This window comes from Trinickia soli, assembly GCF_002879855.1.
GTDB classification, from domain to species: domain Bacteria; phylum Pseudomonadota; class Gammaproteobacteria; order Burkholderiales; family Burkholderiaceae; genus Trinickia; species Trinickia soli.
The window spans coordinates 1-56,884 of the sequence record NZ_PNYB01000031.1; the positions used below are offsets into that span (position 1 = coordinate 1).

The 56,884-nt window shown below is 63.5% G+C and carries 52 protein-coding genes (1 of these 52 cut by a window edge); 30 read left to right on the forward strand and 22 right to left on the reverse strand.

Annotated elements, in window-relative coordinates; translation table 11 throughout:
* Nucleotides 1–168 precede the first annotated feature (168 nt).
* From C0Z19_RS24700 to C0Z19_RS24710, 3 genes are all read right to left on the reverse strand, one after another.
* The gene (locus tag C0Z19_RS24700) at nt 169–993 is read right to left on the reverse strand and encodes a GNAT family N-acetyltransferase (RefSeq protein ID WP_102612513.1); all 825 of its coding nucleotides are present in this window, start codon (nt 991–993) and stop codon (nt 169–171) included.
* A gap of 174 nt (nt 994–1,167) precedes the next feature.
* Nucleotides 1,168–2,340, reverse strand: coding sequence for a class C beta-lactamase (ampC, locus tag C0Z19_RS24705; protein ID WP_102612473.1), 1,173 nt, complete (start codon nt 2,338–2,340; stop codon nt 1,168–1,170).
* A gap of 158 nt (nt 2,341–2,498) precedes the next feature.
* On the reverse strand, nt 2,499–3,395 hold the full coding sequence (locus C0Z19_RS24710) for a LysR family transcriptional regulator (protein ID WP_102612474.1): 897 nt from the start codon (nt 3,393–3,395) through the stop codon (nt 2,499–2,501).
* 122 nt (nt 3,396–3,517) lie between these two features.
* On the opposite strand from C0Z19_RS24710, the gene C0Z19_RS24715 reads away from it, so the two are divergent.
* Nucleotides 3,518–4,393, forward strand: coding sequence for an aldo/keto reductase family oxidoreductase (locus C0Z19_RS24715; protein WP_102612475.1), 876 nt, complete (start codon nt 3,518–3,520; stop codon nt 4,391–4,393).
* Between the two features lie 80 nt (nt 4,394–4,473).
* Here C0Z19_RS24715 and C0Z19_RS24720 read toward each other — a convergent pair whose 3' ends face one another.
* On the reverse strand, nt 4,474–5,190 hold the full coding sequence (locus tag C0Z19_RS24720; RefSeq protein ID WP_102612476.1) for a GNAT family N-acetyltransferase: 717 nt from the start codon (nt 5,188–5,190) through the stop codon (nt 4,474–4,476).
* Between the two features lie 157 nt (nt 5,191–5,347).
* Between C0Z19_RS24720 and pdxR the strand changes: the two genes are divergently transcribed.
* Nucleotides 5,348–6,841 carry a MocR-like pyridoxine biosynthesis transcription factor PdxR gene (pdxR, locus tag C0Z19_RS24725; RefSeq protein ID WP_102612514.1) on the forward strand — a complete coding sequence of 498 codons (1,494 nt, stop codon included), beginning with the start codon at nt 5,348–5,350 and terminating at the stop codon, nt 6,839–6,841.
* Between the two features lie 83 nt (nt 6,842–6,924).
* Entirely contained in the window at nt 6,925–7,218 is a 294-nt protein-coding gene (locus tag C0Z19_RS24730; RefSeq protein ID WP_102612477.1) for a hypothetical protein, read from the forward strand.
* Nucleotides 7,219–7,243: 25 nt separating this feature from the next.
* Here the strand turns inward: C0Z19_RS24730 and C0Z19_RS28065 are convergent, their stop codons facing one another.
* Nucleotides 7,244–7,528: a hypothetical protein gene (locus tag C0Z19_RS28065; RefSeq protein WP_146012136.1), complete on the reverse strand. Its 285-nt coding sequence runs from the start codon at nt 7,526–7,528 to the stop codon at nt 7,244–7,246.
* A gap of 121 nt (nt 7,529–7,649) precedes the next feature.
* Between C0Z19_RS28065 and C0Z19_RS24740 the strand changes: the two genes are divergently transcribed.
* Both C0Z19_RS24740 and C0Z19_RS24745 read left to right on the forward strand, forming a co-directional pair.
* Nucleotides 7,650–8,543: a LysR family transcriptional regulator gene (locus C0Z19_RS24740; protein ID WP_102612479.1), complete on the forward strand. Its 894-nt coding sequence runs from the start codon at nt 7,650–7,652 to the stop codon at nt 8,541–8,543.
* Nucleotides 8,544–8,729: 186 nt separating this feature from the next.
* Nucleotides 8,730–9,020, forward strand: a complete 291-nt coding sequence (locus C0Z19_RS24745) for a hypothetical protein (RefSeq protein ID WP_102612480.1) — start codon at nt 8,730–8,732, stop codon at nt 9,018–9,020.
* Between the two features lie 38 nt (nt 9,021–9,058).
* On the opposite strand, the gene egtD is transcribed toward C0Z19_RS24745, so the two are convergent.
* The 4 genes from egtD to ggt all read right to left on the reverse strand — a co-directional run bounded on the left by egtD (nt 9,059) and on the right by ggt (nt 14,204).
* On the reverse strand, nt 9,059–10,027 hold the full coding sequence (gene egtD / locus C0Z19_RS24750; protein ID WP_233196277.1) for an L-histidine N(alpha)-methyltransferase: 969 nt from the start codon (nt 10,025–10,027) through the stop codon (nt 9,059–9,061).
* Between the two features lie 37 nt (nt 10,028–10,064).
* The gene (gene egtB / locus C0Z19_RS24755) at nt 10,065–11,276 is read right to left on the reverse strand and encodes an ergothioneine biosynthesis protein EgtB (RefSeq protein WP_102612515.1); all 1,212 of its coding nucleotides are present in this window, start codon (nt 11,274–11,276) and stop codon (nt 10,065–10,067) included.
* Nucleotides 11,277–11,387: 111 nt separating this feature from the next.
* Nucleotides 11,388–12,335, reverse strand: a complete 948-nt coding sequence (locus C0Z19_RS24760; RefSeq protein ID WP_102612516.1) for a DUF72 domain-containing protein — start codon at nt 12,333–12,335, stop codon at nt 11,388–11,390.
* Between the two features lie 138 nt (nt 12,336–12,473).
* Nucleotides 12,474–14,204: a gamma-glutamyltransferase gene (ggt, locus tag C0Z19_RS24765; RefSeq protein ID WP_102612482.1), complete on the reverse strand. Its 1,731-nt coding sequence runs from the start codon at nt 14,202–14,204 to the stop codon at nt 12,474–12,476.
* A 225-nt stretch (nt 14,205–14,429) separates the two neighbouring features.
* Between ggt and C0Z19_RS24770 the strand changes: the two genes are divergently transcribed.
* The 3 genes from C0Z19_RS24770 to C0Z19_RS24780 all read left to right on the forward strand — a co-directional run bounded on the left by C0Z19_RS24770 (nt 14,430) and on the right by C0Z19_RS24780 (nt 20,858).
* Nucleotides 14,430–15,122 carry a BPSS1780 family membrane protein gene (locus tag C0Z19_RS24770; protein ID WP_102612483.1) on the forward strand — a complete coding sequence of 231 codons (693 nt, stop codon included), beginning with the start codon at nt 14,430–14,432 and terminating at the stop codon, nt 15,120–15,122.
* Between the two features lie 127 nt (nt 15,123–15,249).
* Nucleotides 15,250–19,698: a DEAD/DEAH box helicase gene (locus C0Z19_RS24775; RefSeq protein ID WP_102612484.1), complete on the forward strand. Its 4,449-nt coding sequence runs from the start codon at nt 15,250–15,252 to the stop codon at nt 19,696–19,698.
* Nucleotides 19,699–19,898: 200 nt separating this feature from the next.
* Nucleotides 19,899–20,858: a chemotaxis protein gene (locus C0Z19_RS24780; protein ID WP_102612485.1), complete on the forward strand. Its 960-nt coding sequence runs from the start codon at nt 19,899–19,901 to the stop codon at nt 20,856–20,858.
* A 79-nt stretch (nt 20,859–20,937) separates the two neighbouring features.
* Here C0Z19_RS24780 and C0Z19_RS24785 read toward each other — a convergent pair whose 3' ends face one another.
* A complete protein-coding gene (locus tag C0Z19_RS24785; RefSeq protein ID WP_102612486.1) occupies nt 20,938–21,399 on the reverse strand; it encodes an Lrp/AsnC family transcriptional regulator in 462 nt (153 codons plus the stop codon).
* 77 nt (nt 21,400–21,476) lie between these two features.
* Between C0Z19_RS24785 and C0Z19_RS24790 the strand changes: the two genes are divergently transcribed.
* The gene (locus C0Z19_RS24790; protein ID WP_158243061.1) at nt 21,477–22,214 is read left to right on the forward strand and encodes a PIG-L deacetylase family protein; all 738 of its coding nucleotides are present in this window, start codon (nt 21,477–21,479) and stop codon (nt 22,212–22,214) included.
* Here the strand turns inward: C0Z19_RS24790 and C0Z19_RS24795 are convergent.
* Nucleotides 22,183–23,094 carry a glycosyltransferase family 2 protein gene (locus C0Z19_RS24795; RefSeq protein WP_102612517.1) on the reverse strand — a complete coding sequence of 304 codons (912 nt, stop codon included), beginning with the start codon at nt 23,092–23,094 and terminating at the stop codon, nt 22,183–22,185. The two genes, C0Z19_RS24790 and C0Z19_RS24795, sit on opposite strands and share 32 nt — an antisense overlap.
* 389 nt (nt 23,095–23,483) lie before the next feature.
* Here C0Z19_RS24795 and C0Z19_RS24800 point away from each other — a divergent pair, with 389 nt between their 5' ends.
* From C0Z19_RS24800 to C0Z19_RS24835, 8 genes are all read left to right on the forward strand, one after another.
* The gene (locus tag C0Z19_RS24800) at nt 23,484–24,794 is read left to right on the forward strand and encodes a glycosyltransferase family 4 protein (protein ID WP_102612488.1); all 1,311 of its coding nucleotides are present in this window, start codon (nt 23,484–23,486) and stop codon (nt 24,792–24,794) included.
* 46 nt (nt 24,795–24,840) lie between these two features.
* Nucleotides 24,841–25,485 (forward strand): D-glycero-alpha-D-manno-heptose-1,7-bisphosphate 7-phosphatase, encoded by a 645-nt coding sequence (locus C0Z19_RS24805; RefSeq protein WP_102612489.1) that lies wholly within the window; start codon nt 24,841–24,843, stop codon nt 25,483–25,485.
* Entirely contained in the window at nt 25,482–26,678 is a 1,197-nt protein-coding gene (locus tag C0Z19_RS24810; protein WP_102612490.1) for a glycosyltransferase family 9 protein, read from the forward strand. Before C0Z19_RS24805 ends, C0Z19_RS24810 begins: the two co-directional genes overlap by 4 nt.
* 19 nt (nt 26,679–26,697) lie before the next feature.
* Nucleotides 26,698–28,452, forward strand: coding sequence for a carbamoyltransferase family protein (locus C0Z19_RS24815; protein WP_102612491.1), 1,755 nt, complete (start codon nt 26,698–26,700; stop codon nt 28,450–28,452).
* 137 nt (nt 28,453–28,589) lie between these two features.
* The gene (locus tag C0Z19_RS24820) at nt 28,590–29,567 is read left to right on the forward strand and encodes a glycosyltransferase family 2 protein (RefSeq protein WP_269844891.1); all 978 of its coding nucleotides are present in this window, start codon (nt 28,590–28,592) and stop codon (nt 29,565–29,567) included.
* Nucleotides 29,567–30,715 carry a glycosyltransferase family 9 protein gene (locus C0Z19_RS24825; RefSeq protein ID WP_102612519.1) on the forward strand — a complete coding sequence of 383 codons (1,149 nt, stop codon included), beginning with the start codon at nt 29,567–29,569 and terminating at the stop codon, nt 30,713–30,715. Before C0Z19_RS24820 ends, C0Z19_RS24825 begins: the two co-directional genes overlap by 1 nt.
* A complete protein-coding gene (locus tag C0Z19_RS24830) occupies nt 30,705–31,658 on the forward strand; it encodes a glycosyltransferase (protein WP_102612492.1) in 954 nt (317 codons plus the stop codon). Before C0Z19_RS24825 ends, C0Z19_RS24830 begins: the two co-directional genes overlap by 11 nt.
* A gap of 53 nt (nt 31,659–31,711) precedes the next feature.
* The gene (locus C0Z19_RS24835) at nt 31,712–32,728 is read left to right on the forward strand and encodes a UDP-glucuronic acid decarboxylase family protein (RefSeq protein ID WP_102612493.1); all 1,017 of its coding nucleotides are present in this window, start codon (nt 31,712–31,714) and stop codon (nt 32,726–32,728) included.
* Here C0Z19_RS24835 and C0Z19_RS24840 read toward each other — a convergent pair.
* A complete protein-coding gene (locus C0Z19_RS24840; RefSeq protein ID WP_102612520.1) occupies nt 32,691–35,384 on the reverse strand; it encodes an ATP-binding cassette domain-containing protein in 2,694 nt (897 codons plus the stop codon). The genes C0Z19_RS24835 and C0Z19_RS24840 overlap by 38 nt on opposite strands.
* 150 nt (nt 35,385–35,534) lie before the next feature.
* Here C0Z19_RS24840 and C0Z19_RS28355 point away from each other — a divergent pair, with 150 nt between their 5' ends.
* Nucleotides 35,535–35,927, forward strand: coding sequence for a hypothetical protein (locus tag C0Z19_RS28355; protein ID WP_158243062.1), 393 nt, complete (start codon nt 35,535–35,537; stop codon nt 35,925–35,927).
* A 464-nt stretch (nt 35,928–36,391) separates the two neighbouring features.
* Complete coding sequence (locus tag C0Z19_RS24850; RefSeq protein ID WP_425330295.1) at nt 36,392–36,889, forward strand: PRC-barrel domain-containing protein; 498 nt, start codon at nt 36,392–36,394, stop codon at nt 36,887–36,889.
* A gap of 64 nt (nt 36,890–36,953) precedes the next feature.
* Here the strand turns inward: C0Z19_RS24850 and C0Z19_RS28535 are convergent, their stop codons facing one another.
* Nucleotides 36,954–37,124: a hypothetical protein gene (locus C0Z19_RS28535; protein ID WP_175084076.1), complete on the reverse strand. Its 171-nt coding sequence runs from the start codon at nt 37,122–37,124 to the stop codon at nt 36,954–36,956.
* Nucleotides 37,125–37,731: 607 nt separating this feature from the next.
* Between C0Z19_RS28535 and C0Z19_RS24855 the strand changes: the two genes are divergently transcribed.
* The 3 genes from C0Z19_RS24855 to treF all read left to right on the forward strand — a co-directional run bounded on the left by C0Z19_RS24855 (nt 37,732) and on the right by treF (nt 40,699).
* Entirely contained in the window at nt 37,732–37,929 is a 198-nt protein-coding gene (locus tag C0Z19_RS24855) for a hypothetical protein (protein WP_102612496.1), read from the forward strand.
* A 100-nt stretch (nt 37,930–38,029) separates the two neighbouring features.
* Nucleotides 38,030–38,773 (forward strand): acetoacetyl-CoA reductase, encoded by a 744-nt coding sequence (gene phbB, locus C0Z19_RS24860; RefSeq protein WP_102612497.1) that lies wholly within the window; start codon nt 38,030–38,032, stop codon nt 38,771–38,773.
* A gap of 147 nt (nt 38,774–38,920) precedes the next feature.
* Nucleotides 38,921–40,699 (forward strand): alpha,alpha-trehalase TreF, encoded by a 1,779-nt coding sequence (treF, locus tag C0Z19_RS24865; RefSeq protein WP_102612521.1) that lies wholly within the window; start codon nt 38,921–38,923, stop codon nt 40,697–40,699.
* Here treF and C0Z19_RS24870 read toward each other — a convergent pair.
* Nucleotides 40,696–41,019, reverse strand: a complete 324-nt coding sequence (locus C0Z19_RS24870; protein ID WP_102612498.1) for a chemotaxis protein — start codon at nt 41,017–41,019, stop codon at nt 40,696–40,698. The two genes, treF and C0Z19_RS24870, sit on opposite strands and share 4 nt — an antisense overlap.
* A gap of 239 nt (nt 41,020–41,258) precedes the next feature.
* Between C0Z19_RS24870 and C0Z19_RS24875 the strand changes: the two genes are divergently transcribed.
* Both C0Z19_RS24875 and C0Z19_RS24880 read left to right on the forward strand, forming a co-directional pair.
* Nucleotides 41,259–41,465 (forward strand): hypothetical protein, encoded by a 207-nt coding sequence (locus tag C0Z19_RS24875; RefSeq protein ID WP_102612522.1) that lies wholly within the window; start codon nt 41,259–41,261, stop codon nt 41,463–41,465.
* A gap of 85 nt (nt 41,466–41,550) precedes the next feature.
* Complete coding sequence (locus tag C0Z19_RS24880; RefSeq protein ID WP_102612499.1) at nt 41,551–42,078, forward strand: PRC-barrel domain-containing protein; 528 nt, start codon at nt 41,551–41,553, stop codon at nt 42,076–42,078.
* Nucleotides 42,079–42,142: 64 nt separating this feature from the next.
* On the opposite strand, the gene C0Z19_RS24885 is transcribed toward C0Z19_RS24880, so the two are convergent.
* The 6 genes from C0Z19_RS24885 to C0Z19_RS24910 all read right to left on the reverse strand — a co-directional run bounded on the left by C0Z19_RS24885 (nt 42,143) and on the right by C0Z19_RS24910 (nt 47,914).
* Nucleotides 42,143–43,495, reverse strand: coding sequence for a c-type cytochrome (locus C0Z19_RS24885; RefSeq protein WP_102612500.1), 1,353 nt, complete (start codon nt 43,493–43,495; stop codon nt 42,143–42,145).
* 99 nt (nt 43,496–43,594) lie between these two features.
* A complete protein-coding gene (locus C0Z19_RS24890) occupies nt 43,595–44,011 on the reverse strand; it encodes a hypothetical protein (protein WP_102612501.1) in 417 nt (138 codons plus the stop codon).
* A 1-nt stretch (nt 44,012) separates the two neighbouring features.
* Nucleotides 44,013–44,630 carry a cytochrome c oxidase subunit 3 gene (locus C0Z19_RS24895; RefSeq protein WP_102612502.1) on the reverse strand — a complete coding sequence of 206 codons (618 nt, stop codon included), beginning with the start codon at nt 44,628–44,630 and terminating at the stop codon, nt 44,013–44,015.
* A gap of 1 nt (nt 44,631) precedes the next feature.
* Nucleotides 44,632–46,641, reverse strand: coding sequence for a cytochrome c oxidase subunit I (ctaD, locus tag C0Z19_RS24900; RefSeq protein WP_102612503.1), 2,010 nt, complete (start codon nt 46,639–46,641; stop codon nt 44,632–44,634).
* A 10-nt stretch (nt 46,642–46,651) separates the two neighbouring features.
* A complete protein-coding gene (coxB, locus tag C0Z19_RS24905; RefSeq protein WP_102612504.1) occupies nt 46,652–47,614 on the reverse strand; it encodes a cytochrome c oxidase subunit II in 963 nt (320 codons plus the stop codon).
* Nucleotides 47,615–47,626: 12 nt separating this feature from the next.
* Complete coding sequence (locus C0Z19_RS24910) at nt 47,627–47,914, reverse strand: hypothetical protein (RefSeq protein WP_102612505.1); 288 nt, start codon at nt 47,912–47,914, stop codon at nt 47,627–47,629.
* 209 nt (nt 47,915–48,123) lie between these two features.
* Between C0Z19_RS24910 and C0Z19_RS24915 the strand changes: the two genes are divergently transcribed.
* From C0Z19_RS24915 to C0Z19_RS24940, 6 genes are all read left to right on the forward strand, one after another.
* Nucleotides 48,124–49,266, forward strand: a complete 1,143-nt coding sequence (locus tag C0Z19_RS24915) for an enolase C-terminal domain-like protein (protein WP_102612523.1) — start codon at nt 48,124–48,126, stop codon at nt 49,264–49,266.
* 28 nt (nt 49,267–49,294) lie between these two features.
* Entirely contained in the window at nt 49,295–50,293 is a 999-nt protein-coding gene (locus C0Z19_RS24920) for a hypothetical protein (RefSeq protein ID WP_102612506.1), read from the forward strand.
* Nucleotides 50,294–50,331: 38 nt separating this feature from the next.
* Nucleotides 50,332–51,009 (forward strand): gluconate 2-dehydrogenase subunit 3 family protein, encoded by a 678-nt coding sequence (locus C0Z19_RS24925; RefSeq protein ID WP_102612524.1) that lies wholly within the window; start codon nt 50,332–50,334, stop codon nt 51,007–51,009.
* A complete protein-coding gene (locus C0Z19_RS24930) occupies nt 50,999–52,642 on the forward strand; it encodes a GMC family oxidoreductase (RefSeq protein ID WP_102612507.1) in 1,644 nt (547 codons plus the stop codon). Before C0Z19_RS24925 ends, C0Z19_RS24930 begins: the two co-directional genes overlap by 11 nt.
* Nucleotides 52,643–52,720: 78 nt before the next feature.
* Nucleotides 52,721–53,293, forward strand: a complete 573-nt coding sequence (locus tag C0Z19_RS24935; RefSeq protein ID WP_102612508.1) for a DUF3005 domain-containing protein — start codon at nt 52,721–52,723, stop codon at nt 53,291–53,293.
* Nucleotides 53,294–53,439: 146 nt separating this feature from the next.
* Nucleotides 53,440–54,468 carry an SDR family oxidoreductase gene (locus C0Z19_RS24940; RefSeq protein ID WP_102612525.1) on the forward strand — a complete coding sequence of 343 codons (1,029 nt, stop codon included), beginning with the start codon at nt 53,440–53,442 and terminating at the stop codon, nt 54,466–54,468.
* Nucleotides 54,469–54,515: 47 nt separating this feature from the next.
* Here the strand turns inward: C0Z19_RS24940 and C0Z19_RS24945 are convergent, their stop codons facing one another.
* The gene (locus C0Z19_RS24945) at nt 54,516–56,681 is read right to left on the reverse strand and encodes a hypothetical protein (RefSeq protein WP_102612509.1); all 2,166 of its coding nucleotides are present in this window, start codon (nt 56,679–56,681) and stop codon (nt 54,516–54,518) included.
* Between the two features lie 47 nt (nt 56,682–56,728).
* Nucleotides 56,729–56,884: the 3' portion of a phage tail protein gene (locus tag C0Z19_RS24950; RefSeq protein ID WP_102612510.1), read on the reverse strand. It continues 1,260 nt past the right edge of the window; the window shows 156 of its 1,416 coding nt (coding positions 1,261–1,416); its start codon lies off the right edge, out of view — the gene reads right to left on this strand; it ends in the stop codon at nt 56,729–56,731.

The following is a 56,884-nucleotide window of genomic DNA, read 5'->3' on the forward strand; positions in this document are numbered from 1 at the left end:
AGTCCACAGCCGGTGCTCAGGCCGTTCTATCGAACAGCCTGAGCACAAGCACTACCTAGTCTAGCCCGCCGCCAAAGGGGACATCTCTATCTTGGGCAAAAGGGGACATTTCAATTTTGGATTGACAGGGCAAGCCCCAAAACGGTATTGACTTCAGGGGAACGTGCCCTAGGCCACGCTATCGACGGGGCTCGTTGCAGGCGCGTAGCAAACGCTGCCGATCCGCGCCTGCCGCGCGAACCCGAGCGCCTCATACATGCGCAGCGCATGGTACGACTCGTCCGCGACGATGACCAACCGGTCGCGCATGCCCGCCGCCCGTTTGACGACCTCCGTCAACAGCGTTCGGCAGACGCCCTTGTTTCGATGATCCTCTCGCGTGACGATCGACTGGAAGCGGCCGATATGTCCGAAGAAGAACAACCCGAGGCTTCCGACCAGCTCGCCGTCGATAAACGCCCCCCACCAATTGCCGACCTGTTTGTCGATCAACCGACGATAAGCCGAGCGCTGATAGTCGATGCATCGGCGCGACACCTCGCACGTCGGATCGGGCATCTCCGACAGCGAAATACGCACCCAATCGGCCCAGTCGCGGTCGGAATCGAAAAGCCGGACATGCACCGCATTGTTCGTCGCCGTCGGGCGCAAAGCGTCGCGTTGGGAAACCAGCACGCTCGATACTGAAGCGGCGTAGCCGTGCGCGACGAACGCATCCAGGCCGATTTCATCTGTGCCGTCTTCCGGCCACGCGAAACTGCGATGAACGATGGCCGGCGGCACGCCGACCAACGCGGCAAAATCGCTCTCCAACTGCGCCCGGTCTTCTTGCGAAGGGCGACGCTGAAGCACGAGCCTGTTTCCGAAAAAGTATTCGGGTGCTTCCGGCGTGCGCATGACGATATAACGATCGTCGTGCGACACGGTGCCCATTTCGGCGTGAAGCAAGAGGTCTGTCGCCAACCCTGGGTTTTGTTCTATTTTTCTTTGCATTTGATAATTCGATCGTTGAAACGGGGATCTCGATTCCCCGTTGCGGCGCCATTCAATGTCCATTTACGTCGCAGCCGTTTCGCCCGTTGCGGCAGCATCGACGGCATGCATCGCAATGCGCGCGAAGCAAGCATAGGGTGAACAATGATAGCGGTTCAACGATGTTTACGCTGCTTATCGTTGTTTCGCTGCGAGTGTGCTCAATATTTCGTACGCGGCACGCACACGCACGTCGATCGGAAAATTCTTATTGGCAAGCATGACGATTCCAATTCGTTGCTCTGGCACGAATGCGACATAGGCACCAAAACCGTTTGTCGAGCCGGTCTTATTGATCAACACCGCCTTGCTCGGCGCTTGCGGCGGCGTAATGCGTGACACGGGCGTGGGATTCAGGATGACGGCTGACGAGTTGCCTTTGAGCAGCGCATCGAGCGTGACGGGGTACGCGTACTGTTCCCAAATGAGGTCTTGCGTCATCTGCCCGACTTGGAAGTAACCTGTGTGCGTTTGCGTGACGGCCTGCTGCAGTCCGGCGTCGAGCGCCGACGGGTCAATGTTCGCCTGCATGAAGCGAACCAGGTCCGCCGCCGTCGTTTTGACGCCATACGCTTGCGCGCCGAGCATGCCGCCCCGCATGCGAACCGGTGCGCCTTGCTTCGTATAGCCTTCGGCGTAATCGGCCTTTCGCGCGTCGGGCACGTCGATATAAGTGCTCGTCATGCCGAGTTCGGGGAAAAGATGCTGCTGCATCAACGAATTGAAATCGGCATTCATGCTGCGCGCGGCAATCGTGCCGAGCAGGCCGATGCCGAGATTCGAATACGTGCGGTATGTCCCAGGCTCATACGTCGGCCGCCACGCTTTCAGGTAAGCAACCAGATCGGCCTCTGTCTTGATCTCGTCGGGCACTTGCAGCGGCACGCCGCCCGGCGTGTGCGTGCCCAGATTGAGCAGTTCGACGCTGCCGAATCGCGTGCCGCGCAGTGCGGGCATGTATTGGCCGGTCGTATCCGACTGCGAAAGGTGGCCGCTTACGGCGGCATACGACGCGAGCGTCGCCGTCAACGTCTTGCTGACGGACCCGATCTCGAACAACGTATGGTCGGTCACGGGTTGAGCGGTCTCAACCGATGCCACGCCGTAGTTGAACACGTAGGGCTTGCCCGCGATGATGATGCCGATGGCCATGCCGTGAATGCCGTCTTGCTTCATGAGCGGTTCGATGACCGCATCGACCGTCTTCTTGAGGCTGTCTCGCGCCGGCTCGGCCGCGCGGCTGACTGCCGTCATCGCGCATGTCGCGAACGTGAATGCCGCGATGAGGCGAAACATGCTGCCTTTCATGGGTTCGAATCTCCTTCTTGCTTTGGGGTCGGTGATGTGCACGACGGCCATGCCGTGTCGCCGCGGAAATATCCGCTCAATTGCCGTCGATCACAAACGACATTAAGTTGAAACAGAGCCAAGAAAAACTATGAGGTTCGGCGTTGCATGCTTGAACCTCATGCATCGAACCGCTTGATGAAATCGATGAAGGCCCGCAACGGCGCCGGCACATGACGATGCCCGGGGTAGTAGAGAAACGGCCCGGGAAAGGGCTGCCACCACGGTTCGAGCACAGGCTTGAGCGCGCCACTGTCCAGGTGCGGGCGCAGCATGCCCTCGAACAAATGAACGATGCCTCCCCCGCGCACCGCAACGGCGATGGCCAGTTCGAGCGACGCGACCGGTTTGACGAGCAGCGGCCCTGGTGGATCGAGCCGAAACACTTCGTCGCCGCGCTGGAAATTCCACATCGCCATCGCCCCGCTCGAAAACTGTCCGCGCAAACACGCATGAGACAGCAACTCGCGCGGGTGCTCGGGCGACCCATGTGCGGCGAGGTAAGCCGGAGCCGCCGCCGTCGCGAAGCGCTGCACGCGTGGCCCGATCGGCACCGCGATCATGTCTTGCTCGAGTCGCTCGTCGTAGCGAATGCCGGCATCGCATCCCATCGAAAGCAGGTCGACAAAGCCATCTTCGACGAACACCTCCAGGCGAATGGCGGGATACGCCTCCATAAACGAGGCGACGATATCCGGCAAGATGACCCACGCCGCGCTCGCGGGCACGTTCAGTCTCAGCGTGCCGGATGGCTTGTCGCGAAAGACGTTGAGGACGTCGAGCGCCGCTTCCATTTCGCCGAACAGCGGCGTCAGGCGCTCCAACAAGCGTCGGCCTGCTTCGGTGGGGGCGACGCTGCGCGTGGTTCGATTCAGCAATCGCAGCCCGAGCTTCGCCTCGAGCCGGCGCACGGCAATGCTCAAGCTCGATGCCGAAACGCCACTGGCGCGGGCCGCCTCACGAAAGCCGCCTGCGCGGGCCACCGAAGCGAAGGCTGCAAGGTCGTTGAAATCCATGGGGATTGTTCATTATTTTTAACAACCCGTACAACTTAAACCGGATTATCGAACAGTGCAATCGTGACGATACTGGCGTCACCGATTCAACTTGTACCACTTGTACCAATGGAGAGGACGCCATGTCCGAACAAGCTTTCGAAGACACATTCATCCTGGGAACACACCGCATTCCGCGCATGGGCTATGGCGCGATGCAATTGGCCGGTCCCGGCGTGTTCGGCCCGCCGAAGGATCGCGACGCCGCTGTGGCGGTGCTGCGGGAAGCCGTGGCGCTGGGCGTCAGGCACATCGACACGAGCGATTTTTACGGACCTCATGTCACGAATCAGATCCTGTGCGAGGCCTTGCATCCCTACCCCGAATCGCTCGTTATCGTCACGAAAATTGGCGCGGTGCGCGGGTCCGACGGTTCGTGGCTGCCTGCGCAGGAGCCGGAGCAACTGCGGCAAGCCGTGCATGACAATCTGCGCAATCTGAAGCTCGAAGCGCTCGATGTCGTGAACCTGCGCGTCATGGGCAACGTGCATGCGCCGGCCGAAGGATCGATTGCGCGGCAGGTCGAGGCGCTCGCCGAGATGCAGCGTGCGGGACTCGTTCGCCACATTGGTCTGAGCAATGTCACTGCCGCGCAAATCGAAGAAGCGCAGCGCATCGTGCCGATCGTCTGCGTACAAAATCAGTACAACCTGATTAGCCGCGACGACGATGCGCTCGTCGATGCGCTCGCGGCCCAAGGCATCGCATATGTGCCGTTCTTTCCGCTGGGCGGGTTTTCTCCGCTGCGCTCGACCGCGCTGTCGAACATCGCCGAATCGATCGGCGCCACGCCGATGCAAGCCGCGTTAGCGTGGCTGCTGCATCGGGCGCCGAATATCCTAGTGATTCCGGGCACGTCCTCGCTCGGGCATTTGCGCGAGAACATCGCGGCTGCGCAAATCCGCCTGTCAGGGGATGTTTATGCGCAGTTGGATGCAATCGCCAGAATGGACGGATAGATCGCATAGCCCGGCCGATGATCCGGCGACGGCGTTCGCGTTGCATGCGGACGCCGCACTGCTCGACGATTACACGACCACTACGACAGCCGCTTGCGCAATTCACCCAGCGATGCACGCTGCTTACCTTGCGCGTCGAAATTGTCCGCCGCCAACCAGGCTTTGAACGCCTGCTTCAGCACCGGCCACTCGCTATCGAGAATCGAATACCACGCCGTATCGCGGTTTCGCCCCTTGTACACCACCACCTGCCGGAATACCCCTTCGAACTGGAATCCAAGCCGCTCGGCCGCCGCGCGCGAGGGGGCGTTCAAGCTGTCGCATTTCCATTCATAGCGGCGATAGCCGAGTTCGTCGAAACAGTAAGCCATTAGTAAGAACTGGGCTTCCGTTGAAATCGGCGTGCGTTTGAGCAGAGGGGAAAACGTCACGAAGCCCACCTCGATGACGCCCGAGTTCGGCTCCATACGCATGAGCGCCAACGTACCGACTGCCTTTCCCGTGCGTTTATCGATCACCGCATAGTGCCGCGGATCGACGCTGCGTTCAGCCGTTTCCAGGTGGCGCTGAAACGCTTGCGGATCGTTGAACGGCCCGACGCTCAGATATGTCCAGTCTCGATCGTCGCTGGCCGAGCGATAGGCCGCGTAGAGATCTTCGCCGTGGCGCTGCGCGTTCAGGCGCTCGAGCCGGCAGTAAGCGCCTTCGAGCGTTTCCGCGCTTGGCAACGGCCGCGGCGACCAGCCCGGCACGGGCGCGCCGATTGGCTGCCCGTATTCATTGGTCGTGATGGACATGGCGACTCCCGATTTGCGTGTGGTGGGGAAGACTTTAAAATCGTCGTGGCCTGCTTCAAAGGGCCACGCGTGACGAATTCGATGGTGCCACGATCCGAGCACGATTCACGCGCCGTTCGAAGCACCCCACAACCCGCCTCCCATTGTGCATCCGCTCATGTCCACCGTTGATGAGCCCGCGAGCGCCGTGCTCGACTTGTTGCTCGAAACACCGCTCGTCAGAGATCGAAGCGGCGCATCGCTGCAGAAGCAATTGCACGAGCGCATGCGCGGCGCGATCCTGGACGGCCGTTTTCCGTCCGGTTGCCGTCTCCCCGGTTCGCGCGCGCTTGCCGTCGCGCTGGGCATTTCACGCAATAGCGTAACGGCCGTCTATGAACTGCTTGGCGCGGAAGGCTTCATCGAACTGAGTCGCCAGGGCACGCGCGTCACCAGCCTCGACCGGCAAGAAGCGGGGCGACGTACAACGCGCCGTGCCGCCGCGCCGCGTGTGTCCAATCGCGCCTCGCTGATTCGAGGCGCGTCGTTCAATGCCGGCAACTCATTGCCGTTGCGGCCCGGCGTGCCCGCATTTGCCCGCTTCCCTTTGGGCGCCTGGAAAAACTGCCTCGATCGCGCCGTGCGCAAGGCGGGCGTTGGCGGCCTCGGTTATGGCGACCCGCAGGGCGAATCGGCGCTTCGCGTCGCCATCATGCGCCACCTGGCCGTCGCGCGCGGGGTGCGTTGCGAACCCGACCAAGTCGTGATCACCGAGGGCGCGCAAGAGGCGCTCTCGCTCTGCGTTCGGCTCGTGACGAATCCCGGCGAGCACGCGTGGGTCGAAGAGCCGGGCTACCGCGGCGCGCAATCGGCCTTCACGTGCGGCGACTTAGACGTCGTGCCGATCCGCGTCGACGACGGCGGCTTGTGCGTACCCGAGAGCGCGTGGCAGACGCATGCGCCGCGGCTCATCTATACGACGCCATCGCACCAATACCCCACCGGCTCCGTGCTGACCGTATCGCGGCGTTTAGAGCTGATCGCCAAAGCGCAAGCTCACGGCGCATGGATCATCGAAGACGATTACGACAGCGAATACCGCCACACGGGAGAATTGATCGGCGCGATGCAAGGTTTGGTGCCTCACTCGCCGGTGCTGTACGTCGGCACGTTCAGCAAGACGCTGTTTCCGTCGCTTCGTTTGGGCTTCCTCGTACTGCCCGAAGCATTGCTGGCCAAAGCGCTTCCTTTGCTGCGCGAAACGCTGCGCGGCGGCCACCGCTTCGAGCAACTCGCCTTAGCGGAATTCATCGAGAGCGGGCAATTTGCTCGGCACCTCGGCCGCATGCGACGGCTTTATCGGCGACGACAAGACGCATTGCGCGCGGCGCTGACGCAGCATTTGAATACGCCGCACGTCATCACGGGCGGCGATAGCGGCATGCATCTGACTGTCAGGCTTCCCGCCGATTGCTCGGACATGCGCATCGCGGAAGCGGCCCGCACGTACGACATGGCGCCGATGCCGTTATCGCGTTTCGCGTTGAAGCCCCGGCCCGACGACAACGGCCTCGTGCTCGGGTATGGGAACACGTCGGAGTCCTTGTTCGTTCCGCTCGTTCGACAGCTCGGGCGGTTGATTCAAGCCGACCGGCGACGCGGCAGGCGTTGAGCGCGTGACATGCTGCTCGTCGGGGTACCGCTTAGGACTGCGTACAATACGCGCTGTTCGATTCCAACCGCAGGACACGTTCCATGGCAATGAAGAAAACCGACCTTGAAAAAAACAAGGCGCTCAAACTGACTCAATCGATGAAGCAAGCCCAATCGGACCGCTTCGGCAAAGGCGTGACCGAACCACCCGTCAATCGCCGCGAGCAGCGCAAGCTGGATCAGGCCAAAGGGCTCGTGCCGTTCGCATGCAAGCTCGATAGCGAACTCGTCTCTACGCTGAAGGAACGCGCAGCCACCCATCCGGAAGGGATGAACGGCTTGATCGACGAGTTTCTGCGACACGCGTTGGCGGCGCAGGGGGCGGGAAAAGCGTAACGCGCGCTAACCGTGGCGGCTTGTTTCAGCGAGCGCAGGCGCGCTCCATTCGAGCCAATGCATTCGTCTCCAACGGATTCTGAAAAGCGGCTTCGAACAGACTGTGCGCATCGTTCGCCGCTTTGCGCACGCAAGCTTCGCGAGGCGTAGGCGCGTGCAGCCGACCATAGACGAACGTGCCGGCCGCCAATGCAACGAGTGTCAACGCAGTAGCAACCGCAGCGGAACGCGCATTCGTTGCACGCCGCCTCCGCTTGAGCGGTGTTTCTCTTTTCGACTGCTGCGTGCTGTCTATCGCTGACTGTTCCATGTCGGGACTCCACTCGTGACCGTCCAAAGGGGATGGTTTCGCGCATCTTGCGTTACGATCTGGAATAGGAAAAGTTGAATTTCCTGTGGCTCACGTTCATTTTTTATAAACGAGACCCGACATGCGTCAAATCAGTCTGGATCGCCTGCGAACGTTGGTGACCATCGCAGAATGCGGCTCGTTCGCCGAAGCCGCGCGCCTGCTGCACCTCGCGCCGCCTACGGTCAGTCTTCATATCTCGGATCTTGAAAGCCGCGTGGGGGCCATGCTTCTGCTGCGTCAACGTGGCCGCATCGCACCGTCCGCCGTCGGCGAGACGTTGATCGCACATGCACGCAGGCTGCTGGCCGATGCCGAACAAGCCATAGAAGAAGTACGCCGCCAGGCACAGGGGCTGGAAGGACGCGTGCGGCTTGGGGCGTCTACCAGCGCTATTGCGCATCATCTACCGCAGGCGCTCGAGCGCCTTGGCGCTGCGCATCCGGGAATTGACGTGCAAATATCGGTGTTGACGTCCGAAGAGACGCTGATACAACTCGGCGATGGGGGACTCGACGTGGGTATCGTGGCACTGCCGCAATCGCCGGTAAAGGGCATACGCATCGAGCCATGGCGCAAGGATCGGGTCGCGGCATTCATGCCCGCGCAATGCCAGAGTCCTCGCCAGGTCACGCCTCAATGGTTGGCGGCACAACCGCTCATTCTCAACGATTCGAATACGCGGCTATCACGCCTTACCACCGAATGGTTCGCCGCCGCCGGACAGCATCCCACGCCGCGCATCAAGCTCAATTACACCGACGCCATCAAGAGTCTCGTCGCGGCCGGATATGGCGCGACGCTGCTTCCTCATGAAAGTGCGGTCGCGACGCAAGACCCGCGCATCGTCGTGCGGCCATTGCGGCCCACGCTGTGGCGAGCGCTCGGTATCGCGCATCGCAGTGAGAACACCGACCGGGCAACGGAGTACGTGCTCGATGTTTTGCGCCGCTTGCGGGAGGCAGGGCGGCATTGACGCCTGCCCTCGGTGTGCCGCGCAACGGCGACCTGTCAAGCGAAACGGCGCCGCCAAAGGCCTGCCCCTCGTAATCGAGCGTTACGAATCTCGCATGCCGCTTTCACATGTATCGCGCCGGCACTCCTACACTGGGCTCGTCTTCCACACAAAACGAGCGCAACCACCGCGCAAGGAGTAGACCTCATGAACAAGAAACTCGTCGCAGCAGTGATCGGTATCGGCGTCGCGGCGCTCGGCATGTCAAGGGCCGCATCGGCACACGTCGATCTGGCGGTCGGCATCGGCATCCCCGGCCCGGCCTATGTCGCACCCGAGCCCGTGTATGTCGCGCCGCCGCAGGTGGCCTATGCCCCCGTCCAATATTGGCGAGGCGACGATGGCTGGCGCGAACGCGAATGGCGCCGCCGCGAATGGCGCGAACATCAGTGGCGCGAACACGAATGGCGTGAGCGTCACGGCTGGGGCCGCGACTGAACGGGCCCGGCCCAGCCACGGCGGGCGTCGTGAATCGATTACTCCGACGCAGCGCCCCGCCTCGGACTTTCGAGCCAATGCACGCTGAATAGGCGCGCCTCGTCAGTCCAGACCGGCCCCGGGCGGAAGCCCGCAGCAACGGCCAGCTTACGAAAGCCTTCTATCGTGAACTTGTGCGAGTTCTCGGTATGAAGGCTCTCTCCTTCCTCGAAGCGAAAATTCTGCCCTGCCACGCGAACAGTTTGCGCACATTGGCTCACGAGATGCATTTCGATCCGTTGTTTGCGCGGCTCGTAAAAGGCGTAATGCGCGAACTCGCGTAAATCGAAATCGGCCGAGAGCTCCACATTGGCACGCCGAAGCAGATTCAGATTGAACGCAGCCGTTACGCCTTGCGCGTCGTTGTAAGCACGATGCAGGGTTTGCGGGTCTTTGACGAGATCAACGCCGACGAGCAAGCCCCCGCCTTCGAGCACCCGCGCCGCCAATCGCAAAAAAGCCAGCGCTTCGTGCGCGTCGAAGTTGCCGATCGTCGACCCCGGGAAGAAGCCCACCCGACGCCCAGTCGATGCATCGAGCCCCGACAGCTGCGCTTCATCCATGTAGTCGGCCGCGACAGGCCGCACCTGCAACCATGGACATTCGTCATGTAGCCTGCGGGCAGCCTCTTCGAGGTGCGAACCGGAAATGTCGATCGGAAAATACCGGCGCGGCAACGCACTCGCCTCGAACGATCGCAAAACGATGCGAATCTTCTCCAGCGACCCTGCTCCGAATTCGATGATGTCGGCCTGTGGGCCCATCACGTGGGCGATCTCTCGCCCATGCCGTTCAAGGATGCGCCGCTCCGTCCGCGTCGGATAGTATTCGGGCAATTCGCAAATCCGGTCGAACAGTGCCGAGCCCTGCGCATCATAGAAATACTTCGGCGCAATTTTTCGCGGCGATTGCGATAACCCTTCCAACAGGTCGCGGCAAAACGCGTTGTCGGCAAGATCGGCCTGCACGCGCCGGGGAGGCGCGGCGCCGACGAGGGCGGATGCGTCAGTAGTCTCGTACAAGGCGTACTCCCGTAAATTGCCAGCGCGCCGCCGGCGGGAAAAAATTGCGATAGGTGGACCGCGTATGCCCCGGCGGCGTCGCGATACTGCCGCCGCGCAACACCTGCTGCCCCACCATGAACTTGCCGTTGTATTCGGCCGCCACGCCGGGCAATGGCCGGAACCCCGGATACGGGTCGTACGAAGAACGCGTCCATTGCCAGACGTGTCCCATCATCTGCTCGATGCCCGGCGCGCCGAACGCAGCCTCCCATTCGAACTCGGTCGGCAAACGCGCGCCGGCCCACTCGGCGTAAGCCGCCGCTTCATAAAAGCTGAGGTTCGACACGGGTGCATCGGGGTCGAGCGCATGCACGCCCGAGAGCCCGAAGACGCGCCAGTTGCCCTGCCCGGCATCGTCGGCCCGCATCCAATAGATCGGTGCCGTCCAACCCTCGCGCTGGACCATGGACCAGCCATCCGATAGCCAGAACTCGGGACGTGCATACCCGCCGTCCGCGATGAACGCGGCGTATTCACCACAGGTCACGAGCCGATTCGCCATCTCGAACGGGCGCAATAAATATTCATGCCTCGGCCCTTCGTTGTCGAAGCAAAAGCCGTTGCCGTCATGGCCGATTTCTACAATGCCGCCCGGCTGACGCAACCATTCCAGCGGAAGCGATTCGATCGGCTTTCGCGAGGCATCGGTTGGTCGGGCACGGTATGCCGGCAGCAACGGATTGCAGGAAAACGCATGCAGGATGTCGGTCAGGATCAACTCCTGATGTTGCTGCTCATGGTGCAAGCCCAGCGTGATCAACGGCTCGACGATGGCCAGCGTCTCGTCATCGGCCGATGCGAGCAGCGCCGAGATCGCTTCGTCGACGTGGCGCCGATACGCCTGTACTTCCTGCAACCCGGGCCTCGTCAATACGCCGCGTTGCGGCCTTGCATGCCGCGGACCCAACGCTTCGTAATACGAATTGAAAAGGTAGGCGTACCGATCGTCGAAGCTCCGATACGCCCGCGCATGCGGCCTCAGCACGACCGTCTCGAAGAACCAGGTCGTATGGGCGAGATGCCACTTCGTCGGGCTCGCGTCGGGCATCGATTGGACGCCCTGGTCTTCCGCGGAAAGCGGCTCGGCTAGCGCGAGGCTGTATTGCCGAACCTCGTCGTAAGCGCGTTGCAATCCTGATACGACGACGCTCATCGCATCGCTCCTGTCCATGGGTGGATGTCGGCCGGCATTGGACCGACCTCGATCTTGGTGTCTATCGGGTATCGCGACATGCGCGGTGCGGCAGTCCGCGAGCCCTCCACTTTAAGTTGTTTTGGGCGCGGCTGCTTTGGCCCGCGCTGAACGACGCCGCTGCGCGTGCTGCACGACCGGCTGCGGCGCGGCATCGGCGCCGAGCCGTTGCTTCAATCGTCGAGCGTCGAATGGCGCCTCCACTTTCTGGTCGTTGTCGAAATAGCAAAAGATGTCTCGTGCCTCGCGCGGCGGATGCGCCGGCGACACGCATCGGGCGTCGCTCGGCTCTTCGCCTTCGGCCCACGCTTGAATGCGTTTGGCCCATCGATCGAGCGCAGGTTCCGAATAGGCGCCGCCATAAAGCGTTTCGGTGCCATGCAACCGCATGTAAATAAAGTCGGCTGTAACGTCCTCGAAATACGGCCAGCCAGCCACCGAATCCGATACGACAAGCGACGCACGATGGCGCCGCAGCAATTCGGGAAACTCCGCGACGCAGAAACTCGCATGCCGCACCTCTACCGCATGGCGCAGCGCGCCGCGGCGCTTCGGGTGGCACCAGGCAGTTTTGACACGCGCATCGTGCGTTCGCGCGAGTGCGATCGCTTCTTCGATCGTTTGAGGGAGCAAAGCCAGGAATCGTTCGATCCGGGTAACGTCGAACTGGAAATTGGGCGGAAATTGCCAGAGGAATGGGCCCAGCTTTTCTTCAAGCGCCAGCACCCCCGATGCGAAGAAATTCGCCATCGCCGGACGCGCCGTTTCATCGCGGAAGCGCAGCATGTGCGTCAGATAGCGCGGGCCTTTCACGCTGAAGACGAACCCCTCTGGCGTCGCGTCGTACCAGGCACGATAACTGTCGATGGTCTGCAGCGAATAGTGCGAGCCGTTGATTTCGATTGTATCGACGGCGCGCGAGGCGTAAGCCAGTTCGCGCGCCTGCGCAAGGCCTTTCGGATAGAAGATGCCGCGCCAGCCCGCATAGCGCCAGCCGGATATGCCGATGTGGATCGTCATGGTGCCGGGTTGCTTGACGTCGAAGCTCCATCGCAGCAAGCATCGTTCCCGGCTTCAAACGCGTGCTTCATTCGCGAGGCGGCCATGCATGCGAGCGGCCGCCTCGCTGTCACTACAGGTTCATACGCTGGCCTGCGCTCATTGAACGGTGCGCGTGACACCTCGCCCGCGCGGATCGGCCACTGCTTCGGGCGCGGCGCCATCCACTTTGATCACCTGAATGTCACCGTTGAAGTTCTGTCCCTTCAGCACATAGCCTTTCGCTTCGAGTTCCTGTGCGAGCTCACCTTCGATCGGCTTGTAGGGCTCCCAGAAAATCGTATTGGGCGGCAGCAGTTGATGATGGAAACGCATGGCTGCAACAGCGTCGGGCAACGACATATGGAAATCGTAGACGTTCGTAATGACTTGGAAGATCGACGTAAAGATGCGCGACCCGCCCGGCGTGCCGATCACCATCGCCACTTTGCCGTCCTTCGTCAGAATCGTCGGCGTCATCGATGAGAGCGGCCGCTTTTTCGGTTCGATCGAATTCGCATCGCTGCCCACGACGCCGAACATATTCGCCACGCCCGGCTTGGCCGAGAAATCGTCCATTTCGTCGTTCAGGATGATGCCCGTGCCGTCCACCACTTCGCCCGAGCCGAAGTAGCCGTTCAACGTATAGGTGTTCGAAACGGCGTTGCCCCACTTGTCCACGATCGAAAAGTGCGTCGTTTCGGCTTTCTCCGGCATCGACGTGCCAAGGCCTGGTTGCACCGACTTCGTATCCGACGGCTTCTGCGGATCGACTTCCGCGGCGCGCTTGGCGATGTAGGCGTCGTCCGTCAATTGCGCGATCGGCACTTTGTAGAAGTCAGGATCGCCCAGGTATTGCGCACGATCGGCGAACACGCGCTTTTCGATTTCGGCGACGAGGTGGATGTATTGCGGCGAATCGAGCTTGACGCCGGTGAAGTCGCTTTTCAGGTCCGCCTTCATCTTCAGCAACTGCACGAGCCCGATGCCGCCCGAGCTCGGCGGCGGCGCCGTGATCACGCGGTAGCCATTCCAGTCTGCCTCGACGGGCTGGCGCCATACAGCCCTGTAATCGTGAAGGTCCTGCTGCGTGATGAGGCCACCATGCGCCTTCATCGAAGCGGCGATGAGCTGCGCCGTCTTGCCCTCGTAGAACCCCTTGACGCCTTGGTTGGCGATACGCGTCAACGTCGCGGCCAATTGCGGCTGCTTGAATATTTCGCCCGCCTTCAATTGCCCGAAGTACTGCCCGAAGTTCGTTTGATCGCCGAAATCCTTGGCCGATGCGTCGCGCCGCTGCTGCAATTGCTCGCTCACTTCAAAGCCGTCGCGTGCATAGTGAATCGCCGGCGCGAGCACCTGCTTCCAGCTCAATTTACCGAAGCGCTTTTGAACCTCCCACATCCCTTCCACAGTACCCGGCACGCCAACCGCACGCATGCCGACGAGACTCATGCCCTTGATGACATTGCCGTCTTTATCGAGGTACATGTCTTTGGTCGCGGCCAACGGCGCTCGCTCGCGGTAATCCATGAAATACGGTTTGCCATTGACATAAAGCGTCATAAAGCCGCCGCCGCCGATATTGCCCGCTTCGGGGTAGGTCACGGCCAGCGTGAATGCCACGGCCACTGCGGCATCGATGGCATTGCCGCCTTCCTTGAAGATGCGCTGCGCCGCATCGGCGCTGAATTCGTCGGCCACGGCCATGGCCGACGCCGACAACACAGGCGTGGCCGAACTCGTCTTCGCCCACGCAGGCGTAGAAGGCACAAACCCTATTGCAACGGTGGCCGCTGCGATCCAACCCGCCAGGCGGGCTGCATTTCCAATTCGACTCTTAGAATTCATGTGGCATCTCCATAGTCGTCTCCCGACAGGGGTCAACAGGCATGCCTTGCCGCTTATAGCACGCGCAAATCGTTTCCGAAACCGGGCATTCACGTAGGATGTAGGCGGCTTGACGATGTCATAGCGCGGCCTCGATCCGCTCGCTCGCAAGCCATCCGCGCCGGGCCATAATTGCGGATCGGCGCTTCAAGCCTTCGACTTACTTTCAATCCGGAGTTTTTCTCAATGCAAATGCGCGCGGTCGCTGCACGTCAAGGCACACGATGGTTCGCCGATGGCTGGTCCTTGTTTCAACAGCGGCCCGGCATGTGGATCATGCTCGGCCTGATCGATCTGCTCGTCACCATCGTGCTCTACGAATTGCCTTACGCGAGCGATCTGACAGCCGTGTTCACCGTCCTGTGGAGCGGCGGCATGGTCTTTGCCGCCGATCATTGCCGGACCACAGGCACCGTGGGACTGGCCGACGTCGTGCGGGGCATCCGCGCACATTTCGAGCCACTGTTCGCGGCCGCTGTGTTCGGCCTGTTGATCGCGATCGTCTGCGATCTGACGGGTGATCGCGCCGCGGGCGCGTTGCGGTTGATGGCGTTCGGCGGGGCGAAAACCGATCTGCCGACGGTGCTCGCATTGTGCGCGGGCGTGCTTTATCTGACTACCGCCGTAATCGGCGCAATGGCGCTCTGGATCGCGCCCGCCCTCATCGTCCTGAACGGCGCCACGGCCGCCGATGCGCTGCGCGCCAGCTTTACGGCCACTTGGCGCAACGGGGCGGCCGCACTCGTTTACGGGATCGTCGCAGTGGGTCTGTTCATTGCCTGCGTGCTGACGCTCGGCGTTGCGACGGTCGTCGTGGCCCCGCTGCTCTACCTGTCCACGTATGCGGCAAGCCTCGATATGTTCCCGCGCAACCGATGAGCGGTGAGCGGTTGCCGATCATCGGAGCGATTCCGCCCGGCAACAAGGTGGTCCGGCCCCGTATCGAGACAGTGCGGATTCATCAGGTGTCCTTGATAATTTTGCGGCCCACCTTCACATTGGCATCATGAACGCGCCCTCGAACGTCGACCCGCTTGCCACGTTTCACCCGGCCGTCGCCGCGTGGTTCAGGTCGACGTTCCACACTGCGACCGACGCGCAGATGCGTGCATGGCCGCACATTCGCAGCGGCGTCTCGACGCTCGTCGCGGCCCCCACGGGCTCAGGCAAGACGCTGACGGCGTTCCTGTGGGCGCTCGACGAGCTCGTGCGCGACGGTCTCGAACACGACGGCGCATTGCCCGACGAGACACTCGTCGTTTATGTCTCGCCGCTCAAGGCGCTGTCGAACGATATTCATGCGAATCTGGAGCGCCCGCTCGAGGGCATCGGCCAAGCACTCGCCGCGCGCGCATTGCCGCGCGTGGAAATCCGCACGGCCGTGCGCACCGGCGACACGACGGCGCAAGAGCGCAACGCGCTGAAGAAGCGCCCCGCGCATATCCTCGTGACGACGCCCGAATCGCTTTACGTGCTGCTTTCCTCCGATTCAGGACGTCGCATGCTGTCGACGACGCGCACCGTCATCGTCGACGAAATTCATGCGATGGTCGGCAGCAAACGCGGCGCGCATCTGGCGCTGTCGTTGGAGCGCCTCGACACGCTGTGCAAGCGGCGTTTGCCGCGCATCGGATTGTCGGCCACGCAAAAACCGATCGAAGCGGTCGCTCGTTTTCTCGTGGGCCTCGGCGATGACGCGCGCTGCGCGATCGTCGATGTCGGGCATCAGCGCGCACGCGACCTCGCTCTCGAACTGCCGCCTGTGCCGCTCGAAGCCGTCATGCCGAACGAGGTCTGGGAGCGCGTCTACGATCGCCTGGCCGATCTCGCAAGCGCGCATGCGACGACGCTGATTTTCGTCAATACGCGACGCATGGCCGAACGCGCCGCACGTCATTTGACCGAGCGCCTCGGCAAGCAGGCGGTCGCCGCCCATCACGGCAGCATGGCGAAGGAGCATCGTCTCGACGCAGAGCAGCGCCTGAAGCGGGGCGCCTTGCGCGTGCTGATCGCAACGGCTTCGCTCGAACTGGGCATCGATATCGGTGACGTCGACCTTGTCTGCCAGCTCGGGTCGCCGCGGGCGATCGCGCCGTTCCTGCAACGGGTCGGCCGCTCGGGGCACCAGGTGGGCGGCATGCCCAAAGGGCGGCTGTTTCCGACCTCGCGCGACGATCTCGTCGAATGCGCGGCGCTGATCGATTGCGTGCGGCGCGGAGAGCTCGATGCGTTGACGATGCCGCAGGCGCCGCTCGACGTGCTGGCGCAACAAGTCGTCGCGGAAGTCGCTTGCGAAGAATGGAGCGAAGATGCGCTGTTCGCCAGCTTCAAACGAGCCGCGCCCTATGCCGCCCTGCAACGCGAGCAATACGACGCCGTGCTACGCATGCTTGCCGAAGGTTACACGAGCCGTCATGGCCCGCGTGGCGCGTATATCCATCGCGATGTCGTCACTGGCACATTGCGGGGGCGCCGCGGCGGCAAAATGACGGCCGTCACGTCGGGCGGCACGATTCCGGACAACGCCGACTACGCTGTGCTGCTCGAACCGCAAGGGTTGAATATCGGCACCGTCAACGAAGACTTCGCCGTCGAAAGCCTGGCGGGCGATATCTTTCAACTCGGCAACACGTCGTATCGCATCTTGCGCGTCGAGCCCGGCCGAGTTCGCGTCGTCGACGCGCAGGGGCAGGCACCGAACATTCCGTTCTGGCTCGGCGAAGCGCCCGGGCGCAGCGACGAACTGTCCGCCGCCGTGGCGCGGCTGCATAGGCGCGTCGATCAATTGATCGGCAGTACGAACCAATCGAAGCAATCGCAGCCGTCGAAGCCACCAGGCGAAAGCGCCCTCGCGCTCGCGAGCGTCGTGCAGAGCCTGATGGACGAACTCGCCATCGACGAAAGCGCTGCCCGCCAGATCGTCGACTATCTCGCGCGTGCGCGCGCCGCGCTGACGGTATTGCCGTCGCAACAAACGCTCGTGATGGAGCGCTTCTTCGACGAATCGGGCGGTACGCAGCTCGTCATTCATTCGCTATTCGGCAGCCGCATCAACCGGGCGTGGGGCCTTGCGCTGAGGAAGCGACTTTGCCGAACGTTCAACTTCGAGTTGCAGGCCGCGGCGACCGAAGACGCGATCATCCTGTCGCTGACCGGCAGCCATAGTTTCGCGCTCGACGAAGTGTGGCGCTTTTTGCACTCGAATAGCGCCGAACATGTCTTGATTCAGGCGCTGCTCGATGCGCCGCTCTTCAACGTCCGCTGGCGCTGGAACGCAACGACGTCATTGGCATTGCCGCGCTTTACGGGCGGGCGCAAGACGCCGCCGCAACTGCAACGGATGAAAAGCGAGGATCTGTTGGCGGCGGTGTTCCCCGATCAGGTCGCATGCCTTGAAAACATCATGGGCGAGCGCGAATTGCCGCATCATCCGCTCGTCGATCAAACCGTCGACGACTGTCTGCACGAAGCCATGGATTGCGAGGGATGGCTCGCGCTTTTGCGGCGCATCGAACAAGGACAGATCACGCTCGTCACAAGGGAGCTTTCCGCGCCTTCGCCGCTGGCCGCGGAAATCCTCAACGCACGCCCCTATGCCTTTCTCGACGATGCGCCGCTCGAAGAGCGCCGCACGCAAGCGGTCCTGTCGCGACGCTGGAGCGATCCTGAAGACGCATCCGATCTCGGCGCGCTCGATGCCGATGCGATCGACGCCGTGCGCGAAGAGGCGTGGCCGCAAGCGCGCGGCGTCGATGAAATGCACGAGGCGCTGACGGGACTCGCCTGCATCACCGAAACGGAGGCCGATACGAACGACGGCTGGCGCGAATGGCTCGCCGCGCTGGCGCATTCGGGCCGCGCGACGCGCATGCAGATCGCGGAACGCGAGGCGCTCTGGCTGCCCGTCGAGCGACTCACCTGTCTGCGCGCGGTTTATGCCGACGCGGCCATTGCTCCGCTGCTCGAAGCGCCGAAAGGTTTCGACGAAGAATGGACCTATGACGAGGCCCTCGTCGAGATCCTGCGAGCACGGCTGTCGGGCCTGGGTCCCATTGCCTTGCCTCTGCTGGCGCGGTCGCTCGCGTTGCCGGCGTCGAACGTCGCGGCGGCGCTCGTCAAGCTGGAAAGCGAAGGCTATGCGATGCGGGGCCGCTTCAGCGCCGACGCACACGATGAGCAATGGTGCGAGCGACATCTGTTGGCGCGCATTCATCGCTACACGATCAAGCGCCTGCGTCGCGAGATCGAACCCGTCGAGCGAGCCGGGTTCGTCCGCTTCCTCGTCGAGTGGCAGCGCCTTGCACCTGCCGCGCGCGGGATGGGCCGGGATGCGCTCGCAGCGACGCTCGAACAACTCGAAGGCTTCGAAGCGGCGGCCGCGGCCTGGGAAGAAGACATTCTGCCTGCGCGTCTGCGCGACTATGCGGGTGTGACGCTGGATGAACTGTGCCGCTCCGGCGCGTTCGTCTGGGCACGATTCGCTGCGGAAGGCCGGGCCGCGAGCACGCCGGTGCGCACCACGCCGATCGTCCTGCTGCCGCGGCGCGCCCTGCCGATCTGGCACGGGCTTACCGATCGCAGTGCCGCGCAATCGGCGGCCGATCCCGATGCGCTTTCCGCCCGCGCCAAGCTGTTGTTTCAAGCGCTGTCGCGGCACGGTGCGATGTTCTTCGACGAGCTCGTCGGCGAAGCGCACGCCTTGCCGCTCGAAGTCGAGGCCGCGCTGGGCGAACTCGTCGCGGCCGGGTATGTCAACGCCGACAGCTTCGCGGGGCTACGCGCGCTCGTCGCACCCGCCACGTCGCGCCATCGCGGGTCGCGCGCGATCGCGCGGCGCGGCGCACATCGGGGTGCGTTCATCGGCGGCATGCAGGATGCCGGCAGATGGGCGCTGTTACGGCGGCCCGCCATGACGGAGCAGGCGGCGACCGGGGCTGCCGGGTCATCTCCTCCGGGCCGACCGTCAGCGCATTCGCGCGTAGCGGCCTACGCGCTGCCGCCCGAAGTGGCCGAGCACGTCGCCATGTCCTTGTTACGCCGCTATGGCGTCGTGTTTTGGCAGTTGCTCGAACGCGAACCTGCCTGGCTGCCGCGTTGGCGCGATCTGTTGCATGTTTACCATCGCCTGGAAGCGCGCGGCCTCGTGCGCGGCGGCCGTTTCGTCAACGGACTTTCCGGCGAACAGTTCGCCTTGCCCGAAGCGCTTGCCTTGCTGCGCGAGGTACGAAAGCGCCCACCCGACGGCCATCTCGTCTGCGTATGCGGCGCCGACCCGCTGAACATCGTCGGCACGATCCTGCCCGGCGAGAAAGTGCCCGCCCTGGTCGGCAATCGCATCGCATTGCGCGACGGCGAATGCGTCGCTACGTTGATCGCCGGCAAGTTCGAGTTCGCCCCCCAGCTGACCCCATCGGACAAGGAAGCCGCACGGCTCTGCCTCGCCCATCGCAACTGACCAGGCCGCTTCGGGCCGCAGCGCCGATAACGTCAGATGTTTCGCCGGATCTGGTCATTTTGTCGGGGGAAACACGGACGCGTATAAATTTTTTTCAAAATGCGCCGTTATCAGCGGTATAGCCCGACCGTCTCCGGCGCGCGCCCCGCACTCAAGGGTGCAACTGGCGGGCGCGGGCGCAACCCAAGAGGACATTTTTGATGGCCGCTGATCATCACTCGATCGACGAACGCACCAATCTGACGAGCACGAACAAGTTCGAGCTGCTGCTATTCAGGCTCGGCGCCGCGCCCGGCAACGACGACGCGCACGAGTTGTACGGCATCAACGTCTTCAAGGTGCGCGAGATCATGACGATGCCGACGATCACGCCGATCGCGGGCGCATCGGATCATATGCTCGGGGCCGTCGATATTCGCGGCCAGATCATCCCCGTCATCGATCTGCCCAAGGTAATGGGCTGCAACCCCACGCGCGGGCTCAACATCCTGCTCGTGACCGAGTTCGCACGGTCGACGCAGGCATTCGCCGTGGAGGAGGTCGACGACATCGTGCGCCTCGAATGGAATCAGGTTCTGTCGGCCGAAGCATCGGCCGGGGGCGGATCGGTCACGAGCATTGCCCGCATCGACGGCAATACGGGAGACTCCCGGCTTGCGCAAGTCGTCGATGTCGAGCAGGTGCTGCGCGATGTGTTCCCGGCCCAGCACCCGAGCGTCGAAGCGGCCGACGTCGGCACTTCGCTCAAGATCACCGGCGGCGCCAAGATCCTGGCCGCCGACGATTCGGGCTTCGCACGCAAGCTGATCGAGCAGAGCCTGGCGGCGCTCGGCGCCGAGTACATCATCACGAAGACGGGGCAGGAAGCCTGGGACACGTTGACGAAGATCGCAGCGCAGGCTCAGAAGGAAGGGGTGCGCACGCGCGACAAGATCGCGCTCGTGCTGACCGACCTGGAAATGCCGGAAATGGACGGCTTCATGCTCACGCGCCAGATCAAGGCCGACGATCGCATGCATGACATCCCCGTCATCATCCATTCGTCGTTGACGGGCACGGCCAACGAAGCGCACGTCAAAAATGCGGGCGCCAGCGGCTATGTCGCCAAGTTCGCCGCGGGCGACCTGGCCGAGGCAATTCGCCAGGCGCTCGTCGCTTGAACGCTTGATGAGCGCACGATCGTCCGAAAACGCTATTAACGGACGATAGGCTCGGGAACGAACAACGCAGGCCTGTTGCTCATAAGAGCGGCAGGCCCGCGTCGCGTTTGACCTCCCGCAGCGAGAGCACCGATTCGACCGAGGTCACGCCGGGCAATGCGCGCAGCACGTCGCGGATGAACGCGCCGTAATCTTCGAGATCGCGAGCGACCACATGCAGTAAATAGTCGGCGCTGCCCGACACGTTGTGACACGAGACGACGCGCTCGATAGCCTGAATTTCGCGCTCGAATTCGTCGGCCAGCCGGCGGTCATGCACCCCGAACCGGACCAGTGCAAACGCCGTTACGCCGATATGCAGCGCCGATTTCGACAGTACGGCGCGGTATCCCTCGATGTAGCCGTCTGCCTCGAGCCGCTTCAGGCGGCGCGCGCATGGCGTCTCGCTCAAGCCGACGGCCTCGGCGAGACTCGCGTTCGTCATGCGGCCGTCCCCTTGCATCGCCATCAGAATGGCCCGGTCGGTCTTGTCCAAAGTCATGCGTGGCTACCTGTCGTTTCCGAAGCAGCGATGGTAGCGCAAGCGCATTGGCATCGTCCTTGCGTCGGCGTCGCGACATGCAAGCGCCCCTGCCCTCCTTCAGCCTCGACGTCGCGCCATGCTTCGTCGTCTCGCCGCACCTGGACGACGCCGTCTTCAGTTGCGGCATGCTGCTCGCGAGCCGGCCCGGGTCAGTGGTATGTACGGTCTTCTGCGGTATACCGCAACCGCCCATGCGCACGCCGTGGGATCAGAGCGCGGGGCATAGCGATTCGACGCAGGCAATGCGCTCGCGCATCGTCGAAGACGAGCAGGCGCTCGCGCTGCTTGGCGCGCGGGCGGTGCGCCTGCCCTTTTTCGATAGTCAATACGAGGCGACGCCTTCATCGGCCGAAGTGGCCCAGGCGCTCGCGACGGCATGGCGGCAAAACGGCAGGCTGCCTGTGGTCGCACCGCTTGGGCTTCATCATTCCGATCACGTGCTCGTGGCGGACGCGTGCCGCTTGCTGGCGCACGAGCAACGGCTGCCGGACATGATTCTGTACGAAGAGTCCCCTTATCGGACGATCCCTGCGGTGGCGCGGCGACGGTACGAGGCATTGAATCGCCAGGGATATCGATTCGCACTCCTTAGCGAATCGCAAGCGAACGATCCATCGATGCGCCGCGCCGGGGCCGCCAACGCGAAATGGCGCGCGGTCCATGCGTATCGCAGTCAATTGCGCGCGTTCAACGATGCCCATCCGCACGACCTGACAGAGCCCGAGCGCTATGTGCGCCTCGCTATCGATCGAGCTCGGCCGCCGCGGCGATAGGCGACATCGGCGTCGCCCCATCCTCCGCTTCGCGCACGCGGCGCCGCATGTCCAACACCAGATCGCTGACGACGCGCCGCCGCGGGAAGGCCCAACCGATGCCCACAGCCAACGCGGCGAGATCGCGCACGAACGCGCCCTCTTTCGCGCAGACTGCCAGCGCGCGACCCGACGCGGCTACGGCCTCGCCCAGCGGCAAACGCAACCATGCGACGAGCGCCGCGTTACGCGCCAGCACGCGCCGACGCAAGCCGGCGTCGCGTGCGGGGGACGGATGATGTGTGACGATGAGTTCGTCGCAATAGACGATGGCGTAGCCGCGATCGAGCACATCGAGCGAAACGAGCGACTCTTCTCCGCCGATGAATAGACGCGGCTCGTATCCCCCCACCTCCCGAAAGACCGACGCGCGAAAGACGCAGGCACCCGCCATATAGCCGATCAATGCGGGGCCGGGCAGCCCGGCCTGCCTGAGCGGGCTCGCGCTCATGCGCACGCAGGTCGGATCGATATGCGCGTCGTCGCCGACGACCACGCGCCCCGATAACACGGCAACGCGTGGCGAAGCATCGAGCACCTTCACCGCATGCGCGAGCGAACCGGGCTTCCAGTGCGTGTCGTCGTCGCTGAACGCAACGTACTCGGTCGTCGCCGCGGCCACGCCGTGGTTGCGACCCGCCGCGCCGAGATTGGCCCCGCAGGCGACCACGCGCACCTCCGGAAACTGCTGCCGCAACGCCTGCGGCGTGCCGTCGACGGAGCCGTTGTCGACCACGATGACAGCGGGGCTTTCGGGTAATGCCAGCAACCGCTCGACTGTCCGCGTCACCTCACTCAATCGGTTATGCGTGAGCACGACTACTGAAATGCGAGCATTCATGATGCTTGTGCCTCCTCGCGGCCTGAGCGGTGCCGTCGTTTCCCCGGCAGCCAAGCCCGTCATCCGTTTGCGGCATAGACCGCAGCAAAAAGTACTCCCATCGATGCTTCGTCCGCACCCGCGTTCGAATCGCGAAGCACGGCAGAAGATTCAGATCATTTCCTTAATTACATCGGCCCTGTAACGGCGGCATACCGGACGTGAGGGCGCCGGGTAAAAAACACAGCAGCGCTTCTCATCGTTGCAACGCTTCTGCAGCTTTGCCCGATCGTCAGAGACGATGGGCACACGGTGTGCTCGATCGAGAAGCGACGCGCTCCAAGCGCGTTTGGCTTTGGCCGGTTCCGCGGGCGCCCCGGCGGTCTCTCAATACAAGGCAAGGACACCCCATGAAAATCGCACTCGTCAGCGAACACGCATCGCCTCTCGCCGTGGCGGGCGGCGTCGATAGCGGCGGACAGAACATCTACGTCGCGCATGTCGCTCGCCAATTGCAGCGAGCCGGACATCAAGTCGACGTGTTCACGCGGCGCGATCGCGCGTTGCTGCCGACCGTGTCGGATATGGACGGCGTGCGCGTGATCCATGTCCCGGCCGGCCCGCCGACGCAACTGCCGAAGGAACAGCTGCTGCCGTTCATGCCCGCATTCGCCGATTTTCTCGTGGGTTTTTGCCGAGGCGAGCGCACGCCCTACGACGTCATCCACGCGAACTTCTTCATGTCGGGACTCGCTTGTCTGAAGGTTAAAGCCGCCCTCGCCATTCCCCTCGTGACGACCTTTCACGCGCTCGGCAAAGTGCGCCGGCTGCATCAAGGCGCCAACGACGGCTTTCCCGATGCGCGCTTCGATATCGAAGAGGAACTCGTTCGCAAGTCGGACATCATCATCGCCGAGTGCCCGCAGGATTTAGCAGACCTCCAAGAACACTACGGGTCCGAACCTTCGCGCGTCGAAATCGTTCCATGCGGTTTCGATACGGCAGAGTTCAGCCGCGTCGATCGCACCGCCGCGCGCGAAGCGCTGGGCTGGCCGCAACACCGGTTCGCCGTGCTGCAACTGGGCCGCCTCGTGCCGCGCAAGGGGATCGATACGGTCGTGCGCGCCCTCGCGCGCCTGCGGAAAAACGGCCGCATCGATGCGCATCTTTATGTCGTGGGCGGGAACGCCGACCTGCCGAACGAAATCGCGACGCCGGAGATCGCACGCTTGCGCGGTATAGCGGCGACGTGCGGGGTCGAAGAGCACGTGACATTCGTCGGGCGGCGCGGTCGCGCGCAACTGCGCGAGTTCTATGGCGCGGCCGACGTATTCGTGACCACGCCGTGGTACGAACCATTCGGCATTACACCGATCGAGGCCATGGCGTGCGCGCGTCCCGTCATCGGCGCCGATGTCGGCGGTATTCGCTATACCGTCGTCGACGGCAAGACGGGATTTCTCGTGCCGCCGCGCAATCACGATGCGCTCGCCGAGCGCCTTGCGCGCATCGCGCACGATCCGGGCCTTGGCGAGCGCCTGGGGAACGCCGGTTACGAACGCGTGCATGCAAGCTTTACGTGGGCGCGAGTGGCCCGCTTGTTGGAGGATGTCTATCGACGTGTCGCGCGCACGCCGGCCGACGAAGTGTGCGTCGAACCCGAACGCGCCTCGCGCGCGCCAAGCATCGCACCGGCGCGTGCGGCCGCGGGTCGCGTCTGATCCCGATGCCCGCCATGTCCGTCGCGCTCGAACGCGGAAACGCCCCATGACGAACGCCGCTGTGCTGCTCGATAAGGACGGGACGTTGCTGGAGGACGTTCCCTATAACGTCGACCCTGCTCTCATGCGCTTCACCCCGGGAGCCGCCGAGGCGCTCGCCGTGCTGGCCGCGCACGGCTTCCGTTTGTTCGTGGTCAGCAATCAGAGCGGCGTAGCGTTGGGCCGCTTCCCCTATGACGCGATCGAAGCAATGGAAACGCATTTGCGACACATGTTCGAAGCGTGCGGCGTAACGCTCGATGGCGCCTATTGGTGCCCGCATCATCCGAACGGCGTCGTAGCGCGTTACAGCTACCGCTGTGCGTGCCGCAAGCCAGCGCCCGGCATGCTGCTGCGCGCCGCGCGCGAGCATGCGCTCGACTTGTCCGCGAGTTGGTTCGTCGGCGACATTCTCGACGATGTCGAGGCCGGCACGCGTGCCGGATGCCGCACGGTCTTGCTCGACAATGGCCACGAGACCGAGTGGCTGCCCGGACCCGACCGCGTGCCCACGCTGCGCGAACCCGATCTGATGCGCGCCGCGCTGGCCATCGTGCGCGACCATGACGCCGCCCCATCAACGAGCGCACACGTCAAAACCCCCATCGGCGCCCCGCCAACGTCAACCCGTCTACCTGCGAATCCGCGATGAGTGCGCTTCCCTTCAAGATCGCCCCGCTGCTTTCGCAGGCGGCCGCACGCGACACCTCTATCGCCCCCTGGGGCGAGGAAGTGAAGCGGATTCTGTGTGTGCGCCTCGATCGGCTCGGCGATATCCTGATGACCACGCCGGCCATTCATGCCCTGCGCGCATCGATGCCTGGGCGGCACATTACCTTGTTGACGTCGAGCGCCGGCGCGGCGGCAGCGCCGTTTCTGAGCGACGTCGACGACGTGATCGCCTACGACGCGCCGTGGCATGGACAGTCGGGCGAATCGTCGCGGCAAGCCGACCTGGCGATGCAACGAAGGCTCGAAGCCGGCCGATTCGACGCGGCCGCCATCTTCACCGTCTACAGTCAGAGCGCACTGCCGGCCGCGATGCTTTGCTATCTGGCCGGCATTCCGCGACGACTCGCGCATTGCCGGGAAAATCCCTACGGACTCCTGACGGATTGGGTTTGCGATACCGAGCCGCACGGCGGCATCCGGCATGAAGTCGAGCGTCAGTTGGCACTCGTCGCCAACGTCGGCGCGGTGTGCACCGACACGCGCATGCGCTTCGACATAGGCCGTCAGGCGCGCGACGCGTTGAACGTCCGTCTCGCTGCCCACGGCGTCGCCGCCGATTCGCCGCGGTTCGTCATTCACCCCGGCGCCAGCGCGCCATCGCGACGCTACCCGCCCGCCCGTTTCGCCGCAGTCGCGGTGCGCCTGGCAGCCGCCACGCCGTGGCCGATCGTGCTGACCGGAAGCGCGGAGGAAGCGCCGCTCGTGCGCGAAGTCATCGAGGCAGCGGGCACGTCGATCCGAACCCGTCTCCACGATTTATCAGGACTCCTCAATATCGAAGAGTTCGCCGCATTGATCGATAACACGACGGTGCTCGTCACCAACAATAGCGGGCCGGTTCATCTCGCCTCGGCGCTGATGACGCCCGTCGTCGATCTATACGCGCTGACCAATCCACAGCACACGCCCTGGCAAACCGAGCAGCGCGTGCTTTTTCGCGATGTCGACTGCCGCTGGTGCTACCGCGGCGTTTGCCCGGAACTGCATCACCGCTGCCTGCTCGGCGTGCCGGCCGAGGAAGTGGCCGCGGCCGCGCTCGAACTTGCGGCCCCGCGCATCGCGCAGGCGAGCGCTGCCGACACCGCAGTCACGCACGCTCCGATCCCATCCTGACCGCAGCCGGAATCCCGCCATGTACACACTCGGAATCAATGCCGTTTATCACGACAGCGCAGCCGCGCTCATCAAGGACGGAACGGTGATCGCCGCCGCCGAGGACGAGCGATTCACGCATGTGAAGCACGCCAAACGGCCGGTGCCTTTCTCGACCTGGCAGATGCCGTTCGATGCAATCGACTACTGCCTCAAGGAGGCCGGCATTACCTTGGCCGACGTCGATCATGTCGCCTACTCGTACGACCCGGCATTGTTGCCGACGATGCCGGGCCCGGCGCGCGGCGCGGCGACGATCACGCTGCCGCTCGAACCGGGGTTGCAACGGGTGAACCACCCCAACGCATCGCCGTGGGACCCGCTGTTCGTCAGCTACATCGCCAATGCGCGGGCGCAACTCATCGACGGCGCGCCGCATCATCTGGCCAAACGGTTTCGCGCGCCCGAGGGCGGACACCGCTTCGCCTGGCACTATGTCGAGCATCATCTTGCCCACGAAGCCAGCGCGTTCCTCGCCGCGCCATTCGACGATACGGCCGTGCTGACGATGGACGGCCGCGGCGAAGGCGTCACGACGAGCCTCGGTCAATTCGTCGATGGGCATTACAAGCGGATCAAGCAAGTCGAACTGCCGCATTCGCTGGGCTTGCTCTACGAATCCGTGACGAGCTGGCTGGGGTTCCTGCATTCGTCGGACGAGTACAAGGTGATGGCGCTCGCGGCGTTCGGTCGTCCCGCGTACGCCGACGCATTCCGCGAAATCGTCCGCTATCGCGGCAACGGCAGCTATACGGTCGAAGACGCCAATCTCGTCGAGCGCTTCGGCCCGCCGCGCGAACGCGGCGGACCACTCGGACAACGCCACTATGACGTCGCGAGCTCGTTGCAAACCGTGCTCGAAGAGACGGTGCTCGAGCTTGCGCGCTGGCTGCATGAGCGAACGGGGTTGCCGCGCCTATGCATGGCCGGCGGCGTGGCGCTCAATTGCGTCATGAACGCACGCGTTCGCGATGAAGGCCCCTTCGACGAACTCTGGGTGCAGCCGGCCGCGGGCGATGCCGGCACCGCGCTCGGCGCGGCACTTTGGATCGACTGGCGCGAGCGCAATCTCAAGGGCGACAAGACACGGCCATGGCACATGAATCATGCATACCTCGGCCCGTCGTACCCCGACGATGAAATCGAGGCATTCCTGCGCTGGTCCAAGGTTCCTTTCAAGCGCTTGACCGATGTCGCCAGCGAAACGGCCGACCTGCTCGCGGCGGGCCATGTCATCGGTTGGTACCAGGGGCGCACCGAGTTCGGGCCGCGCGCGCTCGGCGCGCGTTCGATCCTCGCATCGCCCATCGATCCCGGCATGCAGGCGAAGCTCAATGAAATCAAAGACCGCGAAGATTTTCGGCCCGTGGCGCCCGTCGTCATGGAAGAGCATGCCGATGCGTGGTTCGTCGACGGGCGCACGGCCCCGTTCATGCTGTTCATCTTCGATGTCCGTCCCGAAGTGGCCGAGCGCATTCCGGCAGTGCGGCACGTGGACGGTACCGCACGCGTGCAAACGGTCAATCGTGCGCAACACCCGCTCTACTACGATCTGCTCGCCGCGTTCCACGCTCGCACGGGCGTGCCGATTCTCGTCAACACCTCGTTCAACACACGGGGCGAGCCCATGGTCAATTCGCCGCGCGATGCGCTCGAATCGTTTTGGACCTCGCCGCTCGATGCGCTCGTCATCGGGCCGTTCCTGATCACGAAGAAGCAAGGAGCCGCAGCGTGAGCACGCCGGAGGCTACGCAGGCCCAGCAGTACAAGGTGCAAGCGGAAGCGGATGCACCGGCCGAAGCGTACACCCAAGCGCACACCGAAGCGCAAGCGCGCCTCGACGCACCATCGGAGCCGACCGATACGACGGGCCTGCGTCCCGACGTGTCGGTCGTCGTGCCGACGTGGCGCCGCCCTGCCATGCTCGAACGATGTCTCGAAGCGCTGGTGCGGCAGACGCTCGCGCCGCAGTGCTATGAGATCGTCGTCTGCGACGACGGGCCCGACGACGCCACGCGCGTACTCGTCGAGCGGATCGCCGATGCGCACCGCGCACGCGGTTTGCAAATCGACTATGTGCCTGTCACGGCAACCCAGGGTCCGGCCGGCGCCCGCAACGCAGGCTGGCGGCATGCGCGCGCGCAAACGATCGCTTTCACCGACGACGACACGATTCCCGACCCGCGTTGGCTCGAAGCCGGACTGGCGGCGTTGGCAGGCGGCGCGTGCGCGGCCGCAGGCGCGATCGTCGTCCCGCTATCGGACTATCCGACCGATTACGAAGCCGATGCAAGCGGTCTCGCGCGTGCGGAATTCGCCACGGCGAACGCCTTCGTCAGGCGCGCTGCACTCATCGCGGTCGACGGCTTCGACGAGCGGTTTACCTCGGCGTGGCGCGAAGATTCGGATTTGCAGTTCTCGCTGCTCAGTGCGGGCGGTCAAATCGTGCGCGCACGCGATGCCGTGGTGTTGCACCCCGTACGCCCGGCATGCTGGGGCGTGAGCCTCTCGCAGCAGCGCAAGAGCGCCTTCGAAGCGTTGCTTTATCGCAAACACCCCGTCCTCTATCGTCAACGCATCGCCAAGACGCCGCCGATCGCCTATTACGCGACCGTTTCGGCGGCATTGATAGCGGTCGCCGGATTGCTCCTGGGCCTGCCTTCGATAGCGGGCGTCGGCGCACTGATCTGGTTTGCGCTGACCTTTCGATTCTTCGCATTGCGTATGCGTGGCCGCAGCCGCGCGTGGACACACATCGCGGAAATGGCCGCCACGTCCGCGCTGATTCCGTTTCTTTCCCTCTACTGGCGGCTGCGCGGCGCGATCCGCTATCACACATGGTTTATCTGATGCGCTCACGTTCCGTCTCTTCGCCTGTCTCGTCGGCCGATGCTGTGCCGCGGCGTATCGCCATTTTCCGCGCGCTTCAGCTGGGTGACATGTTGTGTTCCGTGCCGGCGCTTCGCGCCCTGCGTCATGCATGGCCGGCTGCGCGGATCTCATTGATCGGGCTGCCGTGGGCAGCGAGGTTCGTCGAACGGTACGCCTCGCTGATCGACGAGCTCATCGTCTTTCCCGGCGCGATCGGCTTCCCCGAACAGGAAGAAACCGACGCCGCCCTGCCAAGGTTCTTCGCCGCGATGCGCGAGCGCCGGTTCGATCTCGCGCTGCAAATGCATGGCAGCGGCGGACCCGCCAACGATATCGTCCGGGGCTTCGGTGCGGCGGCGTCTGCGGGATTCCATCAACCGCAAGAGACGCCCGAGCCCGGTTTCATCCCCTGGCCCGACGATCTGCCCGAACCTCATCGCTATCTCGCGCTTATGCGAGCGCTCGGCATCAAAGCCCACGACGATTCGCTATGGTTTCCACTGACGCCGCACGATCGCTGCGAATACGCCGCGTTGGAGACGCGGCACGGAATTGAGCCGGAGCGGCTCATCGTTCTTCATCCGGGCGCCCAACTGCCGTCGAGGCGCTGGCCGCCCGAGCGTTTTGCCGAAGTAGCCGACACCCTTTCCTCGCACGGCTGGCAGATTGCCATCACGGGCACGTCGAACGAAGCGGCGATCACGGCTGCGGTGCTCGGGGCGATGACTGCGCCGGCGCTCCACCTGACCGGATCGACGACGCTTGGCGGCCTCGCTGCACTCGTTGCGCGGGCCCGGCTTGTCGTCTGCAACGACACGGGCATTTCGCATGTGGCCGCCGCGATGCGCACGCCCAGCACGGTGATCGCATCGGGCAGCGACACGCACCGCTGGGCGCCGCTCGATCGTTCGCGGCACCACGTGCTTGCCGACTACCCGCCTTGCCGCCCCTGCGCGTTCCGCGACTGCCCATACGGTCACACCTGCGCGCTCAACGTCAGCGTATCCCACGTGGTCGATGCGGCGCTCGAACAGCTTGCGCACAGCGCCCGTGCCCAGCCAGCCGACGCCAGCGTGCTGCACGCGCGCACTCCGCACCCTCCAAAGGAATCCCGCCATGCGACGTAACCGGCCGCTACGTGTGCTGACGTGGCATGTCCACGGCAATTACCTGTATTACCTGACCCAGGCGCCGCACGAGTTCTGGCTCGTGACGCGGCCGGGCAATCCGCCCGGGCATGCAGGCCGAACGGGCGTGCTGCCCTGGGGCGACAACGTTCATGAGGTCGATGCCGCGGTCGTCGCGCAGCGCGAGTTCGACGTCGTGCTCTATCAGCACCGCGACCACTGGGAACGCGATCGCCTGACGGTGCTGTCGGAAGCGCAACGCCAGCTGCCGACGATCTATCTCGAACACGATCCGCCGCAGAACAATCCGTTTTCCGAGCGTCACTGGGTGACCGATCCTTCCGTTTTGATCGTTCATGTGACGCACTTCAATCGATTGATGTGGGACTGCGACAAGGTGCCCACGCGCGTCGTCGAACATGGGGTACTCGTGCCCGACGGCGTGCGCTATACAGGCGAGCTCGAGCGTGGCGTGGTCGTCATCAACAACCTGCCGACGCGGGGCCGTCGGCTTGGCGCCGACATCTTCGCGCAAGCGGCCGGCCGCATTCCGCTCGACCTCGTCGGCATGAACGCTCAGGCAGCGGGCGGCCTGGGAGAAATCGGCAATCTCGATCTGGCCGCGTTCACCGCGCGCTATCGCTTCTTCTTCAATCCGATACGTTGGACGAGCCTCGGGCTCGCGATCATCGAGGCCATGACGATCGGCATGCCGATCGTCGGACTGGCGAGCACGGAGCTTCCAACTGTGATCGTCAACGGCGAAAACGGCTACGTCGCCACCGATGTCGACGTACTCGTGGAAAGAATGCGGGCGTTGTTGGCCGATCCCGGCGAAGCGCGCAGGCTCGGCGAGGGCGCACGACGCACGGCGCTCGAACGGTTCGGCATCGCTCGATTCGTCAAGGATTGGGACACCGTGCTGCGTGAGGTCGCGCTGTGATGCGCGCCGGCACCATGCCTTCGAACAATCACGCATAACGGGAGAAAGTGACGATGAAAGAACTCGGTCGCAAGCGAATACTCGTGACGGGCGGAGCCGGATTTCTCGGCTCGCACTTGTGCGAGAGGCTCGTTGAAGCGGGCCACGACGTATTGTGCGTCGACAATTTCTTCACGGGCACACGCGAGAACGTGGCGCATCTGCTTGGCCGCAGCAACTTCGAGCTGATGCGGCACGATGTGACGTTTCCGCTCTATGTGGAAGTGGACGAAATCTACAACCTCGCCTGCCCCGCATCGCCCGTCCATTACCAGTACGACCCCGTGCGCACGACGAAGACGAGCGTGCATGGTGCGATCAACATGCTCGGTCTCGCCAAGCGCGTGCGTGCAAAGATCTTTCAGGCGTCGACGAGCGAAGTGTATGGCGACGCGCGCGTTCATCCGCAGAAAGAGGACTACTGGGGCCATGTCAATCCGGTCGGCCCGCGCGCCTGTTATGACGAAGGAAAACGCTGCGCCGAAACGTTGTTCGTCGATTACCGGCGTCAATACGGACTCGAAGTGCGCATCGCCCGCATCTTCAACACCTACGGCCCGTGCATGCACCCGGCCGACGGGCGCGTCGTATCGAACTTTATGGTGCAGGCGCTGACGAACGAGCCGTTGACTGTCTATGGCGACGGCTCGCAAACGCGCTCGCTCTGCTATGTCGACGATATGATCGATGCGTTTATACGCCTGATGGATGCCCCCGAAGGCACTTGCGACCCGGTCAATCTTGGCAATCCACATGAAGTGTCGATGCTTGAATTGGCCGAGCATGTCAGGCGGGCGACGCGGTCGGACAGCGAGATCGTCTTTCGGCCGCTGCCGATCGACGACCCGTGGCACCGTCAGCCCGACATCTCCGCCGCTCGCGCGCTGCTCGATTGGTCGCCCACGACTTCGCTCGATGCGGGATTGAGCGCGACGGCCGATCATTTCCGCGCGCGCCTCGCCGGCCGTGAACGCGCCGCGTGCTGCGACGAAGTCAGGCGTGTGCCGTCAGGCGATGGATTTCGCCGGTGAGCACTTCGATCGGCACGGGCTTGACGAAATGCGCCGCGAACCCGGCGCGCGTCGTCCTTTCACGTACAGCCGGGTCGGTGTGCCCCGTCAAGGCGATGGCCGGCGGCGACGCGCCGTCGAATTTGCTCGCCATGTCGCGAATGCGCGCCAACACCTCGCAGCCGTCCTCGTCGCCGATCGAAATATCGCAAACGAGCACGCCCGGCCATTGCGATCGCTCGCTTTGCTCGAGGCGCCGCAACGCTTCCTCGCCCGACGTTGCGAGTTCGACCCGTGCGCCGTTCGCAACGAGCGCGGCCTCCAGCGCGTCGCGCGCCTCTTCATCGTCATCGATCGCCAGCACATTGATGCCCTCGAGCCGGGCGGCCGCGGTTGCAAGCGGCGCCCCCACCCCGTCAATACCGACAACGGGCAGCAACGGAAGCGACGCCACGTAGGCCACGTGGCCGTCGACCGACATCGGCAAAAACGTGCCGCCCGCGGCGCCCAGGATATGTTCGGCTTCGGCCGCCTGTTCGGCCGTCAGCGGAGCGGGCTCGGCGTACGCGCCCAATACCGCAAGCGAGGCTGAATTGGTTTCCCTTTTTGCACGCAACTGCACTCGCGCGCCGGGGGGGGCGTGAGCGATTTCGTTGGCGCACAGCATGGCGACCACGCGCTGAATCTGCTCGGTTTCGCCCGTGACGGGCACATCGGGATCGGTCACGCTGAGCCCAAAGTCGACGCCTTGCTCGCTCGCTTCGGTCACGACGCGGCTCGCGATTTCGGCGGCGAGATCGCCCAATCGCATCGGCTTCGCTGCCAGCTTGCGTTGCGTATGCTCGAGTTCCCCCTGCTCGCGCTGCAACGCCCACATCCGGGCATAGACTCCACCCGGCTTTGCGATGAGTTCACCGTGCCGACCCTGTTCGACGATGCGCCCATGCTCCATGACGAGGATGCGGTCGGCGTCGACGACGGTCGACAACCGATGCGCAATCACGATCGACGTGCGCCCTTCGGCGAGACGGCGAAACTCGTTTTGAATGGCGCGTTCGGAACGCGTATCGAGTGCCGAAGTTGCTTCGTCGAAGACGATGATCGGCGGATCTTTGAGGAAGGCGCGCGCAATCGCGATGCGTTGTCGTTCGCCGCCCGACAGCCGCAGCCCCCGCTCGCCGACGCGCGTGTCGTAGTGGTCGGGAAGCCGTTCGATGAATTCGTCCAGTTGGGCCGCACGCGCCGCGCGTACGATATCGGCGCGCGTCGCTTTCTCGTGGCCATAGCCGATGTTGTAGGCGATCGTATCGTTGAACAGCACCGTGTCCTGCGGCACGATGCCGATCGCTTCGCGCAGCGAACGACGGGTGACGTACCGCACGTCCTGCCCGTCGATCGTGACCTTGCCATGCGTCGGCGCGTAAAGGCGAAACAAAAGCCGCATCAGCGTCGACTTGCCCGAGCCGCTGCCGCCCACCACCGCGAGGGTCGCGCCCGCCTTCGCCCGAAAATCGACCCCGTGCAAGATCTGCCGCGCCGGGTCATAGCCGAAATCGATGTTCTCGAACGCTATTTCGCCCGTCGTGACGATCAACGGCTTCGCGTCGGGTTCGTCGCGATCCTCATCGGCGGCCTCGTCGCCGTGTTCGAGGCTGTCGCCGGCCAGCACCGCGAACATGCGTTCGACATTGACGAGCGCGTCGTTCGTTTCGCGAAATACGAACCCGAGCGTATTGAGTGGCATGCATACCTGCACGATATAGGCGTTCACCAGCACGAGATCGCCGAGCGTCATGCGCCCGGCCACGACGTACTGCACCGCCAGCAGCATCATCGCCGCGATGCCGAGACAGACGACGGCGCTCTGCCCGATGTGCAACGCCGTCAGTGCGCGTTGATTCGCGAGGCGCGCGACGACCCAATTGCTCAGCACGCCGCGATAACGCGACGTTTCGAACTCCTCTGCCGCAAAGTATTTCACGGTCTCGTAATTGAGCATGCTATCGACGAGCCGGCTATCCGATGCGGCTTCGAGCCGGTTCACTTCGCGCTGCACGACCATGCGACGCCGCGTAAAAATCATCGTATAACCGGCATAGCTGACCAGCGTGGCGGCAATGATCCAACTGAATGTGACCGTGAAATGGGTGGCGATGATGCCGATCACTGTGCCGATCTCGATGAACGACGGCAAAATCGTGAACAGCCCCACGCCGAGCAGATAGCCCACGCCTTCCGTGCCCTTTTGCACGTCGCGCACGATCGCACCCGTTTCGCGCTGCGAATGGAAGCGCGCCCCGAGACGATGCAGCCGCGCAAACGTGCGCTCTGCGAGTCCGGCGACCGTATGCTGCGTGACCGTGCTGAAGACGACGTCGCGCGCCTCGCCGAGCGCGTCGCCGACAAAGCGCAACAGCGCATAGGCCAACACAAGAAAGACGGGGAAAAGCGCGAGCGCCGTGCGATGGCCGAGATCGTCGATGATCGCCCGCAACGCGAGAGGCACGGAGACACCCGCCAGCTTGGCGACAATCATCAATGCCGCCGCTCCGAACGTCTGCGCACGGTAGCGCCGCATCGCCTGCCAGATATCGGCGGCGATGCGCCCTTTGATCCTCGCTCGTGCACGGTGCTCGATTCTCTTCACGCTCCCCTCATAGCGGCATCCAAAGGCCATCGAGGTCATCACGCAACGCACGTTCCCGCGGCCGCGGGAACGCCGCAACGCGGGACGAGGCATGCGCGTTGCGGCGGAGAACATGTGCGTGCGAAGTTGAAATTGGACGCGCATCGAGTCAACCAACCTTTAATGGACGGAGGATCACACATGAAGACGACCACGAAGACGCTACTGGTTTCTGCAATCGCGATGGCATGTGCGGGCGGGGTCTATGCCCAGGGCGCCGGCGGTTCGGCTGGCGCGGGTGGCGGCGCCGGTGCCGGTATGCGCGGCGGCGCAGCGCCGAGCGGCAATACGCTCGAGCAACCGGGTATCCAACCTGGGATGAACGGTGGCAACAGTTCGACCTACGATCAAGACCGGACGATGCGCCGTCACCGCAAGGGCACGGGCGGCTACGGCAGCCCTGGTACCACGGGCACGGGATCGGGCCGGACCACCGTATCGCCGGGGACGGAGCAAACCCACCCGTCGGGGACGACCGATGGCTCCTCGCCGCAGCAGAACGACCCGACCTATCGCGGAGGCGGAAAGGAATAGGTCACCGTTAGCAGTACGAATCAATAATGCCTGGCCGGCACGAACGCACCGGTCAGGCAGGAGAGGTCTGCCCCCTCGGTCCCTGCGAAGGGCGCAACAGACGAATATCGCGAGCGCTAGCGTATTCGCCTCAGGAATAGGACTCCCCGGCAAATTCTGCACCGTCTCTGCACGAATTACGGTCTTCGCAGAAGCACGATGAACACACGCGGCAATGCCAATCGCGAGAAGCTCGATGGAACGGTCGTTGCTGAATTGAAAGCGTGTTCAACGAATGTGGAAGGAGGAATACATGGCCCAACACCCGGCCCACTCGCAAGACCATCGGCACCCGGGGCGATCTCGCAGGTGCAGTAGCCGTTCACGAATCATCGATACGCAACAACCGCCGGTAAGTGTCAATCGGTCGTCGATGACGAGCGATGCCGGCCGCAACGATTGATCACTTCGAAAGGAGCATCGCTATGAGCATTACACCCGACCCCATGAGCAGCCGCGGCGAAGCGCGCGTTGTCGGCAAAGGCAGTTCCACCGCGGAAGGCCCGGGCCCCTATGTGATGGCCGCGAGCACCCTGGACGGCGATAAGGTGATGAGTTCCGATGGCGAAGATGTCGGCAAGATCAAGGAGATCATGCTCGACGTGTATACGGGCCGCATTGCGTACGCGGTCATGTCAAGCGGCGGTTTTCTCGGCATCGGCGATAAATTGCTCGCCATCCCTTGGAAGGCGCTGACGCTGGATACCGATCGCAAGTGCTTCCTGCTGTCGGTGACTTCCGAAATCGTCCGCAACGCCCCGGGCTTCGATAAGGATCACTGGCCGACGATGGCGGACGCAACGTGGGCGAACGAACTTCATACCTACTACGGCAGTTCGCCCTACTGGGATTCGAACGTCGAGCGCGTCGAAACCACCGGCGTCGCGTCAGGTTCCATTCCGCCAAGGGGTGAGCATCACTAACGTGTCGTAACGGCACGCCGCGCCGCGTCCTGCAAGTTGTTGGCCCGCAGGGCGCGGCGATTTTTCAACCGCCCCCAATGCCCTGCAGCACGCGTCCGGTCCCGCCGCATATCGTGCAAGGCTGTCCTTCCACCATGCCGGTGCCGCGACAGACGCGACAGGGACTTTCGCCGACTCCCGGCGCATCGGGCGGCGCTTCGTCGCCGGGGTTCTTCGGTTCCTGGGTATCTTGCATGGACGTGGTTTCCTCGGTTAGCGGCCCCCGGCGCACGTGGCCGGGCCGGCATGAGAGCCGACAGCAATAAACGGGCCGCATTCGTCGCGCCAACAATATTTGCCCTGAAGATTATGACGAGCCAATTAAACCGGGCCGCATTATCTATCACGGACTTCACGGCGACGGCTATGAAAGTTATCGTGCAACCGGCATTGGGTTGCACCCATCAAAACAAATGGGGAAGTAGACAAAGGTCGTCCTTCCGTATTGCGAACTGCGAAAGACGGTATTAGTATTGCGCCAACCACGAATCAGGCAGGGCTCAACACAAGCGAGCCACGCATTCCGAAACAATTACCGTATCGCTCCTGGATGCGTGCCTGGGGCGGGTAATTAGTACCTTGAATCACCCGGTTCAAATAAATAATCGAAAACGTTTTATAGCGTCATATGAATAGCCATTCCTACCTCTCGCAGTTTTGCATTTTTTCGACCGGCGGCCCTTCCGGTTTCGCTCAGTGCTTTACGTCGACGATGTGATTGATGCGGTCAAACCGGTGCAACTTTGCGCCGCGGCGTCAATTGGTTTGAACAATCGGCCCTCTTTTGCTGATCGGAGATAAGCATGCTGAGCCCACATGAACTCGCTACGTTGATGCTCGTCAAGGACGCTCCTGACCAGATCGTCGATCGTGCAGAGCTCTGCACGTTGCTCGAACGCCATTTGATTGCGCTCGAACAGCCGGAAGACATCGGCCTGCCGCGCCCGCGCATCACCGAAAACGGCAACTCCCTTCTCAAAGCCTGTTCGCGCTTGCGCTAGCGCGCGCGGGCCGTCGCGGCTCACCGCGATGTCATTTGCGAGGCCTGCGTTGCGCCGGCCTCGCTTCACTTCGTCAATCGCTCATAAATGGAGAAAGAACATGACCAAAAAGTTAGCGCTCGTCACGGGCGGCATGGGTGGCATCGGCGAAGCAATCAGCATCAGGCTGCATGACGTCGGCCACGCTGTCGTCGTCACCTATTCGCCGAACAACACGGGCGCCGACGATTGGCTCGCACGCATGGAAGCGACAGGCCGGCAGTTTCGCGCCTATCCCGTCGACGTAGCCGATTACGACTCGTGCGTTCGCTGCGCTGCACAGATCAAAGCCGAGATCGGTCCGATCGACATCCTCGTCAACAACGCCGGCATCACGCGCGACGCGAGCTTCAAAAAGCTCGAGAAAGATGGCTGGGACGCAGTTCTGAGCACGAACCTCGACTCGGTCTTCAACATGACGAAGCAGTGGTACGAGGAGATGACGGCGCGCGGCTGGGGCCGTATCGTCAACATCTCGTCGGTCATCGGTTGCAAAGGCGGCTTTGGGCAAACAAACTATGCGGCGGCCAAAGCGGGTATGCACGGCTTCACGAAGTCGCTGGCGCTGGAGGTCGCGCGCAAAGGCGTGACCGTCAATACCGTGTCGCCCGGCTTTATCGCCACGCGCATGGTCATGGCCGTGCCCGACGACGTCATGAAGACGAAAATCCTCCCGGACATCCCGGTCGGCCGCCTGGGCCAGCCCGAGGAAGTCGCGGCGCTCGTCGCCTACCTGTGCTCGAACGAGGCCGCGTTCGTCACGGGCGCCAACATCTCGATCAACGGCGGTCAGCATCTGCAGTGAGCGCGCCCCGGTGGCGCAACGATCGCTGATCTGCATGGCGGCATGAGCGTTGCTTCGTCGGCGGCGCCGACGCGTGGGCCGATCGAGTCCGAGCGGCTCCCGCGTGCGCCGGCACCCGCGCCGATACGACCATCAGAGGAAACGCCCATGCAGTTCGCCTTGGCGCGCCACGCGCTCGCTGCCGCTTTGCTGTCCGCCGCCGCCTGTCTGGCAGCCGAACCGCCCACGCCGCCCGCTGCGGCTGCGCGCTCGAGCGAGCGTGCAACCGCGACGGCGACATCGAGCGCTCCCGCATCCGCTGCGCATTCGACGCAGGCCCCACTCGTTGCCGCGCCGCCTTCGGAGACGCTGGGCGCGCTATATCGTGCGGTCGAACTTGCACACCTTTTCCCCGACAGCAAGACTTTTGCCGATATGACGCCGAAGGAGGCGCCCGCGCGCATCGTCGCTGCCTATGAAACGGCGCGCACGCAAGCGGGCTTCGATCTGCGCAGGTTCGTAGAGGCGCATTTCGTACGACTGCGCCATGATGCGCGGCCGTATATCTCCGATCCGAAACAGACTGTCGTCGCGCATACCGACACGCTGTGGGACGTGTTGCGCCGCGATCCCGACGCAGCGGCCAGACCCTGGTCGTCGCTCCTACCGCTGCCAGCGCCCTACGTCGTGCCGGGCGGCCGCTTCGACGAGGTCTATTACTGGGATTCGTACTTCATCATGCTCGGGCTCGTCGCGAGCGGCCGCAACGATCTCGCGAACGACGAACTCAAAAATTTCGCCACGCTCATCGATCGCTACGGGCACATTCCGAACGGCAATCGAACCTATTACCTGAGCCGCTCGCAGCCCCCGTTCTTCTCGCAGATGGTCGGTCTGCTCGCGCAGCGCGATGGGGACAGCGTCTATCTGCAGTATCTGCCCGAGCTCAAGGCCGAGTACGACTACTGGATGGAGGGAGCGTCGTCAGTGGGCCCCGGTCATGCCGTGCGGCACGTCGTTCGTCTTTTCGACGGCACGGTGCTGAACCGCTATTGGGACGAGCGCGATGCGCCGCGCGACGAATCGTATCGGGAAGATGTCGACACAGCCCGCGCCACGCCGCAACGCAATTCGAAGGATCTCTGGCGCAACCTGCGGGCCGGCGGAGAAACGGGCTGGGACTTCAGCTCGCGCTGGTTCGGCGACAACCGCACGCTCGCGACGATCGATGTCACGTCGCTCGTGCCCGTGGACCTCAATGCATTGCTTTACGGGTTGGAGCGCACGCTCGCCAAGGCGTACCGGCTGCAAGGCGACGCGACGCGCGGCGAGAACTTCGAAGCGCGCGCCGCCGCACGCGCCGAAGCGATCCGTCATTGGCTGTGGGATCCGCGTATCGGCGCATTCGCCGATTACGACTACGTGCATCGAACGCCGCGGCACCGATTGACGGCAGCCACCGTCTATCCGTTGTTCGCAGGCGTCGCGTCGCGCGAACAGGCGCGGGCCGTAGCGGAATCCGTCAAACGTGGGCTGCTGCGGCCTGGCGGGATGGCGACCACCCAGGTGGCAAGCGGCCAGCAATGGGATGAACCGAACGGTTGGGCACCGCTGCAATACCTGGCCGTGATCGGCCTGCGGCGCTATGGCGAAGCCGCTTTGGCGCAGACGATCGCCACGCGCTGGATACGGACGAACGTTGCCTACTACGCGCGCACGGGCAAGCTCGTCGAAAAGTACGACATCGGTGGCAACGCGGCGCAGGCCTCGGCCGGCGGCGGCGAGTATCCGCTGCAAGACGGCTTCGGGTGGACCAACGGCGTCTTGCGCGCTCTGCTGCAGCTTTATCCGAACGCGGTCGATGTCCGCGCTGCGGTGCCGGCCGTTTCGAAGGCCACCCGGCAGGCCACCCGGCCGGCTGCGTCGGCCTCGGGGTCTGCGGGCTAGGGTTCCAAGCCCTCGTTCGGATCGACCGGCGTGTCGATCCGATCGGGCTCGATGTCGGCATCGTCGATCAGGTTAGCGTCGCCATCGGCCGATGAACGCTCCCCGGTACCCGCACGGTCCGTGTCGCTCGCCAGCTCGGCATCGCCAAGTTCGAGCGCGTGCTCGTCGAGTTCGGAGTCTCTGTCGAATTCATGCCGCTTTGCGCCGGCGATGTCGCTTCCGCTATCGGACGAATCGCTCGGGCCCAGCGCGCCCGTGTCGCGACCGGGCGCCTCGCCGCCGCCCGCGTCCGGGAAGTTATCGGGGTTCAATGTACTCATGAGATCTCCTGTGGAATCGACCTATCCGTGGTGGAGTCATGTTGACGATGTCGATCAACGTTGATCGATATCGATGCCCGCTGATCGATATTGCCAAAACGGACGTCGACGAGCCGCAGATCGACGTTGCCGTCAACCTTCCCTCTCCTCAGCAACGCGCGCGCCACCTGCCCGCTCGTCTCCGGCACGCCTTATGCGTGCCTTCACCATTGCGAAAGCGTTTTCGAAAGGAGACTGTCATGAACATCCACAGCGGCAAATCGCAGGATGAACGCGTTGCCGCCCGCAAGCGGCAGAAGCAGCCGTCGCTCGAACAGCCCGGCGGCGCAATGGCCGTCGAAGGCACCGAGGCCGACTCTACCCATAGCTGCGGCGAGTTGTCGGAAGCCGGCAAGCGCGCTTGGCGAACGGGAACGGGCATGGACGGCGGCGGCAAGTGTCGCTGACCTCGCGCCGGTCGCCGGAGCCAGCGCGGTTGGTTTGCGCCGGCTTCGTCGCATCGACGCATCACCGCACGAACAGGAGAAAGTTATGCGTCCTCACAGCACTTCCACCACCCCAGGCGCCGCGCAAGGCGCGCGTATCGTCGGCGAAGGCAACGAGTCTTCGTCCGGGCCGGGGCCCGACGTCATGGCCGCCAGCACGCTCGACGGCGATAAGATTTTGAGCACGGACGGCGAAGAAGTCGGCAAGGTCAAGGAAATCATGCTCGACGTTCAGGCGGGCCGCATCGCTTACGTCGTGATGTCCTGCGGCGGCTTTCTCGGTATCGGCGACAAACTGCTCGCCATCCCTTGGAACGCGCTGACCCTCGATACGACACGCAAATGCTTCCTCGTTTCGCTGTCGTCCGAGCGGATCAAGAACGCACCGGGCTTCGATAAGCAGCAATGGCCGTCGATGGCCGACGCGACCTGGGCGACCTCGGTCCACCAGTACTACGGGCGTGAGCCCTATTGGCGCGGCCTCGGCGCAGATGACGAGTACGAGGCCGATTACGACGTCGCGCGCGACGATTTGGACCCGGACGCACCCGAAGCGGGTGGCGTGAAATTGTAGGTTCGATCGTCTGCGCCGCCGGTCGTTCGCACGGCCGCCGCGTCGCGGCGGGCCGTGGGATCGTTCAGCGGCGCAACGTCCTTCTCATTTGCTGGACCTCGCGCGGCGCGACCGGTTGCGCTTCGTTGCCCCACGCGTTGCGAACGAAGCTCAGGACGCGCGCAATTTCCGTATCGTTGAGCTTCTGCGCGAACGACGGCATGCGGTGCGGCTGCGGGCCGCCGATCGTCTCGGGGCTGCGGCTTCCCTCCAGCAGCAGGCGGATCAGCGACGTCGCATGCGGCGCGACGACAATCGGGTTGCCCGCGAGCTGCGGATACTTATCCGGCTCGCCCCGGCCATTCGCGTGATGGCAGCGCGCGCAAAACGCGTTGTAGAGGCCTGCACCCGGATACTCGACCGCGCCGGTGCGCAACAGTTGTACCGTGCCGGCGTTGCGCGCGGGGTCCGTATCGACATGCCCGCTCTTTTCTCGCGGCGGCAGCGTCTTCAAGTAAGTGGCTATGGCATGCAGATCGTCATCGGTCATGTATTGGCCGCTGTCTTCGATCACTTCGACCATGCTGCCGAACGCAGCCAGGCCCCCACCGTGCCCATGCTTCAGAAACGCGGTGATGTCGTCGGCCGAAAAGCGGCCCAGACCCGAATCGGGATCGCCGGTCAGGTTCGGTGCGAACCAATGGTCGTTCGTGCCGCCCGTCAGATAAAGACGATCGCCGTCGTTGTAGCCGCGCTCCTGATAACCCGGGCCGCGTGGCGTGTGGCACGCGCCGCAGTGGCCGAGGGCCTGCACGATATAGGCCCCGCGATTCCACTGCGCGCTGCGGTCCGCGCGCGGATCGAACCGCTCGTGGGGCGCGAACAGCTCGTCCCATGCGACAAGCGCCCAACGCTGGTTGAACGGAAACGGAAGCTTCGTCTCAGGTGCAGGCTTCGGCACGGGTGTGACGCCGTGCATGAAGTACGCGTAGAGCGCATGCATGTCGTCGTCGCTGATCTTTGAAAACGAAGGGAACGGCATCGCAGGATAAAGACGCTTGCCCCCCGGTGCGACGCCGTCTCGCACGGCGCGAACGAAATCGTCATAGGTGTAGCGGCCGATGCCGGCCGCAGGGTCGGGCGTGATGTTGCTCGTCCAGATCGTGCCGAACGGCGAACCCATCGGCAAGCCACCGGCGAACGGGGGCGAAGGCTTCGGCGGCGTGCCCGTTGGCGCGTTCGTGTGGCAGCCGGCGCAATCTGCAAGTTTGGCGAGGTATGCACCACGCGCGATGAGGGCAGTATCGGCGGAGTTCGTTGCAGCCACCCCGGTCGCCACATTCGGCGTATTCGGCGTATTGCCGCGAGCGGCCTCGTCCGCACGCCCCGGAGCAATCACCGCGAGCAGCAAAACCGCGCACAAGCATGCGGCCGCCATCGCCGATGCGCGTCGAGCGAATCGTCTTTGCAGCAATCGTCTAACACCGCTCCGGCCGATCAACGTAACCCCCTTCGTCATCGATGCGCCCGCGTCAGCTCACATGCAGGCCTTGACGAGCGCCGTCGCCACATCGGTCGCCACGAGGGCAAACAGAAACAACACGCTCGCCATCAGGCCCAACCGCGCCACAAACGCTTCACCCTCGACCTTCTTATCGATCGTCTCGGGCGTCTGACTGCGCCGCGCTTGCGTGAGGCGGCGCCAGTTGCGCCACGCGAGCCATGTGCCGAACATGCCGATGGCCAACATCAACCCGCTCATGCCTACCACGCCCCATCTAACGGCCGGCGCCAGCGGAACGCGCAGCGGGACATCGTGCGGAAAGCAGGCTCGCGCGATCAGCGCCTCGCCGGCGCAAATCTGCAGCACCCACGCGGCAGGCGTCGCCAGCACGCCGATCGTCAAGATCAACGTTGAAACGGGCTCGCCACTCAAGGCACGATTCGCTTGCATTTCACTTCAACCAATAGGGCGTCAGGTAAAGCGTCGTGAAGATGAACAGCCAGACGACATCGACGAAGTGCCAATACAAGCTGCCGATCGTCAGCGCGGCATGGCGCCTTTCATCGAAATAGCCGAGCGTGGTCCACCAGCCAAGCAGCACAAGCACGCAAAGGCCCACGAGCACGTGTGCCAAATGAAAGCCCGTGATCGTGAAATAGAGCGAACCGTATAAGTGGGATGTCGGCCCGTAGGGATGGTCGTGCCATTCATGCAACTGGATGCCGACGAACGCAATGCCGAGCACGACGGCCACCGCCATCATCGCCACGGCCCAGCGCTTGCGCCGACTGCGCACGAATCGCTCACACAGCCATGCGAAGACACTGCTCGATATGAGAATGGCCGTGTTGACGGACGAAAGGCCGAGCTTCGGCAACCCTTCGGGCGGCCAATGCACCGTTTGCTGCACGGCCAGGTACAGGTAGGAAAAGATCAGATAGCCGAACAGCGCTGCCTCGGTCGCGATCAGCATCACGCAGCCGAGCATGCCGCTCGCGCGCTCGCCGGCGCTGCCGACCGGTAACGCGTTCGCCGGATGAAGCTGGACCGCTTGCGCATCGTCACTCATCTCACCGCTCCTCCACCGGCATGGGCTCGCGCTGCACAAGTTCGCGCCGCGGCCATAGCCAGACGACGATCGACACGCCGCATGCCAACGACATCGCGAGCGCCGCCCCCCACCAGCGCAGCGCAAGCGCGGCAAAGAACAAAGCGGCGAACAGGCCCAACATGAAGGGCGCATACGAATCCTCGGGCATTTTCAATATCACGTACGGTTTGCCGCCGAGCGCGGTGGTGCCCAGCGCCTCGCGCCCTTGCCCGAGCAAATAGCCCTCGTCGAGATGCGAACGCGCGCGGGGCGGCTTCTCGGCCTCCTCTTCCATGCGGGCCTCCCAAAGCGGATGCCGGCTCGCGACGATCGGCAGGACTGCGAAGTTGTAGGGCGGCGGCGGCGACGGGACCGACCATTCGAGCGAAGGTGCGTCCCATGGGTTCGGGCCGGCCAGCGGCCCGCGCTTCAGGCTGTAGATGAGGTCGACGAGAAACACGAGAATGCCGAACGCGAAAACGAACGAGCCGATCGACGTCAACATATTGACCGTGTTCCAGCCCATATCGGGCGAGTACGTATAGATGCGGCGCGGCATGCCGAGCAGCCCCGCAATATGCATCGGAAAAAACCCGAGGTTGAAGCCGACGAACATGAGCCAGAACGCGATGCGTCCAAGCCGTTCGCTCATCATGCGGCCCGTGAATTTCGGAAACCAGAAGTAGGTACCGCCGACGACGGGAAACACGTTGATGCCGATCAGCACGTAATGCAGGTGGGCGACGACGAAATAGGTGTCGGTCAGTTGCCAATCGAGCGGCACGGCTGCCGTCATGACGCCCGATACGCCGCCGATGACGAACAGCAGCACGAACCCCGCGAAAAAGAGAAACGGCGTTTTGAAGACAGGACGCCCGAGCCAGATCGTCGAGATCCATGCGAAGGTCGCAACCGCGCTCGGGATCGAAATGATCATGCTGGCCGATCCGAAGAACGCAAGCGCAAGCGGCGGGATGCCCGTCGCAAACATGTGGTGGATCCAAACGACGAAGCCGATCACCATGGTCGCAACCGTCGAAATGGCGACGGGCCCGTAGCCGACGAGCGGCCTTCTGCAAAAAACCGGAAGTGCGTCGGAGACGATGCCCATGGCCGGCAACACCACGACATAGACCCAGGGGTGCGCGAACATCCAGAACAAGTGCTGCCAGAGCAGCGCGCGTCCGCCTCCGCCCGTCACGTCAAAGAAATGCATGCCGATTCGCCGATCGAGCCACAACATGAAGAACGCCAGGCTCACCGAAGGCACGGCAAACAGATTCCCGACCGAGGCCGTCAACGTGCCCCAGACCAATACGGGAATGCGATCGATCGACATGCCCGGGGCGCGCATCCGCAGCAACGTGGCGACGAAGTTTGCGGCGCCAACCGACGTCGAGATGCCGAGCAGCACCATGCCGAGGGCGTAGACGTCGATGTTCGGTCCCACGTCGTAGGTGAGACTCGACAGCGGCACATAGTTGAACCAGCCTGCATCGGCACCCTGCCCTAACGGAAAGCTCGCATAGAGGAAGAGGCCGGCAAAGAGAAACACCCAATACGACAATGCGTTCAGGCGCGGAAACGCCATGTCGCGCCCGCCGAGCACGAGCGGCCATAGGTAGTTCGAGAACCCCGACAGCACGGGCAATGCATAGAGAAAGATCATCGTCACGCCGTGCATCGTGAACAGTTGATCGTATTGCTCCGGCGTCAGGATGCCCGCATTGGGGCGTGCGAGCTGCACCCGCATGATCAACGCTTCGATGCCGCCGATCAGCAGGAAGATGAATGCGGTCACGAGATAGCGCAGGCCAATCGTCTTGTGATCGACTGTCGAGAGCCAGCCGCGCCACCCGGGGCGCGCCTCCCATAGGTCGTGCAACCGCGCCTTGCCGGCCTCATCGATCGTGCCGCGTTGCAGCGGGCGCGATAGACGGACGGTGCCGGGCGGGTCACCGGGCAAGGCGGAGATAGGCGTCTCTGACATCGTTCATCGCTCACTGCAAAGTGGACAGGTACGCCGACAACGCGGACGCATCGGAAGCGGACAACGCTATCGACGGCATCAACGAATCGGGTTTGATGCGCTGCGCGTGCTCGATCCAGTCGAGCTGGTGTTCGGGCGTGTTCGTCAATTGCCCCGCCGCGATCAAACGGCGCGAAGCGAGATGCGTGAGATCCGGGGCCTGCATGCCGTTGGCCGAGCTGCCACGCACGGCATGACACCCGGCGCAGCGTTCATCGAAGATTTTCTGGCCCGCGCGCGCATCGGCGGTAGCGGCAGTCGAAGCGCTACGTCGTTGCGATTCGCGCCATGCGTCGAATTCGGCCTGCGGCTGCGCCACGACTTCGAAGGCCATATGCGCGTGCTGCGCCCCGCAAAACTGGGAGCACTGCCCCCGATACACGCCGGGCTCGTCGGCTTCGATCCATTGCTCGTTCGTTTGCCCCGGGATCATCTCGGTCTTGCCTGCGAGTTTCGGCACCCAGAATGTATGGATGACATCGGCGCTGCGAAGCTCGACGCGCACGGGTACGCCTACCGGAATGTGAATTTCGTTGGCCGTGACGAATGTGCGCGAAGGGTCGGCCGCGTCGGGATAGGCGACCTTCCACCACCAATCGTATGAGGTCACTTCAATCGTCAACGGCGGCTCACGCGAAGGCGAGGCCACCGAGTCAAGTGTGATCATCGCGTAGATGAGCGCTCCGAACAGCGCGATCGACGAGATGCCCGTGCCGATCGCCAACCATCGCAACCCGCCGGCATCAGGCGGCAACCTTTCGGCCGCACCGGCCGGGGGCGCTTGGCGACGCCTCGCAATCGCGACCACCAGCAGCACCGCGATGACGATCATCACGGCCGACACGAGCGCCATCAGCGCCCAGCCCAGTCGATAAGTCGGCGCCGCGGCCGGGCCGGCCGCGTGCGTCAAATATTGAAGCGGTGCGGCGCTCATCGCCCGATGCGGTCAACCGGCGATGCCGCTCAAGCCGTTGTCGCTGTCTCCGGTCGGATTCTTCGCTTTGCCTTTCGAACCCGAGCCAGGCGTATCGTCGCTGCCAGGCGTATCGTCGCTACCGCCACCGTCCTCGCTGGCACCGCCTTCTCCCGGCTTCGGCGACTGCTTCGGATCGATACGCGTCGCACCGCCCACGGCGGGCGGGTCGCTGGCCGGAAACGACTCGTCTCCACCGTGGTCGATGCGTTCTTCCTCATGATTCTTTTGGCTCGCTTTCTTGCCGCTTGCGTTTGACATGACACGCCCTCCACGACGCTTGGAAACCAACGCTACGACGCAAATGACATGCCCGCTTGTTCGGAGGCGGCGGCAGGAACGCGGCATAACGCTTGCTGCGTCGCCGAGAGCGGCAGCATTTCCGCTGCGAAGCCGCATTCCCTGCGCATCGCATCGACATTGATTGGCACTCCACGATGAAGTCCGTCTCCACCGATAGTTCGCGCGCTATGCAGACGCAACACGCCGGCCCCGAAAACGCTGCAGATGACGCCCGCACCGCAACGCCGATCCGCGCGGTGCGCGCGCACGCCTACAAAATTCCAACCGATGCACCGGAAGCGGACGGCACATTCGAATGGACTTCGACCACGCTCGTTGTCGTTGAAATCGAAGCGGGCGGATGCACAGGCCTGGGTTATACCTATACCGACGCGTGCGCCGTGACGCTGATCGAAGACACGCTCGCCAACGAATTGCTTCATCAGCACGCCGGAAGTACCCGCTCGTTGAGTGAGCGCCTGTGGCGCCGCGTGCGCAACATCGGGCGCGCCGGACTTTGCGCCACCGCGATATCGGCGCTCGACTTCGCACTGTGGGACCTGAACGCGCGCTTATTGAACCTACCACTCGTCCGCTTGCTCGGCGGGCCACTACGCGAGCACGTGCAAGTCTACGGCAGCGGCGGATTCACGAGCTACGACGACACCAGGTTACGCGAGCAACTGGCACACTGGGTCAAGGTCGACGGTTGCACTGCCGTGAAGATGAAAATCGGCGCCGAGCCCTCGCGCGATCCCGGCCGCGTGAAAGCGGCGCGCGATGCGATCGGCGCTGACGCCGCGCTGTTCGTCGATGCGAACGGCGCATTGACCGTCAACGGTGCGCTGCAAGCGGCGAACCATTTCGCCGAATACGGCGTCGCCTGGTTCGAGGAACCCGTTTCGTCGGATGATCTCGCAGGCATGCGACGCGTGCGCGATGGCGCGCCGGCGCAGATGGATATCGCCGCCGGCGAATACGCCTACACGTGCGACGATTTTCGTCGAATGCTCGAAGCGCAGGCCGTCGATGTACTGCAAGCCGATGCGACGCGCTGTGGGGGCGTCACGGGCTTCATGCAGGCAGCACAACTATGCGACGCGTGGCACATCCCGCTCTCGGCGCATTGTGCGCCCGCATTGCATTGCCATTTGGCCGCTGCGGCTCCGCGCTTGCGGCATATCGAATGGTTTCACGATCACGTCCGCATCGAATCGATGTTGTTCGACGGCGCGCCGCGCGTCGCGCACGGCACGATCGCGCCCGATCTCTCGCGACCGGGCTGCGGGCTCGAATTCAAACGGGCCGATGCCGCGCCTTTCGCAGTATGAACGGCAGTATGCAAGGAGACATGCGCTCATGAATCGCACGGCCGACGGAATCGTCGCTGCCATCGGCGTCGCCGCGGGCGCGCTGGCAGCCGCGACGATTGTTAAAGCCACCCAATCGCAGGATAGACAACGCCGGCCCGGCATCGCCGATACGTTGGGAACGGCGCGCCTTGTCGTCGCCCCGGCATTGCAGGCGACGCGCATGGGCAAGAAGGTGGATGCACACATCCATGCCGCCCGCGCATTCAATCGCAGTTCCGCGTTGCTCGCCTGGTCGGCATTGGCGGACTCGGCTATCGAACATTACCGTGGCTCGTTCGAGAATCGCGCGATGTTTGCGCCGCTCATCGTCGGCACCCTTTCATTGGCGGCGGGGATTCACGGCGGCGCCGATGATATGGGCAGCCGACACCCGCTGCGCAATGCGATCTATCTGGCGGCTGCCGGCGTCGGCGTGGCCGGCACAGGGTTTCATCTGTATAACGTGACGAAGCGGCCGGGACGATTCAGCTGGCACAACCTGTTTTACGGCGCGCCGCTGGGAGCGCCTGCCGCGTTACTGCTATCGGGCGCGCTCGGCGCCGTCGGCGAGCGGTTGCGCGACGAACCCGCACATGACCCACGGCTGTTCGGCATGCCAGCCGGAAAAGCGCTCGCATGGGTCGCGGCTGCCGGCATGATCGGCACCGTAGGCGAAGTTGCACTACTGCATTTTCGCGGCGCCTTTCACAACCGCGTGATGTATGCACCCGTGACGATCCCGCCGATCGCAGCGGCCCTGCTGGCACGCGCGGCGCTCGCACCGCCGCGAGCGAACAGGTGGACGCGCTTTTGGCTCCGCGTCACGGCCGCACTCGGCGCGATCGGCGTCGGCTTCCATATCCGCGGCGTGGCGCGCAATCAGGGCGGCTGGCGCAACTGGTCGCAAAACGTCCTGAACGGGCCGCCGCTGCCTGCCCCACCCGGCTTTACCGCATTGGCGACGGCGGGCCTCGCCGCCTTGCGTTTGAGGGAGACCGAACGTTGAGCATCGACCACCGACCACGCTATCCGGGCTACGACGTCATGCATAAGCGCGACACGCCGTCATGGGACGACGTGACGCGAGAAGTCATCGACGAGCGCCTCGCGCAGCCCAATCTCCCGCGTTTTTGCAACGACGCGCAGTGGCGTACGTTAAGCGCGCTCTGTTCGCTCATCGTCCCTCGTTCGCATCGGGCGACGGATGAAGCGTCTGCGCAAGACAGTACGGCAAAACGCGAACGTGAAAGCGATCGTTTCGTCGCGCCTACCGTGCCCGTCGCCGCACTCGTCGATATGAAGCTGTTTCACGACGGCCGCGACGGCTATCGCGATGCACGGCTGCCGCCCCTTCGCGATGCATGGCGTATCGGTCTGGCCGCTCTCGATGCGGAAAGCCGACAGGCATACGGCGCGGCATTCGCGGATATCGACGAAAGCCATCAGCGCGAACTCGTCACGCGCATGCAACGAGGCGAGCTTAAAGACAGCGCATGGGAAGGGATGGCAGCGAATGTCTTCTTCAGCTTGCGTGTGCTACACGACATCGCGAGCGCCTATTACGCCCACCCGCAAGCGTGGAACGAAATCGGCTTCGGCGGCCCCGCGAATCCGCGCGGCTATGTGCGGATGCAGGCGAATCGCCGCGATCCATGGGAGGCCTCCGAAGCGAAGCCGGGACGTGAAGCGCGTGCGCTCGAGGAGAATCGTCGTGCGCGATGACGCTTTGCACACGCCGCGCGGCAAAGACGGGCGCGCACCCGACGTATTCACCGTAGGCGGCTGGGTGCCGATGCAGGAATATCCGCAGGACGACCCGGTCGACTTCGCGATCGTCGGTACCGGTGCGGGGGGCGGCACGCTCGCTTGCCGCCTCGCCGAGCAAGGCTTTCGCGTGGTCGCATTCGATGCGGGCGCATGGTGGCGGCCGCTCGAAGAATTCGCTTCCGACGAGACGCATCAAGCCAAGCTGTACTGGACCGATGAGCGCATTTGCGACGGCGAACAGCCGCTCAAGCTCGGCAGCAACAATAGCGGCAAAGCGGTGGGCGGCAGCACGGTCCACTTCGCCATGGTGTCGCTGCGCTTTCGCCCCGAATGGTTCAAAGCGCGCACACTGCTCGGCTACGGCGCCGACTGGCCGATCGACTGGCGCGAGATGTGGCGTTATTACGCCTATGTCGAAGATGCGTTGAAAATCTCCGGGCCCGTCAATTATCCGTGGGGGCCGCATCGGCCCCGCTATCCGTACCGCGCCCACGAGCTCAATGCTGCGGCACTCGTACTCGCGCGCGGTTGCGATGCGCTCGGCATCCCTTGGTGCCCCACGCCGCTCGCGACCGTGTCGGCGCCGCGTGGCAAGTCCCATCCGTGCGTCTATCGTGGCTTCTGCGTGACGGGATGCGCGACGAATGCGAAGCAAAGCGCGCTGGTGACCTGGATTCCACGCGCCGTGAAGGCTGGCGCGGAGATACGCGACTTGTCGATGGTCGGGCGCGTGGTCCTTGACGAACACGACCGCGCCCATGGCGTCGAATATTTCCGCGAAGGACGGTGGCAATTTCAACGCGCACGCAACGTCGTCGTCGCGGGTTATGCGATCGAGACGCCGCGCCTGTTGTTGATGTCGGCGACGCCGCGCTTTCCGAACGGCCTCGCGAATCGTTCAGGGCTGGTCGGCAAGAACCTGATGGTGCAGTCGAATCAAGCCGTCTGGGGCCTGATGGACGAAGAGATTCGCTGGTACAAGGGACCACCTTCGCTCGCGATGACCGAGCACTGGAACTATACGGATAAGGGTAAGGACTTCTTCGGCGGTTATTGCTACATGAGCCAGGGACCGCTACCGAATGCGTGGGCCGCCGTGCAAACGGGACGCGGCTTGTGGGGCGAGGCGCTGCACAGCGAAATGGAGAAGTACAACCACCAGGCGGGGCTGAAGATCGTCGGCGAAACGTTGCCGCAGGAGATGAATCGCGTCACGCTTGCCGACGAGAAAGACGCCTACGGATTGCCGATCGCACGCGTCACGCATTCTCTTTGCGACAGCGACACACGGCTCGTCAAGCATGCGCTCGATTTCATGACGACGGCCATCGAAGCAGCCGGGGCAAAAGAAGTCTGGCGGCAGGAAGACGATACCTGTCACTTGAACGGCACGGCCCGCATGGGCGACGACCCGGACACGAGCGTGGTCAACGCCGATTGCCGCAGCTGGGACATTCCCAATCTTTGGATCTGCGACGGCTCGGTGTTTCCGACCGTCGGCGGGGTCAATCCCTCACTGACCATTCAGGCGATCGCATGCCGCACGGCCGACCGCATTGCGGCGCTGCGCTCGCGCGGGGAATTGTGATTCGTCGACTCGCCCGCCCGGGCACGCTGGTTGCGCGAAACGACAAAGGAACGTCCATGTCATGGAGGACAAGCTATCGTGGAAAACGCGCAAAACAATCCGACGCAGAGTCAGCAAAACGAAATCGCCGCGAAGAGCCCTGCGAAAACGCCTGCTGCCGGCGATATGCCCGACGCGGAGACGCAGGCCCGCGAATTCGGCAACAACAAGCGTGCGACGTCGGCGCAATCCGTTGCAGCCAAAGACCCCGCTCCGTTGCCATCGATCGAGCACGGGACCAGGGACGCCGACAGCCCGGACCCCGTCGCACGCGCGAACGCGCGGATCGTATCGGTGGACAATGCGGGCATGGCCGCTTCGGACGACACAGTGGACACGGACGGCAAAGGGCTCGAGGCGCGACGCGACGCGTCGATATGGCAGGACAACGTGATCAATTCCAATGCGTCCCTCGAAAACAACATCCCGGTGCGTGCGCAGGGGTTGGTCGATTTCGATAGCCGCCCGGGCGGCAACGTGCCGATCATCACAACACGCGACGGTTGGCGCGTCGCGTATCACGGGACGGTCGATGTCAAGCGGCGTAACGGCTCGCGCGCCGAGCAGGTGTTCACCCTGGAGCGGACAGGGAAGGGGTACACGCACGGGTAGCGGGGCAAAGGGGTAGCCCTCCCGCCGCGGCGCCGGTGAAGCCCAGCCGGGTCGCTTTGATGTCGGCATGCGATATGCAAGCAATGAACGCACCGGTGTGCGATCGCCTGGCGCATCGACAACAAAACCGCCTCCCGGAGACTGTCATGGCTCGCTTACCTCACCTTCCCCATATCGTCGTCATCACCGGTGCGAGTGCCGGTGTCGGTCGCGCGGCGGCGCTCGCTTTTGCCGAGCAGGGCTCGGACGTCGCATTGATTGCGCGCGACGCAGAAGCCTTGGAAGAAGTCGCGCAAGCCGCACGCGGCCACGGCGTGCGCGCGTTGACGATTCCGATGGACATGACCGCCGCGGATGCCGTCGAAGCGGCGGCAGAGCGTGTGGAGAGAGAACTCGGCCCGATCGACGTATGGGTCAACAACGCTATGGTGACGATGTTTTCGCCTGTCAGCGAGATGAAGCCCGTTGAGTTCGCGCGTATCACGGACGTGACATACCTGGGCTACGTCTGGGGCACCATGGCTGCGCTAAAACGAATGCGTGAGCGCGACCGGGGTGTCATTGTGCAAGTGGGCTCCGCCCTTGCCTATCGTGCCATTCCGTTGCAATCGGCCTATTGCGGCGCCAAGCATGCGATTCGAGGATTCACCGACGCACTGCGCTGCGAACTCATGCATGACAAAAGCGGCGTGCGGGTGACGATGGTGCAGATGCCTGCGCTCAATACACCGCAGTTCGATTGGGCGCTGAGTCGTATGCCCGGTGCGCCGCGCCCGGTCGCGCCGGTCTACGAGCCGGAAGTCGCTGCGCGCGCAATCGTTTGGTCGGCGCAGCACCCGCGGCGGGAACTGCATGTCGGGCTCTCGTCGATCGCAGCCATCGTCGCCAATAAGATCGCGCCGGGATGCCTGGATCGTTATCTTGCGAAGCGTGCGTTCGGCGCTCAGCAACGCAAAAGCGCGACCGATCCCGAGCACTCCGTCGATCTATGGCATTCGGTTCCGGGGTTGCACAGCGTGCGCGGCTCCTTCAGCAACGAGGCCAAATCGACATGCGCCTCACTATGGATCGATACGCATCGTGGCGCCGCGGTCGGGGCGGCGATGGTTGTAGGGTGGTTGGGCTTGGTCGCGTTCCTCTCGCGACGGGGCGGCACGGGGCGCGGGACACGCTGACATCGGGCGCGATCGGCATCGAAAGAAGGTGCCGGAATGCGAGTAGCTCAGCGCGGTTCATCGCCGTTTGTCGAAAAGAAGAAGTACCTCCATGCAGGGCTGCCACCTTGCTGGATGTATTCGGGAAAAGAAGCTTTCAGCATGACCCTCTCCGCAGACGTATCGGTGAAAAAGGCATCAGCGACGTCACGTCCCTGCTCGTCGACATAGGTGCTCACCGTCATCGTGTTGCCCGAGCTCGATTGGACATACGGTTTATCCGTGTCGAATTTCGCCGCCCACGCTCCGTCCAGTTCGAACGTCACCAGCGTGTGGCCCATCGGCTTGCCGCCGTAGGTGACCACTACCTGCGCGTGGTTCTCGGACTTGCCGTCCGCCGGTACGCCGTCGAGCGTGAGCGAACTCAGCGCGATGGCGTATGGCCAAGACGGTGAACGGAACGTGAAGTCGACGGAACGCCCTTCCACTTTCGGATGATCGGGAAGCGATGCCTGGAGCGTTGTCGTCCCTGACCAAGGCGCGGTGAAGTAGGCGTAGGCGACGTCCTGCCTACCGTCGTTATGGGTCTTCACGTAGAGCGTCGAGCCGGTGGACCCGGGCAGTACGTCCGCTCCGCGCATATCGAAGGCACCCTCTCCCTGCAATTCGAATTTCACCGTTTGCGGACCCGGAAGTCCGGAACCGTTGCAACTGACGATGGCTTGGGCCATGTTCTCGGAGATGCCGTCGGCCGGGACACCATCGGGTGTCATCGAACTCAATCCGAGGAAGTAGGTGCGAGGCGCCGTAAACTCGAATCCCTGCGTTTGCGGCTGCGTTTGCGGCTGGCCATCCAGGCAAGCGGTTAGCGTCACCGCCTCCGCCACGTTATCGGCGAAACAGGCTTCAGCAATGTCCTCCTGAGCGTCGTTATCGAAATGCGTTTTTACATAGAGGACAGTGGAGCTGGAATTGGGTTGAACGTAACCTGCCGGCTTGGTTGTATCGAAGCGCGCCGACGTTCCGCTATCGAATTCGAACCTGACGATCTGCGGTTGTGTGAGCCGTCCGCCGTTTTCCGTGACGACGGCTTGCCCTGCATTCTCGGAATTTCCGTCGGCCGGTTGGTTGTCAGTCAGCGAGCTCAGCCCAAGGTGATAGGTCTCATTTGTCGCAAACGTGAAATCCAGCGTTTTGGGCTTCACTTCGGGATGGTTATAGAGAAAGGCCCTGACCTCCACCTTTTCGGCCTGGGTATCGGAGAAACAGGCATCGGCGATGTCCTGGCCTTTTTCACTGTGCGTCGTGACATAGAGCGTCCGGCTATCGGACAGGGACTGCACCACGTTCGGCTTCGTGATGTCGAAGCTGGCAGCGCCGCTCATGAATTCGAATTTGGCGATCTGCGGCTCTGTGAGCGCGCCGCCGTTTTGCGTGACGACGGCGCGCGCCGCGTCCTCGGCATTTCCGTCGGCAGGCTGGCCGTCTGTCAGAGCGTTCAGCGCAATCTCGTAGGTCTGACTCGCAATGAACCTGAAATCCAGCGTTTGCGGCGTGAGCGCCGTGTCACCAACGAGCGAAGCTTCGACCGTGACCGTTTCCCCCACTTCGTCGGTCAACCAGGCGTCGGCGATGTCATGACCGCTCGACGCGTCGAAATGCGTCTTCACCTGGAGAACCGTGTCGGTTGAGCCCGGTTGAACGTCGGGCCTGCTCACGTCGAACCTGGCCGACGCCCCGTTCTCGAATTGGAATTGCACAACCTGCGCCGCTTGCAGCGCCCCGCCGTTGTGGGTGACTACGGCTCGACCCTGGTCCTCTGACGTTCCGTCGGCCGGCTCACCGTCCTTGATCGAGAGCAGCACGAGGTTGTAGCCCGTCGAACCCGTGAACGCATAGGGCGCCTTGCTGCTGACACTCGGGTCGTTCTGCATCGTAGCGAGCATCTCGCCCGAGTCGGTATTCGTATCGGCGAATGTCAGCGTTGCGAGGCCGAATGAATCTGTCGTCGCGATCTTCTTCTGCGATCCATCCTCGAATACCGCCGACCCGCTGATGATTTCAAACACGATGGGTTCGCCAGGCTCGAGCCATTCGCCGAATGCAAGCTTCGCGCACGCCTGGTTCGTCATCACGCCGTCCTTGACGCCGTCGATACGAAGCCAAAGATTGTAGTAGGCTGCGTCGGCCTCGCCGGCCGGCGCCAAAGGAAGCGACTCTTGCGGCTTTGTCATGATTGATCCGTGAGTTGGCGTTGTCGATCACCGGTCAACATCGATGGCTAAACGGAAGGAAACGAAATGAATTCCACCGGATACTGAAGTGGGAGCATCTGTGCCTGCCCCGTGACTGAAAAGGCGACCTGTACTTTCTCCGCGCACTTGTCGACAATCTGCGCAGACCCACTGCCGTCGTCGTTCAAATAAACGACGCGCGT

Excerpts from the sequence above, each read along its gene's own strand:
- C0Z19_RS24700 (WP_102612513.1), bottom strand. The coding sequence starts at position 993 with ATGCAAAGAAAAATAGAACAAAACCCAGGGTTGGCGACAGACCTCTTG.
- ampC (WP_102612473.1), bottom strand. The coding sequence starts at position 2,340 with ATGAAAGGCAGCATGTTTCGCCTCATCGCGGCATTCACGTTCGCGACA.
- C0Z19_RS24710 (WP_102612474.1), bottom strand. The coding sequence starts at position 3,395 with ATGGATTTCAACGACCTTGCAGCCTTCGCTTCGGTGGCCCGCGCAGGC.
- C0Z19_RS24715 (WP_102612475.1), top strand. The coding sequence starts at position 3,518 with ATGTCCGAACAAGCTTTCGAAGACACATTCATCCTGGGAACACACCGC.
- C0Z19_RS24720 (WP_102612476.1), bottom strand. The coding sequence starts at position 5,190 with ATGTCCATCACGACCAATGAATACGGGCAGCCAATCGGCGCGCCCGTG.
- pdxR (WP_102612514.1), top strand. The coding sequence starts at position 5,348 with ATGTCCACCGTTGATGAGCCCGCGAGCGCCGTGCTCGACTTGTTGCTC.
- C0Z19_RS24730 (WP_102612477.1), top strand. The coding sequence starts at position 6,925 with ATGGCAATGAAGAAAACCGACCTTGAAAAAAACAAGGCGCTCAAACTG.
- C0Z19_RS28065 (WP_146012136.1), bottom strand. The coding sequence starts at position 7,528 with ATGGAACAGTCAGCGATAGACAGCACGCAGCAGTCGAAAAGAGAAACA.
- C0Z19_RS24740 (WP_102612479.1), top strand. The coding sequence starts at position 7,650 with ATGCGTCAAATCAGTCTGGATCGCCTGCGAACGTTGGTGACCATCGCA.
- C0Z19_RS24745 (WP_102612480.1), top strand. The coding sequence starts at position 8,730 with ATGAACAAGAAACTCGTCGCAGCAGTGATCGGTATCGGCGTCGCGGCG.
- egtB (WP_102612515.1), bottom strand. The coding sequence starts at position 11,276 with ATGAGCGTCGTCGTATCAGGATTGCAACGCGCTTACGACGAGGTTCGG.
- C0Z19_RS24760 (WP_102612516.1), bottom strand. The coding sequence starts at position 12,335 with ATGACGATCCACATCGGCATATCCGGCTGGCGCTATGCGGGCTGGCGC.
- ggt (WP_102612482.1), bottom strand. The coding sequence starts at position 14,204 with ATGAATTCTAAGAGTCGAATTGGAAATGCAGCCCGCCTGGCGGGTTGG.
- C0Z19_RS24770 (WP_102612483.1), top strand. The coding sequence starts at position 14,430 with ATGCAAATGCGCGCGGTCGCTGCACGTCAAGGCACACGATGGTTCGCC.
- C0Z19_RS24775 (WP_102612484.1), top strand. The coding sequence starts at position 15,250 with ATGAACGCGCCCTCGAACGTCGACCCGCTTGCCACGTTTCACCCGGCC.
- C0Z19_RS24780 (WP_102612485.1), top strand. The coding sequence starts at position 19,899 with ATGGCCGCTGATCATCACTCGATCGACGAACGCACCAATCTGACGAGC.
- C0Z19_RS24785 (WP_102612486.1), bottom strand. The coding sequence starts at position 21,399 with ATGACTTTGGACAAGACCGACCGGGCCATTCTGATGGCGATGCAAGGG.
- C0Z19_RS24790 (WP_158243061.1), top strand. The coding sequence starts at position 21,477 with ATGCAAGCGCCCCTGCCCTCCTTCAGCCTCGACGTCGCGCCATGCTTC.
- C0Z19_RS24795 (WP_102612517.1), bottom strand. The coding sequence starts at position 23,094 with ATGAATGCTCGCATTTCAGTAGTCGTGCTCACGCATAACCGATTGAGT.
- C0Z19_RS24800 (WP_102612488.1), top strand. The coding sequence starts at position 23,484 with ATGAAAATCGCACTCGTCAGCGAACACGCATCGCCTCTCGCCGTGGCG.
- C0Z19_RS24805 (WP_102612489.1), top strand. The coding sequence starts at position 24,841 with ATGACGAACGCCGCTGTGCTGCTCGATAAGGACGGGACGTTGCTGGAG.
- C0Z19_RS24810 (WP_102612490.1), top strand. The coding sequence starts at position 25,482 with ATGAGTGCGCTTCCCTTCAAGATCGCCCCGCTGCTTTCGCAGGCGGCC.
- C0Z19_RS24815 (WP_102612491.1), top strand. The coding sequence starts at position 26,698 with ATGTACACACTCGGAATCAATGCCGTTTATCACGACAGCGCAGCCGCG.
- C0Z19_RS24825 (WP_102612519.1), top strand. The coding sequence starts at position 29,567 with ATGCGCTCACGTTCCGTCTCTTCGCCTGTCTCGTCGGCCGATGCTGTG.
- C0Z19_RS24830 (WP_102612492.1), top strand. The coding sequence starts at position 30,705 with ATGCGACGTAACCGGCCGCTACGTGTGCTGACGTGGCATGTCCACGGC.
- C0Z19_RS24835 (WP_102612493.1), top strand. The coding sequence starts at position 31,712 with ATGAAAGAACTCGGTCGCAAGCGAATACTCGTGACGGGCGGAGCCGGA.
- C0Z19_RS24840 (WP_102612520.1), bottom strand. The coding sequence starts at position 35,384 with ATGGCCTTTGGATGCCGCTATGAGGGGAGCGTGAAGAGAATCGAGCAC.
- C0Z19_RS28355 (WP_158243062.1), top strand. The coding sequence starts at position 35,535 with ATGAAGACGACCACGAAGACGCTACTGGTTTCTGCAATCGCGATGGCA.
- C0Z19_RS24850 (WP_425330295.1), top strand. The coding sequence starts at position 36,392 with ATGAGCATTACACCCGACCCCATGAGCAGCCGCGGCGAAGCGCGCGTT.
- C0Z19_RS28535 (WP_175084076.1), bottom strand. The coding sequence starts at position 37,124 with ATGCAAGATACCCAGGAACCGAAGAACCCCGGCGACGAAGCGCCGCCC.
- C0Z19_RS24855 (WP_102612496.1), top strand. The coding sequence starts at position 37,732 with ATGCTGAGCCCACATGAACTCGCTACGTTGATGCTCGTCAAGGACGCT.
- phbB (WP_102612497.1), top strand. The coding sequence starts at position 38,030 with ATGACCAAAAAGTTAGCGCTCGTCACGGGCGGCATGGGTGGCATCGGC.
- treF (WP_102612521.1), top strand. The coding sequence starts at position 38,921 with ATGCAGTTCGCCTTGGCGCGCCACGCGCTCGCTGCCGCTTTGCTGTCC.
- C0Z19_RS24870 (WP_102612498.1), bottom strand. The coding sequence starts at position 41,019 with ATGAGTACATTGAACCCCGATAACTTCCCGGACGCGGGCGGCGGCGAG.
- C0Z19_RS24875 (WP_102612522.1), top strand. The coding sequence starts at position 41,259 with ATGAACATCCACAGCGGCAAATCGCAGGATGAACGCGTTGCCGCCCGC.
- C0Z19_RS24880 (WP_102612499.1), top strand. The coding sequence starts at position 41,551 with ATGCGTCCTCACAGCACTTCCACCACCCCAGGCGCCGCGCAAGGCGCG.
- C0Z19_RS24885 (WP_102612500.1), bottom strand. The coding sequence starts at position 43,495 with ATGGCGGCCGCATGCTTGTGCGCGGTTTTGCTGCTCGCGGTGATTGCT.
- C0Z19_RS24890 (WP_102612501.1), bottom strand. The coding sequence starts at position 44,011 with ATGCAAGCGAATCGTGCCTTGAGTGGCGAGCCCGTTTCAACGTTGATC.
- C0Z19_RS24895 (WP_102612502.1), bottom strand. The coding sequence starts at position 44,630 with ATGAGTGACGATGCGCAAGCGGTCCAGCTTCATCCGGCGAACGCGTTA.
- ctaD (WP_102612503.1), bottom strand. The coding sequence starts at position 46,641 with ATGTCAGAGACGCCTATCTCCGCCTTGCCCGGTGACCCGCCCGGCACC.
- coxB (WP_102612504.1), bottom strand. The coding sequence starts at position 47,614 with ATGAGCGCCGCACCGCTTCAATATTTGACGCACGCGGCCGGCCCGGCC.
- C0Z19_RS24910 (WP_102612505.1), bottom strand. The coding sequence starts at position 47,914 with ATGTCAAACGCAAGCGGCAAGAAAGCGAGCCAAAAGAATCATGAGGAA.
- C0Z19_RS24915 (WP_102612523.1), top strand. The coding sequence starts at position 48,124 with ATGCAGACGCAACACGCCGGCCCCGAAAACGCTGCAGATGACGCCCGC.
- C0Z19_RS24920 (WP_102612506.1), top strand. The coding sequence starts at position 49,295 with ATGAATCGCACGGCCGACGGAATCGTCGCTGCCATCGGCGTCGCCGCG.
- C0Z19_RS24925 (WP_102612524.1), top strand. The coding sequence starts at position 50,332 with ATGCATAAGCGCGACACGCCGTCATGGGACGACGTGACGCGAGAAGTC.
- C0Z19_RS24940 (WP_102612525.1), top strand. The coding sequence starts at position 53,440 with ATGGCTCGCTTACCTCACCTTCCCCATATCGTCGTCATCACCGGTGCG.
- C0Z19_RS24945 (WP_102612509.1), bottom strand. The coding sequence starts at position 56,681 with ATGACAAAGCCGCAAGAGTCGCTTCCTTTGGCGCCGGCCGGCGAGGCC.